A 55562-nucleotide genomic window follows, 5' to 3' on the forward strand; every position below is an offset into this window, starting at 1 on the left:
ATTGCCGAGGTGTTGATAAAAGGCTTTGATGATATGTCCTTCATTTAAGAAAATTTGATTATATCGTCCCATTATGCTTAATGAAGTATCCCAAATCTCACCGGAAATCTTGGATAGCGGCAGAGAGAATGGCATCCTTGTCTGCTTTTCAGCATGCTCGGGAGACATATCTGCTGCTACCTTTTCTATTTGTTTCATATGGGGTTCGGTCATCTCCAACATTTCTTTCAGTACACCATCGTTTACCAAGATGGCTCCAAGGAACAAGTCCATGCTTTCAATACAGTCATGCCGGTGCTGCTTCGAACACACCTCAGCATGGCGGATCAACTTGATTACCTTTTCAGTGTAATGAGGTTCATTCATACAGCAGCCTCCTTCTAAAACCAATATTCGACAGAAACAATAAAAAACCCTCTGATATTACAAATCAGAGGGGCGGGTTTAGCTCAAGTCACTTTGTTTAAAGATAATCGGGGTGATCACCAGAAGTATTGCGCAAAGGAAAACGGTCATCGTGACGGCCATCAAATGCTCTGGCATCCAGTCCCCTACAAGGATTAGTTCAGTAACATAACCCGAGAGCCTGCCGGGAGACCACTTCATAATCTGGGTGAAGGTACCGGAAATGAAGGTGATAAATAAAGAAAGTCCTATTGTATAGAACCCAGCCGCCCCGGGCGACTTTACCATTCCGCTGAAAAACACCGTCACAGTTACGACGAAGGAAAGCCAAACCCCATTCACGAGATACGCTTGCATGAGAGAGCTGATGTCGATCCTGCCAAATAATAGATGAATATAATACCAGCTTGCCAACATCCCAATTGTATAGGATAACCATACGAGGACGGAAGCGGCCATCCATTTACTATAGATGAACGCCCGGTAAGGAACAGGTTTGACAAGGACCATCACGGCACTTCCACTCTTCCGTTCTCCAGCGAGAATGCCCATGGATGCCAATATGATGACAAGCACGCCTATTGTATTGAATTGGCCGATCGCAGACAATAAGACCTCACCTGCCGAGGGGGTCGGTATATTGATGATGGCCCCCTCCGGAAGATCACCTACTGCATCCAGAATGTCCGGCAGATAGTAAGCTGTTACGGGCTCCATCAACCCGAACAGAAGAAACACAAGCGGCATCCAAATCAATTTATATTGACGGGAGAGCTCAAGCATTTCCTTTTTGAATAACACCCGAACTGTCTTCATTTTTTGATCACCTCCATGAACAATTCTTCGAGACTCCCCTCACAGCTTTCCACTTTCGTTACATTCCATTGATGTTTTGTAATCATGGAGAATACATTCAGTCTGTCACGGGCAGGATCACTTACTTCGATGGTCAATTGATTCCCATTTGACTTAACACTCCGGATCCATTCTTGATTTACAAAGAAATGCTCAACACTTTGTGCTCCCTCGGGGAAATAAAGATTGAGCTTCGGCGCCTGATGCCTTCTTTTCACCTCATTGATCGGTCCCTGCTCGATCAATGACCCTTCATGCAAAAACAGGACATCATCACAGGTTTGCTCTGCATCATTAAGGATATGGGTAGAAAACAAGATTGTCGTTTCCTGTTTCAACTTCTCCAGCAGTTCCAACACTTCTCTTCTTCCAAAGGGGTCCAGGGCAGACAGCGGTTCGTCCAGGATCAATAACTGTGGTCGGTGGATCAGCGCCTGAGCAATGCCAAGACGCTGCTTCATCCCACCTGAATACTGTCCGATCCTTCTATTTCGCCCTTCTTCCAGCCCAACGTCACGGATCAGTCCCTCAGCACGGTTTCGGACTTCACTTTTCGTCATCCCCGCAATCTCCCCTGAAAAGATCAAATATTCCATCCCGGTCATCCAGTCATAAAATGTTGGATATTGGGGCAGGTACCCAATGATTTCACGTATGTCGGAAATGGTTGCCTCCGTTGTGACTCTGCCCCCCGTAGGAGTCACGAGTCCCGCCAACATATTCAGTGTAGTGGTTTTCCCGGCACCGTTCGGACCGAGCAGTGCCGTGCAGCGATTACGTCTTAATTCAAATGAAACATTTTTAACCGCCACTTTGTTTTTATATCTCTTCTCTAAACCTTTTACTTCTATCATGCTATTGCCTCCGACCAAAGATGAAATATAAGACAGGGCCGATGATATTGACGAACACGATGATGAATACCCAAAGCCATTTTGGACCATTTGTTGCCCTGACCCTGATGACGTCTGTTAAGGCGATCACCATTAAAATGAGTTGGACGAGGATGATTGGCGCAATGAGTGCCCAATTGATTGATTCTAAAACATGTTGTATTTCATTCATTTTCCATTCCTCCCCTTTTGCTTGATAAAAATAGGCTCTTTTCGCATAGATTGTTGCTATTATTAGACGTTAATGTGAGCATCTTCGGTGATTTCAGACTGTGGAATAAAGAATGCCATAGCAATAAATCAAAGGCAATGCACTTGAATTAGGATTATCACTATTTTTAGATGATAAATAAGCATTTAACCCAGTAAATTTATGGTTTTTATCCTCGATGGTTGATTGGAGCGGAAGATGCTCGACTCCTGCGGGAACCGCTGGACAGGTGAGACCCCGCAGGACGAAGTCCGAGGAGGCTCACCGCCAGCCCCGCGGAAAGCGAGCATCTGGAGCGGAAATCAACCGCACCTCGCTTGTCTAATAGCCACAATGTTTACGAAAACAGCTTAAAAATAAGACGCAGTGCGTTGAATTTCGTTCATTTTTTTTGCCATCTTATTTTCACCTCCCGGGTATCACGGGGATGAAAGCAAAAAAATCCGAACTTGCCCGGCCTTTTTAAAAGAAGGCGAACACGTCCGGATTTTCATGAAGCAAGTTATTTAATTAACCGAAAGATTGTCGGGATGTTGTAATACTCCCCTTCGTACGCTTTGATGGCACCGAGTATTGTAAAGACCAGTGCAAGTGCACCGACCACCGGCGCCAATATGAACCCTACAAGCACAACCATCAAAATCGAACTTACGAATCCGTACACACCATATGAGATAAGAAAATTAAAATACTCTTTCCCATGGAAGTCTATGAAATCTGATTCATCCTTCTTGATGAGCCAGATGACCAATGGCCCGATGAATACAGTGAAGAAGCTCAATATATAAATTAGTGCTGCCATCATTCTTTCGTCTTTTGTAGGCATTAGATTCCCTCCCTTAATCTATCTAACAGGCATTCAATTGCGGCCTCCTTTATACTTACGCGCGAAGCGAAAATAAGTTTCATCCACATATAGTTTTTCTTCAAATCTTTTTCTCATTGTTTGGGACATCCTTCATGAAACCTGGGGGAATGGAATATAAGTTTAAAAAGGGCTGTCCTTTTATATGCAGAAAGGAAGTGTGAAAATGAGTAAATTCGAAGCTTTTATTCTCGGGATCATACAGGGATTGACCGAGTTTTTACCTATATCAAGCACTGGGCACCTGTATCTTGGAAGGGTGACATTTGGTCTTGAGGAAGCAGGTCTCTTCCTGGATACGATGCTTCATATCGGGACATTGATCGCGGTGCTTGTCTATTATCAAAAAGAACTTCTATATATGATAAGAAATCCCTTCAGTAAGTTGTCCATCATCCTCGTCATTGGAACGATCCCGGCGGTTGTGATCGGTTTATTGTTTGAAGACTTCTTTGACTACATATCCAAGACAGGTACAACGATCGGATGGGAGTTTCTTGCAACAGGCTGCATCATGTATATGGCAGACGGAGTGAAAAATGGCTACAAGAAGCTCGATGACCTTTCTTATACCGATGCATGGGTGATCGGCAGCTTCCAGGCTGCCGCAATATTCCCGGCTCTCTCAAGATCAGGACTGACCATCGCTGCCGGTTTGTTCAGAAAGCTCGACAGAGAAACAGCCGCATATTTCTCATTCCTGCTGTCTACACCTGCCATATTGGGCGGCATTGTCCTTCAAGGAAAAGAGATGTTTGGAGGAAGCGTTGAAGCAATTTCATTCCCAAGCCTTGCAATCGGGACAGTAAGTGCTGCCGTATTCGGCTATTTCGCCATCGTCACCATGGTAAATGTCTTGAAAAAACATTCATTGAAGATGTTTTCCTATTATGTATGGGCTCTAGGATTATTGATCCTGATTCTTCAATATGCAAGGATCATGTAGGAGGCGAATGTAAATATGAATCATGAATGGATCATGGATATACTTTCATTACTGTCAGATTTGGGATATGCCGGCATTGCCCTCGCCCTGATGATAGAAATCATCCCCAGTGAACTGGTGTTAAGTTTTGCCGGTTTTTTGGTAAGCTCCGGAAAGCTAACCTTCGTGGGCGCCTTCCTCTCGGGGGTCATCGGCGGCACTGCGGCACAATTATTCCTGTATTGGCTCGGTTATTATGGCGGGAGACCGTTCTTCGAGAAATACGGTAAGTACTTGTTGATTCACCCAAACCATCTGGCTGCTTCGGAAAGGTGGTTCGAGAAACATGGCACCATCGTGATCTTCACCGCCCGTTTCATTCCTGTTGTGCGCCATGCCATCAGCATTCCAGCAGGGATCAGCCGCATGCCCCTTACCGCTTTCAGTTTATACACTTTCGCAGCTATGCTTCCATGGACGCTGTTATTCATGATTGTCGGGATGGAGCTCGGCACTCATTGGGAACATATCGAGGTGATCGGCATTCGGTTTGTGAAACCGATTTGCTTCATCGCTGTGTTTTCCACATTGATTTACTTATATTATTCATCCAGGAGAAATAAAAGGAGGGAATAACTTCTTTTTCTTCTTGAAATTGTTTAGAATAAGAAGGAAACAAGCCTTACGAAAGGATATCATATGAATTCTATATTACTTAAGAACGTCACCATCTACCCCATTACATCAACACCCATTCAAAACGGTGCTGTATGGATAAAAGACGGAAAAATCAAACAAATCTTCCCTCACAGCGTCGATAACGTTCAACAAGCCACGGTTTATGACTGTCACGGTAAAGTGCTCCTCCCAGGTTTCATCGACGCGCATACGCACTTAGGATTGTATGACGAAGGCACAGGCTGGGCAGGCAATGATGCCAACGAAACCATCGAACCGATGACGCCCCACATCAGGGCCTTTGACGGTGTGTATCCTTTGGATCCGGGATTTAAAGATGCCCTTACATATGGGGTCACGACCGTAAACGTCATGCCCGGCAGCGCAAATGTCATCGGCGGTACTACGTCGGTGATTAAAACACACGGTGTGAATATTCAATCCATGGTCATAAAAGAAACGTCCGGTTTGAAGCTTGCCCTTGGCGAGAATCCAAAAAGAATCCACAGTAACGGTAATAACGATTCCATCACCCGGATGGGGATCATGGGGATGCTCAGGGAAGCCTTCGTCTCTGCCAAGTATTGTGACCAGCCGGAAGAATTAAGGGTCGCGCCTCTTGTTTCTGCACTGAAACGGGAAATCCCTGTCCGTATCCACGCCCACAGGGCAGATGATATTTTATCTGCCGTCCGGTTTGCTGAAGAATTCAACCTGGATCTCCGCATCGAGCATTGTACAGAAGGACATCTCATCTCAAACGAATTAAAAGACAGAAATTTAAAAGTATCGGTTGGCCCAACCTTTACACGGAGATCGAAGGTTGAGCTGAAAAACAAGAGCTGGATTACTTATCAAAAATTAACAGAAGCCGGTGTCGAAGTGTCCATCACAACCGATCACCCCTACACACCGATCCAGTACCTGAATATGTGTGCAGCAATCGCTGTGAGAGAAGGCCTGGATGAACAAAAGGCGTTGGAAGGCATCACGATCCTCCCTGCCAGAAACCTTGGCGTATCTGAGAGAATAGGAAGTATAGAGGTTGGAAAAGACGCCGATCTGGTCTTGTGGAGCCACCATCCTTTCCACTTTATGTCTAAACCGCTCGTTACATTTGTGAATGGACAAATCGCATATCAAAATGTGTAGAAATTTGTTAAATTTTTTCATAAAAATTTAGCATTTTACCTATTTCCTTTTTGATGAAATTCGTATATGATATCAATGGATAATATATTTCAAGTTACTTATTCAAAAACGATCTATCCACGGATAGAAAGATAGTAATCAAGGGAAGGCAAAAGGTGCGCCACCAGTTCGTTGACTGGTCTTAGTGGGTTCGATTCCCACCCCGAAATTTTTTAGTTACCATTTAAAAATTTCGAGGGTGGAATCGTACGCAAGTAGACTGCCCTCAAGGAGGGTCTACTATGATCAAAAAACGAGAATTACATGAGTGTCATGAACTTTATGACCTGATGGTGCACCCGGATGTCTTCCCTTTTGTGCGTCAAAAAGCAAACTCATACGAAGAGCTTCTCTTCTTAACGAAACAAACGATCGAGGCTGAAGAACGGGGAGAACTCATTTCCCGCACAATCCTCGATGAATGGGGAACCCCGATCGGCACGATCAATTTATTTGATATCCAGGAGAATGCAGGCTTCCTCGGAACCTGGCTCGGCAAGCCTTATCATGGCAAAGGCTATAACCAGCCGGCTAAAGATGCATTCTTCTCCGAGCTGTTCTTTGAGCTCGGCATGGAGACCATCTTCATGCGGATCCGCAAGGTGAATACCCGTTCTCAGAGAGCGGCAGAAAAGCTTCCTTACGTCGTTAAGGCGAATGAAACGAGAAGATCCCTTTATCAGCAATTGAATGCCCTTGAAGAGGTATATGACCTTTACGAAATTCCTAAAGACCTCTATACACTGTATCTTTATCAACAACAATCTTCACAAGAAGACGAACAGGCACTCAAAGCTTGAGATGCCAGGATAACGAGGTTATCACCCCGGGGAAATTCCCGTATGGTGATAACCTTTTTTGTTGTTCAAAAGGAGGCGTGAACCATGAATAGGAAGACAAACACAATCGCCAATCTCACATGCCATCCACCATCCATTCTCTTGAATCGCTTAAAGCCGAGAATCGTCAACATTCCCAATATACAAAATGATAAAATGCCTGAGATATTGGTAAAGTCCCAATGAAAATCTCTCTGGACAGCCAAAAACCCGTGTATCAATACCCCGGCAGACCCCATCAGTGCAATCGGGACATGCCATTTCCGCAACTGCCTGCCGACCCATTTCACCATTTCTTTTATCGATAGATCCCTCCACTTCCATTCATTCAAACCCTTCCATTTCATCAATCTGAATACAGGATACAAGCTGAATGCAGCGAAAAACAATATTCTTGAAACGGAGCCTGGTTGTTTGAGCAGCCCCTCATAAGCATGCTCGTCCATTGTTCTCAAGGTGTCTCCATAATTAGCGATGATGATGAGACCTACTACGGCAAGCACCATGGCCATCGCCGCATATAAGGTCACTCGTCTTCTTTCTTTCGGATTTGGTATGGCGGTTCCACGGATTTTACTGTTTATCATGATTATTCCCCCTCACTTTATGCCTATGGGGGTAGTATATATCTGTTTAATGAAAATCATATGAGAATCTATTAAAAAGATACCCCTTTGATTTTCGCTTAATAGCTTTTTCATGGAAATGAAGTGAAACGCTCCGCTCTTGATCTGCAAGCACCTCGAAAAATAAGCATCCCGTAACCAGCCCCTTCCCTTTTGTTCAAAGGAAACACTCTTTGGGAAAAGAGCCAAAAAAAAGACCTGACAGTAATACTGTCGGGCCCTTCGTTATTTCTTCTTGGCGATTTTTTCGAAGTAAAGATTTCTGATGATGAAAGTTTTATAACTCTCCAATTTCCTTTTTTCCAAAGGATGGTGGCTGATCCCCATCTTCTTTAATTCCTGCAGATACCAGCCTTTTGAAAATTGATAAGCCATATGCCTTCTCCCCTTCCAGCATTTGTATACTATATGCACAAAAGGGGGCGGGATGACTTGTTATCGGGACATGGAAGAAAGTTCTTCGTACATATCCTGAATCGTGAAGGCTTTTTCACCTTTTTCCATTTTTTTCTTGATTTCAGTCTGTGTTTCGGTCAATTCATTGACTTTCTCAAGGAAACTCTGTTCATTCAGTTCTTCTTCTTCTAATTTCAAGGCGTACCCGTGTTTGACGAAACTATTCGCATTCAGGATCTGGTCTCCCCTGCTCGCTTCCCTCGATAATGGGATCAATAACATTGGTTTTTTCAACGCAAGGAACTCAAATATCGAATTGGACCCGGCACGGGAAATCACGAAATCAGTCATGGCCAGATAATGGGGTAGTTCACTTTTAATAAATTCATATTGACGGTAGCCTTTTTGCGTACATGATTCATCGATATTCCCTTTTCCGCAAATATGGATGATTTGAAAGCGGGATAGAAGCTCTTCAAGGTTGCCCCTCACTGCTTCATTGATTTTTCTTGCCCCAAGGCTTCCTCCCATGATCATTAATATCGGCTTGTCATCATAATATCCGGTCAGCCGTTTTCCTTCACTCGCATCTCCGGTGAACAATTCTTCACGGATGATGGCACCTGCACAAAGTGCCTTTTCGCTTGGCAGGGTGTTTACCGTCTCAGGGAAAGTCGTGAATATTTTTGTGGCAAACGGAACCGCAAGTTTATTCGCAAGTCCAGGGGTGACATCAGATTCATGGATCGCAACAGGAACCTTTGCGATCTTTGCAGCCATCACAACCGGCACCGAGACAAATCCACCTTTTGAAAATATGATATCCGGTTTTGTTTTTCGGATCACCGACAATGCATCAAGGACACCTTTCATCACCCGGAATGGGTCGGAAAAGTTCTTCCATGAGAAATATCTTCTCAATTTCCCGCTCGAAATGCTTTTGTACGGGATATGTGGGAATTGATCTGTGATGATTTCCTTTTCAATTCCGTCTTCCGAACCGATATATGTGATGTCCCATCCCTCTTTTTCAAAATGGGGAATCAATGCTGTGTTGACCGTTACGTGACCGGCAGAACCGCCGCCCGTAAATAAAATGCGTTTACTCATATGTACAAACTCCTAACTCGATTATCTAATGTCTCTCATCATTATACACTTTACCAAAAAAATTGCGGGGATAGAACGACGAAAATATGACAAATGAAGAGAAAGCCCCCGTCCCTTCACTAAAGGGGGCTGATGTTTAAGACAACATGGCTTCGGTTATTCCGTCATGCGTGCGTCCCTTTTCAAGATATATCCAGCAACATTCTGACCGCTCAAAGTCACCATCGGAGATCCTCCCCCCGGGTGTGTCGTTCCCCCTACATAGAAAAGATGACCGATGTCCCTGCTGACATTCGATGGCCTGAGGAAGGCTTCTGACATCCTGTGTGAAGCGAGGCCGTATAAGGATCCCTTATACGCCGAGAACTTCCTTTTGATCGTAGAGGGGGTGTAGACCCTCTCCACTTCTAAAGATTGCCTTACAGCTAGACCCCTTCTTTCCAGGATGGAGTAGATCTTCTCTTTATAGTGCCGGACCTCTTCCTCAGAAAGCTCGATGGCAGGGGCATTGACGAGAATGAACAGGTTACTGCCTTTCGAAATCGACCTGTCTGATGCTGCCGAATGGCTGATGTAGATCGTAGGGTCCTCCGGGAGAGATTGACCGTTGAAGATGTCCGAGAATTCCTTTTGATAATCTCCGCTGAAATACACTTGATGATGGTGAACGTCTTCCTGGAAAGTCCGCAGACCTGCAAGGATGACAAATGCAGAAATGGAGGGCTCATATCCATCCAATTTTTGATCGGGATGGCTCGGACGATTTACCTCTCTGATCAACTGCTTTGTAGCAGTAATGAAGTCCCCGTTCACAATCACATCGTGCCCTTGAAATCTTTCCCCATCCTCTGTGACGACGCCGAGCGCCCGCTTATCCTTTATTACGATTTCCTTGACCCTTTTTCCGAAAAGGACCTGACCTCCCTGCTCTTTGAAGAAACGGAGAAATCCATTTGCAATCGCAGGATTTCCCCCTTTTGTATAATACACGCCTTCATTCATCTCAAGGTGGCCGATCAATGAAAAGGTAGCCGGACACTCATATGGAGAAGATCCGATATACGTTGCATACCTGTTGAACACCTTCAGAACATCTTCATCCCGGAAGAATCTCCTGTGAAAATGATCCATCTTCTCAAAGGGACGGACCTTCAAAAAACTGTTGAGAAGCCCCGGCGCGAGATAATCCCTCCAGGATGCGAAAACACGGTGAAAAAAGCCACGTTCTGCCAGCTCATACAGTTTTTCCACTTCGAGCAGATAATCTTCGTATCGGCCCGCCGCAAAGGGGTCCAGCTTCTCAAGGAAGGAAGCCATGATTTCCCGGTCTGCGGATTGATAGAGAACCTGTCCATTGCGAAAAATGTTCTTCGTATGTGTGACCAGTTTAACAAACTCGAAATATCGAGTGGCATCCCCGCCCGCATCATTGATGACTGATGTGAACACATGAGGCATGGTAATCGTATTGGGCCCGAAATCAAAGCGATACCCGTCCATTTCGACAGGCATCATCTTGCCACCTGGATGTTCATTTTCATCGATTATGGTCACATTATATCCTTTGCTTTGCAAGGAAATGCCTGCAGATAATCCGCCAAGTCCGCAGCCAATGATGATGATGTTCTTCATGAATAGGTCCTTCCTTTCCAACTATATCCTTGTTTCTTTACACTTTTCAGCATGGATGCCCACATGATGATGATAAAGGTGATTGACGCAAGAGGCATAAGCAGAAAATGCCACCGGTCCTGTTGAGATGCCCAATCAATGATCAGTGTCTGTAGCCAGATGAGCATGATTGGGACGCAATACACCCAGTCCGCCCACAACAGCCCATACAAAAATAATGGAAGAGGCAGGAAATAGAAGGAGAAATAAAACAATGAAAGCATCAACACTGAAATCGGGTTCCTCCCCAATCCTACATACACATTCTTCAAGAATCCTTCCCATACTTCCGCATTACTATCGTACATATGACAGGTCACATCAGCCGTGTTGTTCACAAGGATCGCAGTACGCCCTGATTCTTTCACTTCCCTTGCTAGATGAACATCTTCAAGCAGTGAAGATTTTACTGCAGCATGTCCGCCGCAACCTTCGTAGGCGTCTCTTGTAAAGAACATAAAAGCACCGTGAGCTGCCGTAAAAGCTTTTCTCGTCGTATGGTTCGAAACCGGGAGAGGCAAATGAAAATACACGAGAAAATGCTGAAACGGCACCAACATCTTACTGAGAACATTCGGGACCGGGAATCGGGGGAATCCCGTAATGAGCCCTGCATCATATTTGTTAATCTGGAAAAGTACTTTTTCAATGATATCTGGAGAGACCCTTACATCTGCATCAAGAAAGAACAAATAATCCCCGGAACTGTGCTGACTTAATTGGCTGCATGCATGGACCTTGCCGACCCATCCTTCCGGGAGCGGCTTGCCATCGATGATATTAAAACGTGTATCACCTTTGCTGTATTGGAGCAGCAACTCCTTTGTTCCATCAGTCGACCCATCATCAAGGAGAATGAATTCCACCGGTGAATGGGTGATCCTTTTTAGACTTTCCATCAGACCCGGCACATTTCTCTCTTCATTCCTTAACGGCACAAGGACGGATACCCGATCACTGGATTTCAATGTCTGTAAAAGCTTTGGCAGAAACAAGAGATTGATCCCGGTTGACAGTACGAACAACAACAAAAGCATGATATAGACATCCATCTTCTCTCCCCCTCTAGCCTTTTCTTGTCCAAAAACTCAGCCACTCACTGCTTGTCGGAAAGCCTTTCAGGTGCAATGAAAATGCCGACAAATTCCCTTCGATAATATCTCTCTTTAACGTATCGAGCCTCTTCTCCATTAATCTCCTGAAGGTATCGGTTCTGTCTTTCCTGGATTGACTCTCCGCTGCTTCAGCTTCCTCACAGATCCGGATAAATATTTCCGGCCTTTGGTCATGGCAGAATGTGTAATAAAAGCAGACCGTCGTCAATTTGATTTCCGGGTTCCGTTCATACAGAAAGCTCGGTCCACTCATAAATGAAATCGGCCTCTTCTCAAGATGCTCCTCCTTGCCCTGAGGGAAAATCCAAACCGTCTTTTTCTCTTTCAACCGTGCTTCAGCGAACTTTAATGAAGTGACAAGGTCTTTCGGGGAAGCCGGATTCACTGAAAAAGCCCCCAGTTTCCTGAAGAATGAGAATTCCTCCATCCCTTTCTGGCTCATCATCGCATAACTGTCTTCTTTCAACATTCTATGGTTTAAATAAAAAACCAGCAATCCGTCCCACCAGCTTGAATGATTGACCAGAATCAAATTCCCCCTGCCGTCTTTGCCGCCCTTCCTTTGATCATCGATCCAAATCCGGTAAAAATGTTTCCTCAACAGATAGACAAGGTAACTCCCCATTACATATTGGAAGCTCTTGCTTTTTTTGGGTTTAATCATAGAATCTTCTCCAATCTGCGCCTTGATAAGAGGGATATTACATATATGCCAACCGTGACGAAAACAGCCAGCCACAGTGACTCCACCATTGCAGTCACAATAAACATAAAGATCACCAGAAAGTACAGCTGCCTCATCCTGACAGACCAATGTGATGGGTTCCTAAATGTCTTCACTCCCCAGTACAGGGTGAACTGGATGACGAACGATACGCAAAACCAGCCAAGAAAGTTTTGTGAAGGGATATCGTAATACACTCCACCTTCATCCCATATCCAATATTCCCTCCCTTTATATGCGACCGGGTCAATGATTAAATCCATGGCGACTGCCATCAAAGACGTGACGGAACTATAAATAACTGCCCTTTTCATTGTTTTCTTACCTTTTAAAAAGTGTTCAAAATGTGCCATCGAGGTAAGAATCACCATTACCCATGCAAATCCTATGGTGACAGGCACCCCCAGGAACTGGACGCCAAAATCTCTCTCGTAATGATAATGTCCAAATATCAGCCCATACCGGACCCCCAGTGACTCCGCAGCAATCGTAGCGATCATAATGATGAGTGAGATGATCACACCTTGCACTCCTTGTCCCCATTTTGATGCATAGACGATAGACAAACCTCCTGCTAAATATAAAAACACTGCATTCGCCCAATGCAGGGCGGACGGAAGCCAGTCAAGGGAAACAAGAATAATTCCCACACCGTACCACATTATAAAAAACGTCCATACCCAGTCATCCCATTTCCTGCTCATTTTCACCCTCCAAGACTCCATTGTTAATACCATTATATAAAAGTGATAGCCATCTTACGCATCTTAACTCTCTGGCGTGTTGAAAATGTGGTACAGTATGAGAGTGTAAAATTGTACGTTCAGCACATCAAAGGAGTCTTTTTATGAGAGAAACACATACCTTAACAGATAAAATGAAACAACTTTCAGTCATACTTTTTCCAATCCTCATTACCCAGCTTGGCATGTTTGCCATGAATTTCTTCGATACCATCATGTCGGGAAAATACTCCCCGGTCGATCTCGCGGGTGTGGCGATCGGTTCATCTCTTTGGGTACCGGTATTCACCGGCTTAAGCGGAATACTGCTTGCAGTGACACCGATCGTTGCTCAACTGGTGGGGGGAGGAAAGAAGATAGAGGTACCGCAATCGGTCACACAAGCTGTGTATGCAGCCATCGCTCTATCCGTGCTCGTCATGATCGGTGGGAGTTTCATCCTCGATCCAATCCTTAATGGCATGAACATTGAAACGGGAGTCCGCTCAGTAGCGAGGGAGTATCTGATCGGCCTGTCATTCGGGATGATTCCATTATTCATCTATAATGTGCTCAGATCCTTCATTGACGCCCTCGGCATGACGAGGATAAGTATGTTCATCACACTGTTGTCCCTGCCTGTAAACGTCTTTTTCAATTACGTGCTCATTTTCGGCAAGTTCGGTTTTCCGGCATTTGGTGGCGCAGGCGCGGGCTATGCATCTGCCATTACATACTGGGTCATTGCGCTGATCGCCTTCTGGTTCATCCACTCGGTCCGTCCATTCAGCTCTTTTCTCATTTTCAGGGAGTTTCGGAAACCGGATATAACAAAGTGGAAAGAACTCTTCATCATTGGGGTTCCGATCGGGTTATCGATTTTCTTTGAAGTGAGTATCTTTTCTGCCGTCACGCTTTTGATGAGCAGCTATGACACAGTCGTCATTGCAGCCCATCAGGCAGCGATCAATTTCGCATCTTTTCTTTACATGATCCCGCTCAGCATTTCCATGGCTTTGACGATTGTGGTCGGGTTTGAGGTCGGGGGAAAACGGCTTCACGATGCAAAGGTATACAGCTGGATGGGAGTAAGCTTCGCACTGCTTCTAGCAGTGGTTTACGGCATTACATTATTGGTGTTCCGTACTGACATCGCCCGCCTATATACAGATGATCCCCGGGTACTGGAATTAACCGCCCACTTCCTGTTATATGCGGTGTTATTCCAGCTTTCCGACGCGGTTCAGGCTCCTGTACAAGGTGCACTGAGGGGTTATAAAGATGTGAACATTACCTTTGTCATGGCGCTCATATCCTATTGGGTCATCGGCTTGCCGCTCGGCTATCTGCTTGCACATCATACAGCCTTCGGTCCCTACGGGTATTGGCTTGGGCTGACTTCAGGCTTAACCGCGGGGGCCATCACCTTATCAGGCCGTCTTTTGATCATACAGCGAAGGTATCGACAACGCCTGGGTAGATAGCTTGATTAAAGAAAATCAGATCGAAAGCTCTAAAAATGAAAGAAAATCCGGACGAAGATTCGACATGCTCATTAAAATCGAATTCGTCCGGATTTTTTGTAATGATAAATGTATGGGTCCTGTATTGAAATAGGTACGCTGAAAAATGAAGTACAACTCATACATATTTCAGATATCCCCATCATTGTTCAGGGAATATTTTATTGATGAAATACCTTCCCAAGTACATCTTTCCCCCCTGTTACGGGGATGATGGCTCCTGTGATAAAATCTGACTCTTCCTTGCATAGAAACGAGATGACCCTGGAAAGATCACCGCCTGTCCCTGGCCGGCCTACCGGAGTAGAAGGATCATCTTGCCCGATCGCCTGGTCGATATCCGACTCCTTCCAGTCACCGACAATATCCCCTGGGCATACCATATTTGCGGTAATACCGCTCTGTGCTTCTTCCATGGCAATCGTCTTCGTAAAGGAAGCGAGCCCTGCTTTTGCCGCCGCGAAGGCGGAACGATATATCCATCCCGGTGCGGATTCGACCCGATCATAGCCGAACGTGATGATCCTTCCCCACTTCTTCTCCCTCATCTTGGGGATGATTAATTTAGATAAATAAAAGACACCATTCAAGTTTCCATTTACAATGTAATTCCATTCTTCAGGTGTATATTCTGTAAATGATTTGCGCTCTTTCACATAAGGTCCTGCGTTATGTATAAGGATGTCGACACAATCCACTTCACGCCACATTTCTGTAACCATTCGTTCGCACTCGTCAGGGATTGCGATATCTCCCTTGATGGGGATGATTTGGTTATCATATGTTTTCGTCAATTCAGTAATTAATTCCTGTACAAAGGCATCATTCTGCCGGTAGTTCAGGACCACGGTGTATCCTTGCGCTGAGAATTCCTCGACCGTCCGCCGCCCGATTCCCTTCGAACCCCCCGTGATTAAGACCACTTTCTCTTTCATCAAGCTCACTCCACGTACTCGTTATAATTCAATAGTAAGAATGATTGAACGTAATTGCAAATGTAAGCTCTTCAGTAACCATTTTTCCTGGCTTAATCAATCAGTGCCCGGTTCATGCAACAGGTTCCGGAGGGCTTATTTTCCTGTCCATACACCTCGACATTTAGCCGAAACATATCACACACATTCCAGACAGGAAAATACTTTACCCTGCACCGGACATGCTATGAAAGAAAGCTTGGTGCTAAACATTCTCCCTGATGGGAAGAATAAAATCATAATAAAAGGATTTTTTCGCATAGATTGTTGCTATTATTAGACGTTAATGTGAGCATCTTCGGTATTACGATACTGTGGAATGAAAAAATTTCCATAGCAATGAAGCCAGGGCATTATACTTGAATGTCGTTGATCACTAATATTTAGAAGATGAATAAGCAGTTAATTCCGTAGATTTTTGGTTTTTATCTTCGATGGTTGATTGGAGCGGAAGATGCTCGACTCCTGCGGGAACTGATGGACAGGTGAGACCCCGCAGGCGAAGCCGAGGAGGCTCACCGCCATCCCCGCGGAAAGCGAGCATCTGGAGCGGAAATCAACCTCACCTCGCTTGTCTAAAAGCCACAATGTTTACGAAAACAACTTTAAAAAAAGCAGCCTCTCAATAGAGAGACTGCTTCGAAGCGTGAAATTACTTACCGATGAATTGTTGAGTCCAGTAGTGACCATTTTCCACATAACCTACACCGATATGAGTATAGTTCGCGCTTAAGATGTTTTTACGGTGACCTTCACTATTCATCCAAGCCTGTACAACTTCTTCAGGAGTCTGTTGACCCATTGCGATATTTTCTCCGGCTGCATTGTATTGGATGCCGAACTGCTTCATCATATCGAATGGAGAACCATACGTCGGACTTGTATGAGAGAAGTAATTATTCGCCTGCATGTCACGTGACTTTTCACGAGCCACTTTGCTTAATTCTGCATCTACTTTAAGTGCCGGCAAACCTTGCTTGGCACGTTCTTGGTTTGTTAACTCTACAACTTGTTGTTCATATTGGCTCAATTGACCTGATTGATCACTAGCCGTTTGTTCTGCTTGTTGCTGCTGTTCGTTCGCTGCCGGAGCAGGTGCAGGTGCTTCTGCTTTCGGTGCTGGGGCTTGCGCCTCAGCTTTTGGTGCTTCTGCCTTCGGTGCTTCTTTTTCAGGTGCTGGGGCTGGTGTTTCTGCTTTCGGTGCTGGTGCAGCCTGAGCCTGTCCGTTTAATAACTGTTGAATATTAATATTTTTACCATCAAATTGATATTTTGATAGAGTGTCTTGAACAAATTTGTTTAAATCTTCTTGATTACCGTTATATTTAAAGACATTCAATTGTTGAACTGCCTTATCTTGAGCTGGACATGGTGCTGCAGCATCAGCTTTTCCTGCTGCGAATGGAGTTGCCAGTAATGTTAGGGCCGTTGCTGTTGAAACCATCATTTTCTTATTCATAAAGATGAATTCCTCCTTGAAAAATGTGTTTGTCTTGCTGCACATTCATCATACCACCCTGTTTTTGTTACAATTACGGGAGAACTTGGTAACTGGCAAACAATTGTTTGCTTTTGAAAGACAATTTACTATATTACTATATGATTCACTGATTCTGGCAGGAAAAGAAAAGAGTATTATATGATTGACTTACATTTCCATCGCAAGATTGATTTATGAAATCCGACCAGTTATTACCTGTAACTGATGATTGACAGATTTTTTAGCCCGGCTTCTGTGTAACGGATGTTACAGTTACGTAACAGCGGAAGAGTACAATTATCCTAATGAAAGGTATTCGTTACATTTTTTGTCAGATTCAATGATCATGTACCCTTCCACATCGAAACCGAGACGTTTTAATTGTCTTACTCCTACGTTGCATTCAACTGTATCGCTTCCCAATACAACAATGGGACGTTTCGGGATATCCCTTGAGTACCTTCTTATATATCCGCATGGAAGTGCCACTACGTCTTCGCACTCCCCTTTGGATGAATATTGATAGTCCCTTACATCGATCACGACCTGCCGAGGGGTAACTGCCTGGGCGTATAAACGTTTAGTAGTGACAGGGAAGTATCGGTAGTACATCATATATAGCAGTATGCTGAATAGTATTATGAGTAATACTGGCATGGAACATCATCCTTTGTCATCAATTCTATTGTTCATTTTATACCGGTACCCGTATAAAATGAAAGTTAAATGCTCATATGGGTTCATCCCTGTGCATCGGTGCCATTCTTTAGCTGTGAAGCGAGCTCAATATGGAGCTGAATCAATACCACTTTTTCTGAAGAAGATAAATCCGATTCGATAATACGGCTCGTTGCGAATAAATATTTCTCCGGTATCGATTTACGTACTCTTGGATGACTGTTCCTGTCTTCAAGTTCCCGCATGATCGCTTCTTTTAATATCTCTTCAGGTGACTTACCCTTGTCCAAAAGCGGACGATTTTTCCACACTTGCCTGTAAGCCTCTAATATTTCATCAAATGAACCCGCCATATTCAACATCCTTTACATAAATAGATTATTCATGAAACATACTATAAAAAACGAAGAAAGGTGATGGATATGTCAACACCCTATCGCTGTCCAAGCTGTAAAACGAATCGCACTCGGTTTAACATTATACAACAAGTATCCCAGAGTGTGAAACTCGATCCTGCATCAGGTGACGTAGTGCAAAGCTATGAACAGGGGCAAACCGAGCCCTTTCATCTTGCATACAATGGCCCAGAAGTAAAAGTTCAATGTGCTGCATGCGGACTGGTTGAGGATGAAATGACCTTCAAAAAATTCGGGGAATCGAATATGTCATGAAAAAAAGGGTAACCGGCCTGATTGGCCGGTTACCCTTTTGCCCATGCAATCATCATTAATGATTGGAAGCATCTTTCAATGTTGTTTCACTTTCTTCTTCATCTTTATTAGACATACGCAATGGAATTTCTTTCATAAAGAAGGTCAGAACGAAACCGACCAGGAGGATGATGGCACCAATGAAGAATACGTTGGTCAACGCAAAACTCAATGATTCCCTTACACCCTCTAACACTTTAGCATAAATGCCTTGAAATTCAGGCGGCAAAGTTGTTTGGAGTTCTTTTAATTTTTCACTGTTCATGATGTTTTGAGGATCCTGAAGCTTTTGCATCACTTCTGCCGTACTCGGATCTCTCAATAATGGGGAATCCTTCACCCCAGACATCTTCTCTTGTATCTTTGATGTCATCGATGAATTCATGACTGTTCCCATGATGGCGACACCAATCGTCCCGCCGATTTGTCTGAACAATTGTGTGGCAGCAGTTGCGACACCAAGGAATTTATGTTGAACAGCGTTTTGAACTGTCAGCGTGAAGACTGGAAAACTGAGCCCTAAACCTGTCCCGACGACGATGATATTCATCAGTGCAGTGGCATTGGTCGTGTCAGTATCCATGAAGGACAGAAGGACCATACCTGCACTCATGACAAACAAACCAATCAATGCCAGGATTTTATACTTTCCGGTCTTTGTAATGATCTGACCGCCCACTGTGCTGGCAATGACCATACTCAGCGTCATCGGCATCATCACAAGCCCTGATTTGGTGGCGGAAGTACCCATTACGCCCTGGATGAAGAAAGGCATATACATGATCGCCCCGAACATGCCTGCTCCGAGTATGAATCCGATGATGTTTGACAGCGTGAATATCTTATTCTTGAATAATTGAAGGGGAAGGACAGGGTTGCTCGCCCTCTTTTCCGTTATAATGAACAGAATAAGTGACACGACTGCAGCCACTAGCAAGCCGATGATCGGAAAGGACACCCAGTCATAGTCTTTTCCTCCCCATGTAAAGGCAAGCAATAATGGGATGATCGTCAGCGTCAACATGATGGAACCGAGATAGTCGACCTTTAATCCTCTTTTCGGTGCTTGTGAAGGGAACATCTTATAGATCATCCCAAAAGCAATGAAACCGACCGGAAGGAAGACCCAGAATACCCAATGCCAATCAGCATTATCGACGATCCATCCGCCCAATGTTGGTCCGAATACACTTGCAAGGCCAAACACACTGCTCATCAACCCTTGCCATTTCCCTCTTTCCCGTGGGGAGAATAGATCTCCTACGGCAGTGAATGCTGTTGACATGATCATTCCTGCACCAAAGCCCTGTATCCCCCTGAAGATGATCAGTTGAATGATCGAGCCCGACAGGCCGTTTAAGAATGATCCGATCATGAATACAGCAATTCCAAGTAAAATGAAAGGTTTCCTTCCATACATATCAGATAATTTCCCTACCAGAATCGCTGTCACTGAACTGGTAAGCATGAAAATAGTGAATACCCAGCTGTAATATTCGATTCCGCCGATTTCAGAAATGATTCTCGGCAGCGCAGTCCCGACGATGGTTTGGTTCAATGCTGCGAACAGCATGGCTGACATGATCGCGATCATGATCATGACTTTTTTTCGATGTTCTAAATGCTCCATAATCTCTGTCTCCTTACTATTTATGTGATGAATAATTAACTTTATTAAGTAAATGAGCATAATTGAAGGGATGACCTTTTGACGGTCAACCCTTTTTATTTTGTATAAAGTGCTGTGATTCTATCATTCTGCGAACGATTTCGTTAGATACATATCGTTCATTGGCGGGTAGATGAACTTAATAACTTTTCAAACAGTTTGATGAAGTCGTTTATTTCCTCTTTATCAAACGTCTGGAATAGTTGCTGAAAATATTGGGACTTCTTCTCCTCGCACTGCGCGAGTACTTCCCGTCCTTCCGATGTCAGAGCAAGCTCTACAACCCGGCGGTCTTCATTGGACCGCTGTCTCGTTATATAATCCTTTTCCGCTAAAGCATCTGTAATCGAGGTGATATGGCTGGCGGAAACCTCCATACGCTTAGAAATTTCCGAAGACTTTAAGGCACCATTCTCGCCAATGAGTTGAAGCACCCTGAATTCCCCATTTGATATGAACTCCCCGAATATGTTTCTGATATCCGCTTTCATCATTCTAAAAACAGATCTGAATAACCCTTCTAATTCAAACAATTCTTTTCCCACTCAAAATCGACCTTCCCTACACTCAATAAATACTTCACTTAGTTAACTACTTTATCATATCCATTCTGTTTCCATCTGTCAATCATTATGCCCCTGTCACCATCATAATGAGCCGGACGACTTCCCTGGCACTCCATACAATGAATGTCGCAAGACCTGTTCCGCACAGTACGCCCGTAAAAAGGCGCAGCCCATTGGTACTTGTCCGCCATCTCCACTTCTGGGTAAACCCATCCAGCAATAAGGGAACGGTAAGCATCATCACAATGATCATGCTTGTCCCCAGCCCTTCAGGAGTGACAAACCAAGCTGCGGGTATGGCGAGCAGTAGGCCTGTGAGGATCCCCATGCATCTGTAGCAAACCGGAAACTGCCATCCCCTTATGATAAGGGAACGTTCAGGCATGCGGTGGCAGGGCATGAATGGTTGTGTAAAGATCCTCAACCCGTTCACTCCCTATGGACTGCAGTCCGGGGTACAATCACAATCCGGAGAGTCACAATCAAATTTATGGGATCGGGGAGCCGGCAGGCAATCAGGGGAATAGATCGCACAATCCCAACAGTCGTTCGTCCGCTTCTCCCCTTTCCGCTGGTACTTCATGACCGTGGCAACAAACAGGACGATACTGAGCCCGATCAAACCGATGAAAACAGCAAGTTGAAGATTCGTTTCATAGACGCTTAAACCATATATACCTGCAATAAACAAAATGAGTTCAATACTAAACAGTAGAAATACCATAATCAGACGCCCAGCCCCTTAGCTTTCCTGAGTATCGATCTCCTGTAACCCTTGTATGATTTCAGATTTATGTAAATCTTCTCCGATTATGACAAAATTGGTCGGATATTTCATCTCCCCAGGCATGAACAACGGCATTCCGTATGAATATTGGAACAACGTTGGATTTTTCCTTCCCTGTAAAGGCACATACCCTTTCATGCGGTAAATCGTGTCCGGCTGTTTTTTCACCCAGTCTTCAAATGCTTCCCCTTTGACGGTCCCTTTGAATGTATAAACGATGGCCTGTAAAGCAAGGTGTTCTCCGATAGAAGATTTATCGTATTGACCGATGCTTTGTTCGGTCTGCAGAGACAAGATATCCTTCATCGACACTTTGGAATAGTTTGTCAGGTACACCTTGGCATTTTTGTTCAACTGTTGCAATTCGTATGCAAACGTACCCTGCTCCATTTCTGAAAGCAAATCCATTTTATTCGCTACGATAAATTGAGCATGGCGGATCTGCTCTCTCATCAAGTGTAAAACAGCAGGACTGAATTCTCCCCTGTTTTTCCACTGTAAGCCATCGACAATGGTGATGATCCCCCTGAATTCGAAACGATCGGCAAACAGTGGAGACAGGATGGAATCCACTACTTCCACCGGGTGGGCCGCCCCTGTCGTTTCAATGACCAAAACGTCAAAATCTTCGTTCAGAAGAAGTTCTTGCAGTTGGGACTCCAGTTTTTCTGAAATTGTGCAGCAAATGCAGCCATCCAGGAGCTCTCTTAAGGCGGTGTCCTTTTCAACCGTATCGCTGTCTATCGACACGCTTCCCAATTCATTCATCAGGACAGCAGGTTTTTTATCAGCATCCTTCAAGGATTGCAGTAATTGTTTTAATAACGTCGTCTTCCCGCTCCCGAGAAATCCGGACAATATGTATACATCCTTTTTCATATAACCTTCCTCTCTATTGATTCTATCCATATTCTATTAGAAACTGCCCGGGAACACAACGGACTGTTGAAGCCGGGGGAGATAAATATAGAGGAATGCCATCAGATTGAGCGATTTATACCCTTCCTTCGCATACAATGAAAATAAACCACATGACCGAATGACTTTCTCAGGGAAACACGTTCATGATGATTCACTATACGGACGCATTTAAATCATTGTATCTTGAAGATCTATTCAAAAGGTGGGAATGTTCATGTACTATGAGAAGATTGTTCCGCTCAAGTTAAGAGACTTTCTGAAGAATCCTTCTCATGAAACATTGAAGGATCTCTTGCTTCATAATACAGGGGAAACAGACTATGTGGATTTCAAGTCTGATTGGATCGAGTTCACCAAAATGGCTAAACACATCCTGGCGATCGCGAATACCGGCGGCGGCTGCATCATTGTCGGCGTCATGCAGTTCGATGACGGATCAGTGGATCTGAAGGGACTTGCAGAGGAAGAATTTTTAGATAAAGCAGATGTGGACAATAAACTCCAGCACCTACTCCCTAAGTATTTACGCTACCGGACTGAAGACTTCATTTTCCCGGAGGGCATACATCCTTTGGTGAACCATAAACGCTTTCAGGTTCTTATCATCGATTACGATCCGAGATATGTTCCCTATACCTCCATTGTCACCCGTGGGGAACTGCGCTACGGTGCCATCTATGCCAGGCAAGGAACAAAGACCATCGAAGCGACCCACGAGAAGTTGGTGGACGTCATCCTGCGGAAAGTTCAATCAGGAGGCTCTGACAGTGAGGAAAGAACTTTAAAAGAGCATTTGGAACATCTTAAGATCCTCCACCATGAATATGACTCAGCTGAAGATGCAAAGTACAAGAAATACCTCCATGATTTGATTCTGCGAAAAATGAAGAAGATTGAACAATTTCTTGATCTGGACTCTGCTGAACTTCATTCATGGTGATGGTCGGTGACCTGGCCCTTATTCTCAAAGCTATAAAATGGGTCGGATTTTTTACGGGCAAAGGATCTATCCATAAACATTCCAGCAGAGAGCGGGCAATGTCTGTTTATCATACAAGTAAAAAGGACCCCAGGCATTTCACCTGAGATCCTCTTTATCTTACTTTTTATTGAGTTCTTCGATCGCTTTGTTTAACTGAGGGTCATTTTCCTGAAGCATTTCTCTCAGCTTTGTCATCAGCTTCGTGATTGTCTCCCCATTCAGTGTACCTGTTTCTTTCAACCCGTTTTCCTGTTGGAATGTCTTTACGGCACTAGTTGTATCTTCATCGAAGTATCCGTCGACGTTTCCAGGATTCAAATCCAGGGCATTCAGCATTTGTTCCGCTGTCTTCACCTGGTCTGATAAGTCTGATTCCTTCAGTTCCTTTTCAGGGTTGATATATGGCAATTGTGCATAATCCGGCATCTTCACTTCGATATCAGGCTTTATGCCTTTTTCATGAATCCAGTTCCCTTCAGGCGTCAGCCATTTAGCCGTCGTGAATTTCATGTTGGACCCGTCTTCAAAAGTTTCGGCAGTTTGCACGGTACCTTTACCGAATGTTTTCGTACCGATGAGCAGAATATCGTTGGATTCGCTGACAGCGGCAGACAGGATTTCAGCTGCACTTGCGCTGCCCTCATCGACCAGTACCACTGCAGGGACATCGACCTTTTGTCCGGATTCAGACACATACTTTTCAACTTTTCCGTTGTTATCTTTCACCTGGAACAGCACTTCGCCTTCCGGAACAAACAGATTTGAAATTTTGACAGCTTGATCCAGCAGGCCGCCCGGATTTTGTCTAAGATCGAGGACGAGTTTTTTCATCCCTTTTTCATTCATCTCATTAAGGGCTTCTGTCAGCTCTTTATATGTGTTTTGTGAGAAGCTTGTAATCTGGATTTTAGCGACACCATTATCCTGCATTTCAGCATAAACCGTTTCAATCGGGATTTCATCACGTGTGATGGTCACATCCATCGGCTTTTCCTGACCGGCCCGTTGAATCGTCAGTGTCACTTTTGTCCCTTTTTCACCACGGATCAAGAGGACAGCGTCCGTCACACTCATACCTTGAATGCTCTTGCCGTCGACCTTCGTGATGGTGTCGTTTGGCTGAAGGCCGGCTTTTTCTGCAGGTGATCCCTTGATCGGCGACACGATGGAGATGTATCCTTCCTTCTCTTGGATTTCCGCACCGATTCCCTCGAAGGAAGATGAGATGCTTTCATCAAATCTCTTCGCTTCTTCCTGGTTCATGTAATCTGAATAAGGATCCCCTACGCTGTCAATCATCCCATTGATCGCGCCGTTTACGAGGTCCTCCTTATCCAATTCCTTGTAGTAGTCCTGATTCAACTTATCATAAGCTTCATACAGTTTTTGAAACTCTGAGCGTTCTGTCACGCCCACGTTGACGGCTTTCTCATCTCCAAATGCCAGTGCAAACGTCGTGATGCCCGCCGTCGCAAACACAAGGAAAAAGAGAAGCATAACAAATTTGAATTTTTTCATTTTAATAAAGCTTGATTGATTGTCTTGTTGTGACTGTTCTGTATTTTCGTGTTCCAAAGCTTCCACCACTTTCGTTGCTATGTATCTTGTGTGAATTTCGTTTAGAATATCATGAAACCGTGTACTGAGCAATCCTAAGCTCATAACTTCTTTATTCTATCAGCTTTTCTCCGACAGCGAAAGGAAAATCACCCTCCCTCCCTTTGATGTGTCAGGATGGTTGTGAAAAAACCGACTGAACTGACCGCCAATAATGAATATAAAAATGCTTCCGTCCCGATGATGGGCCAGCCGATCAGAAGGACGATCGTATCAAAAATAAAGATCAGCTTTCCCACGTTCAAGCGGAAGCTCTTTCCGATCAGTTGGGCCAGTAAATCTGAGCCTCCCGTAGCAGAATCGCCCCGCAGCATCAGGCCGATTCCAATCCCGACAACCCCGCCTCCAATCATCGCACTCATCAACGGAGGGAGCGTAAAGGATGCACTGTAGTGGTGAAAGAAGTCGATCATCATGGAAGAAAGCCACAAACCATGGACACTGTTATAAAAGAGGGTTCTATTCTTAAAGAAAGCGAATATATACAAGGGCACACTAAATAGGATGATGGTCAGTCCCGGCTTGAACCCAAACCAGTAATAGGCTATAAGCCCGACACCGATCACCCCCCCGTCAAGGAAATGATGAGGAACGAAGAACATATTGATCCCTATACCTAGAAACATACTGCCAGCAATGATGACAAGAAAGGTCCTGAACATCTTTTCACCCACTTCACACAAATCGGACAGCCTTACTTCTTGTATATGTGGGTATGTGTGAGTTCATTAATGAAATCGGCAATATATTTTTGGCTTCAATAGGATTACGGGGTCATAAAGTACCTTTAGATGAGAATTTATTCTTCAACCGGATGACTATGAAACAAGCCAAAGGGATGACCATTCCGAATAGTAGTGTATACGAAAAAACCACATCATTGACAATCATGGCAAAATAGGCACTGTCAGGAAATACTGAAATGGAAAAATAGAGTACACAAATGCCCAGCGGAAATATGAGGGCCCTATGGTTTGTGAGGTTCATCCATTCCCTCACCCCTTCAACCGAGGAATAAAAGCAGATGCTGACTTTAAAGAACAGGCTAATAATCCAAAGCGCAGCCGCGATGATTTCCAACCTTTGGAGAAAATCTGCAATATTGATTTTTTTCGCTAAAACATAGGTCGGATATTCTAACAATGATGAAAAGGAGTAACCTAATACGAGTATGATCAGGAATGTAATCAGAATCAAAATGGCCCCGCCCATTATTCCTCCGATGATGAATGATTTTCCCACCTTGTTTTTATCGGTTACATAGGTAGAAATCAGGATCAGTACAAACATTTCTAAATATGGTACGGTCAAGATCGGGAATGCGCCTGAAATGATTGATTTCATCCCCTCCCCAAAGACTGGTTCGAGATTTTCTAACTGACCTTCGGGGATAAGAAAAACGATGAGAAAGAACAGTAATAAGATAAATGTAGGGTAAATAGCCTGTGCTGTTCTTGCAAGAACTTCAATCCCTTGCCCGACCCCATACATGATGGGTATTAAAAATAATAGATGAATATAAATCTTCGGGGTTTCCACCATGATTTGCGTCGTCATAAAATCACCTAAGTTACTTAACACTTCACAGGTCAGCAGGATAATAAAGAGAATATAAAGAAAGGAAATCGCTTTCCCTATCCACTTCCCGAATGTTTTCTCAAGCATAAAGAAATACGATTTTCCGGGATGGGATTTGATCAGTCCAATGTATAGAAGGATAATCAGCACCCCCACCGAAACGCCGATCGCACCTGAAATCCAACCGTCTTCTTTACTGGCTGAAATCAAGGCCGGGGGGATCAACAGGATCGAACTTCCCACTGAGAACAGCATGACCAACAGCCTGAATTGCCCCGGCGAAATTTTTTGTACGGGAGCTCCCATGTTTAACACCCCTTAAATAAACCATTTGTTTATCCATTCAGTTATCGGCCGAAATATGAGGACCACTGCATCCAACGGATTCGGGACAGGAAGTTGAAAGGCTTTCGCTGCAAATAATCCGATACCGAAAAGCAATATGCCGCTATAAATTATAAACTCTTTTTTATTCTTTTTTATTTGAGGGTAATCCATTAACATCATCAATGTGGAAATCCCTGTAATCAACAATAATTCAATCATCATCCACCCTCCTTCAGTGACTCCCCAAGCGTGCCGGTATTGTGGATTTTGGCCGTCACCTTCACTGTTGACTTCACGGTTGGAAAGATATCATTCCATTTTTTATAATTCTCCCTCCAATACGCTGCTTCTTTTCTGTGAACCGTACTGCCGAACCCAAGCAGATCTGATTGGAATTCATCTTGAGAAGCCGTAATCGCCTCTTTCACCAATCTCTCTACTTTGCTTTCTAACTTCTTTTCGATGTCAGAATGGATTTTTACATCCACCGGATTCACTTCACATTCTGCGTCTATCAGATTGCCTTCTACCTGTATGTCAATAACCACTTCAGGAGAGCCTTTTCGAATAGATGCTTTACTTTTACTCCCCACACGGATCACTTCAACCGAATACTTTCCTTCTTTGTCATTCGGACAGGAGAAAACTTCAGCTGTACTCTTAATATTCCCTTGGGAGTAGTTATAACCTTTGCTTTGATTTTCATTGAACCACCCGACAAACCTGTCATCCTTGAACACCGCCATATTATCCAGATTCAATTGGGTTGTCGGATTGGATGATTCAGTGTTTGACATTTCTCTACCTGCCTTAATATCTCCATCCACCTTGATGCCAGAAAGAGCCAGTTCTTTACCATCAGTCTTTAAATCCTCCAACAACTCATCAAATTTATAAGAATTAATGGTGCCATAGTGATCACTCGATGAAGCAATCATCGAATGGAGAGAAAGGGCCGGGATCGGTTCAAGTATGGTCAAAATGGATATTACATCTTCAGCGCTGCTTCCCCTCGCTACGCCTACATAAAAATCATTTCTTAATTCATGGTCCCGGATTAAGGGATCAAGGAGACTTTTCAAGCCTCCTTTTACTACCTCTTCGTCCAGGATCAACAGCTGGACATGGGCAAAATATACTTTTCGCGGCGTTGACTGGGTAAGTCTTCTCCACGCCTCGAATAATGTTTCCCCTTCCGCCGATGCAACCCTCACTGTCGGTCCGACGGCACCTTTTTTAGTAGCTTGTGACGAAGAGGTGGGATTGATCAATTGTACTGAGAAGCGATAGCCGTTTTCTGTTTTATCTATGCCGATTGCCAAAGCAATGACCAGTTCATTCAACTCCCTTCGATTCCAGCACCCGGTGAGTAAAAACAATGTCAGCAAAATGATAAAACCTGACTTCATGCGTTTCATTCATCATCAACCTCTCATGCTGTTATTTCTTATCGAAGTTGCCGTCGGACTGCTGTTGATTCATGCCTGAAGAGCCGATCAGCCTTTGCCGTCTCGTTGACCATTTCAGCGGGAAATGAAAAATCGCATCCTTTTGATCTTCCTGATTATATGGGGCAATCGGAGACATGTATGGAACGCCGAATGAACGGAGGCTACACAGATGGATGATCATTAAAAACAGTCCCACCGTCACTCCGAATAACCCGAACGTAGCAGCCAATATCATGAAGGCAAACCTTAGTCCCCTGACGGCGATTGCCAGGTTATAAGCAGGGAATACAAACGTTGAGATCGCCGTTACAGACACGACGATGACCATTGCCGGTGTTACGAAGCCTGCCTCCACTGCCGCCTGTCCGATGACCAATGCACCGACAATGGAAATCGCCTGACCGACGGCTTTCGGCATCCTGATACCTGCTTCCCTGAGGATTTCAAATGTCAATTCCATAATGACAGCTTCCACAAATGCAGGAAAAGGGACACCAGCCCTCTGAGCGGATAAACTGATCATCAGTGGCGTAGGAATAAGCTCCTGATGAAAGGTCTTAATGGCAATAAACAACGAAGGACTTAAAAGGGCGAGGAAAAAAGCAACGTAGCGAAGCAATCTGATCAATCCCCAATCAGTACGCTGATAATAATCTTCTGCAGATTGTAGGAATTGGGGGAAAATTACTGGGACGGTCAATACAAACGGTGTCCCGTCCACAAAGATGGCCACCCTGCCTTCCAATATTCCGGCAGCGACTACATCAGGCCGTTCAGAATTGAAAATGGTCGGAAATGGCGAGAGGGTACTATCCTGTATCAACTCTTCAATGTAGGCACTTTCCAGAATTCCATCTATATCAATTTCATCAAGCCTGCGATGGACTTCCCCTACAACATCCTCACCTGCGACACCCTTCAAATACATCATACTTACATCGGTATGGGTATTTCTCCCGATCACTTTCGTATCATGGCGAAGGTTTACATTTTTTATCTTTCTCCGTATCAATGTCGTATTGGTTCGGATATCCTCAGTGAATCCTTCCTGGGGACCCCGAACGACACTTTGGGTTTTTGGATCGGTTACATCCCGCTTGGTGGGATCTTTGGTCATCGCGATGAGCGACTGGGGATATCCGTCGATCAAAATCGCGGCTTCGCCAGCCAATATATAGGAGAAGGTTTCTTTAAATGTTTCCGTATAGGACACTTCACCACTCGTCATGATAGAATTGCCGCATTCCATCATTAAATCAACTTCAGCTCCGAAATTTCCGTTATTATCAAACCAGGACAGCATTGACTTGATGACTGAATCTTGGATCTGTTGTGCGCCTGCCAATCCTTCAATATGGATTACTGCGATTTTGATCCTATCGTGAGGGTTCAATCTCCTTATAACCAAATCAGAACAATGACCGAACTGCTCTTTGATAAATGATACATTACTTTCGAGATCTTCTTTCATGGCACCTTCAATCGGTTCAAAATCTTCTTCCGTTATTTCCCCAGAGGCATTCCGTTGGTTTTCCTTATTCTTTTTAGAATGAATTTTGAATGGTGCCATGCATGTGTTCACCCCTTATTCAACCTTTTTTTACTAATGTTTACTTATTCATGCCAATTATTCACGTTATTCCCATAGTCAGACTCATCAGTTAGAAGCGTGCGGTTTTTCCGCCGTTATCCCCGTCTAATCATCACTGTATGAACGTAAAAAAGGACCTGCCAACCAGGCAGGTCCTTTTAGAGAGCATTATATTTTTTTCATATTCGTAAAGAATTCTTCAAGCGTCCAATCATTTTCGTGGATCACTTTCGCCGCTTCCATCCCCACATATCTGAAATGCCACGGCTCATATTGATATTGGGTGATGGATACCTTATCTTCCGGGTATCGGAGGATAAATCCATATTTATAAGCATTTTGAGCAAGCCATTTCCCTTCTTTCGTATCGGCAAATTCTATATTCACCTGAAAGTTGTTGCTCTTGCTTGAAATGTCCATTGCCAATCCAGATTGATGTTCACTTTGTCCCGGCGGTGCAACGGCCATCACAGCCTTTTCTTCACCGAATTGGGCGATTTCCCTTTCGAGAAGCATCTTTTGATATTCATATGAACGATAACCGGAAATGGCTGTTAAATAGATTTCCTGTTTTTTTGCATCTGCAAACATTTTTTCCAACTGATCTGCTGCCTCTTTACGCAGCTGGGCTTTCTCCAATTCCTGACTCCCAAATACAAATGGGACATTCGGGCGTACTAAATCAACCGGCTTGTAGGCGTCTAAAGCATACTCCTTATTCACCAGTGCCAAAAGATTAGACGGGTTTTGAATAACCTGCTTGCCGTCAACCACTTTGACTTCATTGAAGTACTGCGCCTCTAACTGCAATTCCTCAGGAATGACTTCTTCAGGAGATTTCTCTGCAGGCTCTTGCGCTTGCTGTTCGTCACCCTGTTCCGGCGTCTTGACAGTTGGTTCCTCTTTCGTTTCCTGCTGTTTTTGGCCAAATAATTGTTCTGACCAATCTTGTACTTGCGAACACCCTGATAGGATCACCAAGGAAGAAGCAGTTACAAAGATGATCTTTTTCATACTTTCACCTAGTTTCTCTCGATTGTTTCCATCCTCCATCTTACCATGTTCGAGAGTGAATGTATGCAGGAGAAACTTCACAAAAGTAAAAAACTGTCCATCCTCCCAAAATGGAAAATGGACAGTTTTTATTCTTCATTACTCTTGGATAGCAGCTTCTAAGGCAACTTCAATCATTTCATTGAATGTCGTTTGGCGTTCTTCAGCAGACGTTTCTTCACCAGTCAGGATGTGGTCACTCACAGTCAGTACTGACAGGGCATTTCTTCCATACTTAGATGCCAGTGTGTATAGAGCGGTTGTTTCCATCTCAATGGCTAAAATGCCGTATTGCGCCCACTTTTCAAATTCTGCGTTGTCATTATAGAACATATCAGCAGTGAAAACATTCCCAACCTTAAGGTTAAGACCCTTTTCAGTACCTGCATCATATGCACGCTTCAGAAGATCGAAGTTGGCTGTCGGAGCATAATCGATCCCGTTGAAAGTCAGTTTGTTCATTTGGGAATCCGTGGATGAAGTCATTGCAAGAATGACGTCGCGCACTTTAACATCCTTTTGGATCGCCCCGCAAGTACCGACACGGATCAGGTTCTTTACGTTGTAACTTTGCATGAGTTCATTGATGTAAATGGAGATGGATGGTACACCCATTCCAGTTCCTTGGACGGATATGCGTTTTCCTTTATACGTTCCCGTGTATCCAAACATGTTACGGACTTCATTGTAACATACTGGATTTTCAAGGAATGTTTCAGCAATGTATTTCGCTCTCAGCGGATCTCCAGGTAATAATACCGTTTCTGCAATTTCATTTTCTTTTGCATTAATATGTACACTCATTCTACTTCCTCCTAACAAGACTGTTGAAACACCATTGTAATCCTTTTTCAAGTCATATGCAACGCTAGTAAATGGAAGGATAGCTTATGAAACATGGGGAAAAGATAATGGCAGAAGGAGGGATATACATGACAAAAGAAAAGATGAGCAAGAAACTGGAACAAGCTGTACAACACGCAAATGAAACCAACCCTTCTACCCGCTCCCGTACACAACCAACTTCGTCAAGAACAGAAAAGCGGAAATCTTAAAGAGGAGGCTGATGGAAAATGGGAAAAAAACACCGGAACCGAATCAATTCACCCAAGAAAAACAATCATATCCCGAGCGATGCGATAGAAGCTGAGCATCAGGCACACGGGAAAGAAAATCAGGCTTCTAATCGCAAAAACGGACCTGGTCATAACGAATAAAGGTTGAAACAGATGCATCAAAAGATCTCCTCCTGCAGTTTCAACAAAACAGTGCGGATGGAGTCTTTGCCTTGTGACGCAATCAGTAATGAATGAAAGAAGCTTGAATACAAAAAAATCCGAACGAGTCATGTACCCAATCACTCGTTCGGATTTACTATGGCTGAAACCCATGTGAATCAGCTTCTTTCCCTTTATTTCAATCTTTCATAGAATAACAATCCGGTTCACTCTTTTCCATCCGTTCGGCTGAAGACGGTAATAGTAATGACCTCTTCTGCCTTCATCAATAAAGACAATATCCCGCGTTGCGATGTATCTGCCTTCATAATCCTTAGGAATCAAGTCTGGCACGTTGAACGTCCTGAAAGTTTCGTATAAGGCTTCTTCATGATTATTTGCTTCAACCGAGAAACGATATACCTTCTCATATCCCTTGTCTTCCCCGTAATGTGGTGTTTGGAAAATCGTCAAGTCATACGTAGATCTCAAGAGCCTGGGACGAATGATTCTTTCAAGTAAAGCCATGAGCACCCCTCCGTCATTATGTTGTACTCATACTATTACACACCGGCCTTGTCGAATCCTTCACAGAAATATAGGAACCTTTGTCGAATCTGCCTGTTAAGCAAATTGATCGATTGCATTTTGAAGGATTGACTCCAGACGTGGCAGATCCGACGTGGAAATCGTCATGCTAATCACGGATTCGTCCATATCCAACGCTTCAGCCAGGAATCCTCCCAAGCCTCTTGCTCGTCTATCCACTTCAAGAAGCAACTCCACTTGCTTTTCAGTTTGATTTAGAAACACAACTTCAAGTTCATCCAATTTACGTTGAAATGGTCCATTCACTGGGACAAATTCATATTCCTGAATGAACGGGTAGCGACCTCTGAAACGGCCTGATGCTTCTTCACACTCCACTTTGCGGATTCTGAAACCAAGGGCCTGAATGGATTCTAAAATGGCATTGGTCAAAGCATTCGGGACGATTTCAATGTAATCTTTATCTTTCGGGTCGACCGCATTTTTAATATCCACTCCCGTTGCTACCCACACCCTCGTGTTCCCATAGGTGATCGGAGTTTCAAATGGTAATGTGAAGGTGAATGACAGCTCCTTCTTTTCATTTTCTTTGATGGTGAATGGCTCTGATATTTGAACCTTCTGAATCGGTGCATAGTCTGTGACTTTCTTATCATCTGATTCCCGGATGTACGTTGTGAACAGTGTGAGGTATATGGCATCTATACTTTGATCTGTATTCCCCCCAGTGATTTCCACAACGCCTTTTACCGTTTCCCCTGCCTGGTAGCTCGATTTTTCGAGTTTGGTATCAACTGTTGCTGCTCCGATTCCGATTGAAGCAAATACTTTATTAAAAAATGACATGTTTTCTTCCCCCTCAATTATCTCTCATTTAAACTATGCAATAAGTTTGACATCTTCTGTATGATCTCTTTACAATCCTGGTAGCCCGGGTCGATCAGCAAAAGTCTGCGGATCACCCTTTTTGTTTCCGGACTGACAGCGAGCTCCTGTTCCCAACATTCTTCTCTTTTCTCTCCAGGATCATAGGATGAATACAATAAGAACAATCAAAAAATGTCCGATTGCATAAAAATCACTTTTATTCGATTTCCCCCGCATATAATCACTATGAGTGAATTTCTCTTCCCCATCACTCTGCCTTTCACATGCAAGCCCGAAATCAATGATGTTCAGGCTTCCCTGATGATAAAGGATGTTTGGAATCCTCAAGTCCCGATGAACATAGCCTTTTTGATGAATCCAATCAACGAGCTCTATCAATTGTAAACCTAACTGTAAGGATTCTGCCTCTGAATACTTTTCTCCTTCTTGAAAGGTCAATTCTTCAAACGTGCGACCTTCCATCTTCCCCATCAACATATAAGGTGTCCCGTGAACATTCCCACTTCCGAAAAAAGCCGGAAATTGGGGGTGAGTCAGAATTTGAAGCGCTTTGACTTCATTTTCGACATATTGGACGTGATTGGAAAATAACTTTTTGTATGGGCGCAATCTCTACAAAATCGCAGGATCACCGTCTGGGAGCCTGACCGAGTATGTGGATCCATAGCTTCCGCTGCCCACATAGGAGATGATCTGCAGGCCATCCATCGATTGACCCGGCTTCCACCTTTGTTCAAAAACATTGATCAGCATGCGCCAGAGAACTTGGATCATTGATCTGCACTCAATCGTCAGCTGCTGAAGAAGCTTGAGAAATAGCTTTTGCTCTTATGTTTTTTGTAGTGCTTATATCCATAATGTTGGTGTTTTGTTTTTTTATATTTTTTCCACCCGTCACTGGAGCTGTGATGATGATGCTGAGACGCAAGTAAACGTTTGATGATTTTTTTAAACATGGTAAAACCTCCTAAAGTTTAGTTTATCATCATGATCTATATACGTTTTGAATGACCGCTTGGTTTCAGTCAACCTATAATTGCTCAATCTGCCTGAAAGAGGTGTCATCAAATGATCATTCCAGACTGCTTTTTCAACCATTGCAAAGGCCGTAGGAATCACAGGATACCTGTACTCCAAGAAAGTGAAATCATCCAGTTGTATGAGAATATCAGACAACTTCCTTCTTTGGACATTTACTACTCTCATGACCTCAAGGTGTATGATGAAATTTCGGAAAAAGTAAAAGCTGGGAACAGGGATAATGTGACAAGGACCACTTTCTATCTTTCATTTTTCAATAAACATCCTGACATTCATTGGGCATTTCTTGCACACATGGTTTCAAGAAATGCAGGATATCACATGACTGACATCCGAAGCCGTTTGCTCTCCGCATTTTTGACGGAAAGGGAACAAGCCGATTTGTTCTCGTTTCTTGATTTATGTAATGCTGCAATCTTCCGGGATGCTTTCCCTCAATTGTTACTGTATGAAAAGTGGAAGGAAACGGGCCGAACATTCTTTCACCTTTTAAGGAAGTTTCATGTGTCCGCGTTCATGAGGACGGTTTGGGATCGGTTTCTCTCGAATGGGAACCAATCGATGTTAACTGTCGCGATGATCATGAACGAGCAGCATATGGTCGAAAACAGGATACTACTGCAACCTGAGGTCAATTTCGGAGTGGAAAAATGGAAATTCCTCCTGCAGGATCGATTGGAGTTTGCCTCCATTCTATTCCCCCATGGAGAGCGCCATCCGCTTTCCCTTGCAGGGCATGGGGTATCCCACTTTGAGCAGGTACATCGGAGGATTCTCTTGGGAAAGCGATTGTATCAGATCCTCTTTCATCAATCCGTTTATCCTTCTGCATTGTCTTTTGCCAATCATCATGTCCACACAGGGTCAAGATCTGATTATTGGCCGCACATCTATACAAGCCATGACACTCCTTCCCGGCTGTACAGTCCTTTCTTACGTGATGTTTGGGATGAAAGTGCATTGATTTCTGTTCCCACGTCCGATTGGTTCACCGATCAAACCATTGATGTGATGATGCCACTCTCCTCCTTGCCTACTCCACGGCATTTCTCCATGTCAAAGAAATGGAAAACAAAGACGTCAGTACTTCTCACGCTGAAAAGAGAGCAGCGAAAATAAAGCGCCTCCCATGATTCCTGTCTGAAATCATGAAAGACACTTTAGGGCTAAATTCCGGTATTTGAATGGACGATCTTTGTAGTCGGCCTCTTCTCACAGCCTAAAGAAATCTATTCATCTTCTTCCCATTCTTCATCGATGATGCACTTGGCAATCAGATACTCGAATGTGATATCCGCTATTTCTTCCAGTTCATCTTCTGACGGTACGTATCCTCTTGCAATCAGTTCCTTCATAAAGAACTCTGCAATTTCTTCCGTATCGATAAACACTTCAATCTCCCGCATATGATCGCCCCCTTTGCTTCTCAATTTATGACAATCCCCTTCCAGATATGACAGCAGAAAAAAGTTTTCATAACACCTTTCAGACAAGCATAGACTTTATCATCACAGGAAAAGGGGAGATTCGATGATCACATCATTCACTCAGAAAACGAAAACGCTGTTAAAGGATTTGGAGAACGGGGAGGGCATGATTGTTTCCGGCATGCAGTGGATCCTCCGTATTGTACTGGTGTCGTTCTTGGTGATCAGTGTCCCTGTCTTCCTGTATATCATGTGGCTTATTCCTTCTCTTTGATGGCCGAGGAGGAACTTGTGTGTGCCTTCAGCTGTTCAATCACATAATCCATTTTACTTTTATATTTACTATCCTGAAATAAGAGATAGAGAGTTTTATAGTCATTGTAATGGTCAAGCAGCTGGTCTATCCAACTCGGTTTCGGGGAAGCAGGTGAAAGATGCTTTGCTTTGCCTTCTTTCTTTTGTGGAAACACGAATCCATATTTCTTTATGAATGCTTCGGCCTGCTCCTCATCTGCCACAAGGGTGATTTCGTCTTCATCAGCCTCCAGCCACTCTCCATCGGTTATCCTCATCAACTCATAGATCACGTCTTCCCAAGCGTCATCTTTATATCTCCATATTTCTGTCCTGAATCCCACCACTTTAAAGAGATCCTCATCATAACCTTTCACAACCACAAGGTCACCGAACAGGAATTTATATTCTATATCGATTTGTTCTTGTTCGAAAATATATCCATCATAAGAATCCAGCAGTTCTAATGCCTTCTCCTTGAATAGTCCTTCACTATCGTTCACTTCGTATAAAAATTCTCCGTCAAGCTTCTTAATATCGGTTATTTTCCCGACTGTCCCATAGATGGTTACGACTACCGTTTCCCCTACCCTGAATCTTGGCTCTTTCCGCTTCTTCATTCTCCCCTCACCCTTAATCGCCTTTTTTATATGATATGCAGAAACGATCATATCGGTATACACGAAATCCCTGACTATCTGTTCTTTGGGTAAGAATGAACAATGTCAGGGAAAGCAGATGATTAGGCTTACTGGATTCTTTTGGGACAAGTGTTACATTGTGGCTATTAAGAAAAGAGAGATGCGGTTGATTTCAGCGAGGGATGCTCGCTTTCCGCGGGGATGGCGGTGAGCCTCCTCGGACTTCGTCCTGCGGGGTCTCACCTGTCCATCAGTTCCCGCAGGAGTCGAGCATCTGCAGCGAGAATCAACCATCGAAGATAAAAACCAAAAATCCACTGAATTAACTGATTAAAGTACACTGTCCTTGATTCATTGCTATGGCAATTTTTATTCCGCAGTCTAAAATTACCGTAGATCCCCACATTAACCCTTATTTATACCAATAATCAATGCGAAAAGAGCCTTAAAAAAAGACCTACAATTCTATCTACAATTGCAGGTCCATCCGTACAGTTTAGTTCTTTTCTTCTAATAAATAGGCATCCCATGCCCGGTCGAAAATGGACATACTTTCAAGGTATTGTCCGTTCATTTCCAAATAGGAACTGATCTCATGATATTCTTCCGATTGCTTCGGGAAGCTATGATCATCGTACGCAGCATTCGCGAAATGAGTGATGTCGTCCTTTGCAGCGGGCTGCCTGTATTTCATTAAGTAATGATAAAAGGATTTCCTCATGCGTTCCACCCTACCCTTCTTCAGCTTTTCTAAAAGGATAGCCGAAGAAGGTAAATTCGTAAAGGGATTGAATTCAATGATTCCGCCGAACCTTTAAAAACGGAAATAGTTTTTCTTCAATAACCTTGGAATGGCCATCAGATTGTTGTACTCTATTTCTTTATCGATCGCTCTCGTATCAATCAGCATTAACTGGTCCTCTATTTCATTGATGACCAATTCTTCCTGATATTCCATATCGCAGCGGCTGCATCTGAGGCCGGGAACGTGGGTGATCTGTATGGCACGGGAGCCGTCGGGAAGCTCCCAATATACGTCTGAGCTGAAGGGGGATGCCGTCTTTTCCTCACACCATTCACAGATTTTCAACTCGTTATGACCCATTGTTGTTCGCTTCCTTTTCATCATTCTTTCCCTGGTTCATCTTTTCAAGCATTGCTTTATGCTTCTTCTCCTTCAACTGATCTCTCTTCCCCCTGAAGTCTTTCAATGAATTATGTTCCGGGTTCTCTTCGTATTCCTTTCTTCGTTCGAGGCGTTTGAGCCCGGCCGGTGTCAGGGATGAATGGGTCTGGTTCATCAATCCTGCAATCCCGATGCTTGGCTCCTTGATGTCCTCATCGTGATACACTTCTTTAAAGTAATCATCAGCGCGGCCCGGAACATAATGATCAGGTTCGGGATACGTAGAGATGACACCTTCAAAATTCCGCACGACAACTTTATGTGCGCTTTGTGAGATGAGGTAATTTGGTTGAAGCGAAATTTTACCTCCTCCACCCGGGGCATCAAGCACAAATGTCGGGACGGCATATCCGGATGTGTGTCCCCTCAGGCCTTCGATGATCTCAAGCCCTTTTGATACAGGTGCCCTGAAATGACCGATCCCTTCAGAAAGATCACATTGGTAGATATAATAAGGACGAACGCGGATTTTAACGAGATCGTGCATCAGCTTCTTCATGATCGGAACGCTGTCATTGATCCCGGCAAGGATGACCGCCTGGTTTCCGACCGGAACACCGGCATCCACCAGCATTTCACATGCTTTCTTCGACTCCTCTGTAATCTCGATCGATGTATTGAAATGTGTATTCAGCCATACAGGATGATACTTCTTTAAAATATTACATAAATTCTCGGTGATTCTTTGTGGAAACACAACGGGCGCCCTTGTCCCGATGCGGATAATTTCTACATGGGGAATATCCCTTAAATTCTTCAAGATGTATTCAAGGATCTGGTCGTTGATCAACAGGCCGTCTCCCCCTGAGAGCAAGACATCCCTCACACTCGGGGTCTCCCGAATATAGCCAATGGCTGCATCGAGCTGCTTCTTTGGCACGCCCATCCCAATTTGCCCGGAGAATCTTCTTCTCGTGCAATACCGGCAATACATTGAACACTGGTTGGTTACCAGAAACAATACCCTGTCCGGATATCTGTGTGTCAGTCCTGGTACAGGTGAGTCCTCATCTTCATGCAAAGGATCCTCCAGATCATATTTCGTCTTATGGATTTCTTCTCCGATCGGCACAGATTGCATCCGGATCGGACAACGGGGGTCATCTTCATTCATTAGCCATGCATAGTACGGAGTGATGTTCAAAGGGATGGTTTTTGTCGAAATCCTTACCCCTTCCTCTTCCTCGGGCGTGAGATTCACGACTTTCTTCAAATCATCAAGGGTCCGGATTGTATTTGTCAGCTGCCATAACCAATTGTTCCACTGATCATCGGTAACATCCTTCCAAAGCTCAATATCCTTCCAATCCCTCTTGGGTTTATATAGATTCATTTTCATTTACCCCACCAACTTTCAAAAGGTTACTTACAATCTATCAGGTCCAATACATCAGCATATGATGGAAGAAGGTGTCCGGTTTCACCCGCTACACTTCACTCAAATCCTTTTCCCATATATTCATATCTTCCATCTTGTCAAAAATGATGCAATTATTCGCAAGTCTCCCCCTGTAGAGATAACCGAGCTGATGAAACGCTGCATTCATACCGAATGAAAGGGATCTCGCAATTGTATAAGCACAAAAGACCCCCCGCTCAAGCAATTCCTCTTCCAGTTTCGTCAGGAGCAGCTTCATATTTCCCCCTTTCCGATGGGAACTCCGGGTCGCACAATCCGTCAACTCGGCATTCCTGAAGGTGGATGAAATTTCTGCCGAAGCAGCAGAAACGATTTCACCCCCATCTTCGATATAGACGAAGATTGTCCCACTTTTCATTGATTCTTTGACATATTCAGGGTTGTGAAGAGGGACCGGATAAAGCTTAAACACTTCCTGGTAAAGGTCGGCTAATTGTTCAGCATGAGACACATCAGCTACCTTTATACCTCCCGGCCGTTTCATCCTCTGCCTGTCAAGCGCCTGGACCCTGTGAAGGATATCGTCCTCTTCACCCCAGTGTGCGCTGTTCCTTCTGTCATCCGTGAAAAACTTGCTCATAAAGATCGCCTGATCACCATTGAAGTAGCCGTTCACTCCCCCTTCCATTTGATATCCCCTTTCAACAAAAAAAGGATACTGACCTGCTCTGGCTTTAACGATGACTTTCTCATAACGACGGGTTTGGACCAATGCATTCACATACTGCAACAAAATCTCGCCATTCCCCCTGAAATCATCCACGCGCAACCTTCGATTGTATTCGTCTTTATATATGACAGCTTCTATTTTTGGTTGTTTGATATGTTCATATGTCTGCATTCTTCTATGCCCCTTTTTAACCAACATATGAAGGGACAGGGGAAGTTATGAAACAAACAAATACAAAAAAGAACAACCCTGGCAATCGTGAGTTGTTCTTCTAAAGATGCGATGCAATTGGATATGACGTCAAATCAGGGGGCAGAAGATAAGCTCCTACTATCCTTTACCCTCTCTGAATGATTTTATGACGGTTGATTGCACCAATTCAAAATAAATAATGACAGAATTTCCGCTGTTTGAAAAATCCTTTCCAGTTCAATATATTCATCAGCATCATGGGCCACTTCCGTCGTACCCGGTCCAAAGATGACGACCGGTATATTGCCGCCTTTCGAAAGGATCCCCCCGTCAGTCCCCCAAGGAGAGGCCTCGATGGCAGGCTTCTTCTTTAATACGATTTCGGCACAGCGGGAAAGCTCCTTCACAAGACAGTGATCACCTGGGAGATCACCGGGCTGCCACCTTCCGCCGAACCATTCAATTTCCACTGGATGATGCTTGAACCAGTCATCATCCACTCCAAGCCCATTGAGCGCCTGGACAAATTCCTCTTCCACCTCCTGCATGGTTTCCCATGGTCCAACCCCTATCCTTCCTTCAATCACAGCCGTATCCGGGACGGAGGATGGCCATTTCCCGCTTTCGATACGTCCTATGTTGATTGGGAGTGGAATGGGGATATGTTGATACAACGGATCGTCCACCTTGTCGTTACGCCGCTTTTCCAAATGATGAAGTTCTTGAAGGACCTTATATGCTTGATCGATCGCGTTAACTCCTTCATACCTGGTCCCGCCGTGGGCAGCTTTTCCTTTCACATTCAGGCGGAACCACATGGAGCCCTGTTGCTTAGGGAATATCTTCAAATTTGTAGGCTCTGGGATGATGGCGGCGTCTGCCTTATACCCCCTCAGTAACGCAGCGAGTGTTCCGGTGCCCCCACTTTCCTCTTCTATCACACTTTGAAATATGATATCTCCTTTTAATGGCACTTTTAAATCCTTGATCACTTCTATGGCGAGAAGCAGGGCGACTGATCCGCCTTTCATATCAGTCGCCCCGCGGCCGTACAGCTTTCCATCCAGAACGGCCCCACTATAAGGATCCCTGGACCAGTCCAACCTGTCCCCTTCCGGCACAACATCGATATGACCATTGAGTAAAAGGCTTTTTCCCCCGCCGCTACCTTTCAATACCCCGACCACATTCGGATTTCCTTTAAAACTCTCCCGGTCACACCTGTAAAATGGATGGTGCTGAAGCTCCCTCTCATCAATCTCCCAGATATCCAAAGTCAATCCCAGCTTTCTGCATTTTTCAATGATGATTGCCTGGGCACTTGATTCATTTCCCCTCACACTATCTTCCTGTACGAGCCTTTGCAGGAGCTTTACCGCATGTTTCTTCTTCTCTTCTATCAAACCCTTTATGAGGTGTTGAATGTCCACATCGTTTCCTCCTTTCACCCAATATATTTCAACAATGGGCTCACATTGAACCTGGCTTCAGTCGTCTCCTCTATGTCTTTTAACGTATACGGGTTAAAAATTTCCTTCAATATGAGTTCCCCATGCTCCACTGTGAACACCGCCCGATCCGTGATGATCATGGATACACAGGCTTTTGCAGTGAGGGGCAGCGTACATTCCCGGACCATTTTACTTCCACCGTTTTTATCTAAATGGGTCATGAGGACGATGACTCTCTTCGCTTTTGATGCAAGCTCGGTAGCTCCTCCCATACCGGGAACTTTTTTACCGGGAATGATCCAATTGGCAAGATCCCCCCTCTCACTCACCTGAAGGGAACCGAGGATCGTGACATCGATCTTCCCCCTGCGGATCATGGCAAAGGCTGTACAACTGTCGGTATAACATCCCCCTTCCATCAATGAAACAGGGAATCCACCAGCATTGCACAGATTTTCATCCTCTTCACCCAAAGGGGGTTCAGGACCGATTCCAATGATTCCATTTTCAGACTGAAACACAACGGGAAACTGTGGCGGCAGGTGATTGGGGACGAGTGAAGGGATGCCGATCCCTAAATTCACGATCATATTTTCCTTTACTTCCTTTGCTGCACGCTTCGCTAACCTCATCTTCAATTCGGTTCCCAAACCCATTTCCAGTCGACTCCTTTGGATAACACAATATGATCTACAAATACACCTGACGTGATGATTTCTTCCGGATTCATTTCACCATACTCGACGATTTCTTCCGCTTCTACGATGGTGATATCTGAGGCCATTGCAACGAGGGGATTTGTATTTCTTGCGCTTTTATCATAAATGAGGTTTCCGAACGTATCTGCTCTTTTGGCATACACAATTCCGACTTCGGCCACCAAAGCCGGTTCAAATAGATAGCGTTCCCCGTCCCGTTCGACTACAGACTTCCCATTATTCAAGCAGGGATCATCCACCCCGATGTCGGTTACGATCCCTTTCAATCCGACACCGCCGGCCCGGATTCGTTCTGCCAATATGCCCTGAGGTGAGAACTCCACTTCGAGCTTTCCTTCGCTCATTAATTGTCCTGCAACCGGATTGGAACCGATATGGGATGCAATCACCTTGTTGACCCGGTGGTTCGCCACCAATTGCCCGATTCCTATATGGGGGAACCCTGTATCGTTACCGATCAGTGTGAGGTCTTTGGTGCCCCATTTTAAAAGATGGCTGATGATGGTTGGCGGGGAACCGACGCCACCAAAACCACCGAACATCAGGACCATTCCATCCTGGAAAAAATCCGCGATTTTTTCGTAGCTGCTCACCTTATTGTGATGATTGGTCATATATGATCCCTCCAACTTCCAATGGCGGTTTGCAGCGTGGTCCTGAGCCTTTTAACTATCTCTTCCAGTTCCCTTTTTGAACTGTTCAACGGTGGTGCAATGATGATTGCAGAACCGGACCTTCCGTCCAATCCGGCTGACGCCGGATATAAGAGAATCCCGCATTCCACTCCTGCCTGAACGATATGGGAAGTAAATGCCGATCCGCGGGCTTCAAATTCAATCCCAAGCATCAGCCCTTTCCCCCTTATATCGTGTATAAAAGGAAATTCGTTTTTTAGTTTGATAATTAAATTTCTCAAGTAGGTCCCTTTCGAATCAACGTCTTCAATGATACGTTCCGAATCTATCAGCTTCAGGACGGATAACGCTGCACTGGCTGACAGAGGGTTTCCACTGAAAGTATGGCCGCTCATGATCACTTTGCTTCCGTTCATGATCGGTGTCATGACTTCATCGGAAATAAGGGTGGCTGCAATTGGCGCATATCCTGCACTGAGTCCTTTACCGATTGCCACGATATCAGCTTTGACCCCCCACTGCTCCAATGCCATAAATGTCCCCGTCCGTCCACAACCTGTCATCACCTCATCCGCAATGAACAGCACCTCATACTTATCGCATATCGACCTGATCCGTTCATAATAACCCTTTGGCGGCGCAATCGCCCCTCCGGCAGCCCCGATGACCGGTTCTGCAATAAACGCTGCAATATTATCAGGGCCTATCCGGTTGATCATCGTTTCAAGTTGTGTCGCACATGCTATTTGACAGGAAGGATGGGTCTTGCCAAACGGACATTGTGCACAATACGGTGGCTCTATGGTCGGCCAATCACCAAGAAAGGAATCAAATCGTTCCCTCCTCGCAGGATGACCTGAAGCCGATAACGCGCCAAAGGTGATGCCGTGGTAACTGAGCCATCTTGACAACACCTTTCTCTTCATCGATCGGCCTTTTTCCTGCCAGTATTGAATTGCGATTTTAATGGCCGTCTCGACAGCTTCAGAGCCGCTGTTGACGAAAAATGACCATGGATATCCAGTCTTCTCATGTAAAAAAGTGGCCAATTCCTCTGCAGGCTGGTTGCTGAACTGTGACCTATATACGAAAGCCACCTTGTTTCCCTGATTGACGATTGATTGAAGGATCTCTTCCATGCCATGTCCCAAGTTGGCTGTCACTGCCCCGGAACAGGCATCAATGTAAACACGCCCTTCCGTGTCATATAAATAAACGCCTTTACCATAATCAATCGTTGGATAGCTTTCCCCTATCAATGGTTTTATTAAATGCGAATGGAGCATGGTACCCCTCCTGAAAGAATCAGATTCATACTCTCTTTCGATTCGCTCATCTAGTTGCCCTTAAAGAGTTTCCTTACACTATTCATATGTGTAAAAAGCCGAATCTTTCATTCTTTTAGAAAAAATGACAAGCGAATGGCTGAAGTATTAAAATATACGGACATTTTCAAAAATTCGACAAAAAGTTAATAATTTGACTAGATTAATCAAGATGATATGTATAAAATAATGGTAAGTTCATCCTACGATGCTACTTTTTGCTTATCTTCAGGAGGGGGAAACGGTGAAAAAGACTAGAGAAAAACTACTAAAAAAAATCCCGAAAAAGAAAGAAAGACCAAAAAGGACCATGAAAGTCCCGGGTATATTCTCCTATTTCAGGACAATAAGAGGGAAGGTCGTCCTGTCATTCGGCTTATTGACGATCGTCCTGCTTGTACTCGCCTCTACTTCGTACTTCAATATGATGAAGTTGGAAAGGGAGATCAATACACTCATTACATACGATATGCAGGTCGATACGAAAGTGAAGGACCTCTCTAAAGTACTGAATGATATTGAAATAGGTGAGCAAGGCTTTGTCATCACAGGGGCCACGGGCTTTCTCGCACCGTATCAAAACGGTAAAGGGATTGTCGAAGGTCACATTGAGGACCTGAATGTCCTTTTAAAGGACGATCCGGAACAAATTGATAAACTGGATAAGATTGAAGCTCAATATGGCTTCTGGATCCAATTTGTCGACCGTGTGATCGAAACCAGGAAAGATAAGGGGCTTGAAAAGGCTGCTACCCTTGTTGAATCCGGCACCGGTAAGAAGTACCTGGACGGCATTCGTTCTTATGTAGACATGATTGTAGTGGACCAGCAGAAGGATCTGAATGACCGGATCGATTCCCTCAATCAACAAGTGTTTTTGTCTAAGATCGCCACAATCGGTTTATCCGCATTTGCAGTACTGCTGGCCATCTTCTTCGGAATCATACTGTCCCATACGATCAAGACCAACACTAGGAAAATTAGTCGCTCTATTCTGGAAATAGCGAATGCAGGCGGAGATTTAACGAAGCGCATTCACGTTAAATCGAAGGATGAGTTAGCCGATCTTGCCGCTGATACAAATCAGCTCATCGGCGGGATTGCCACACTTGTCAAACAGGTTTCTGAAATGGCGGAAAACGTATCTGCCAGCAGTCAGCAACTGTTGGCTTCTGCAGAGGAAACTTCCCGGACGATCACATCGATCGCCGAAACGTCCAGTGAAATCGCAACCGGCAGTGAGCAGACGACACACCGCATGTCTTCTTCCCTGGAGAAAATGGGTAGCCTGGAAGAAGCGGCACGCTTTTTATTCCATCAGGCTGAATTGGTCAGGGAAACGGCACGTGATATGAGGACAGTTGCAGAAAAAGGTGGTCATACCGTACAGGCATCTTCTCAAAAAATGATGAGTATAGAAGAAACCATGTCCAACACAAGTGAAACTGTAGAAGCATTGGGACAACGCTCCTCCCAAATCACAACGATTATCGGGACAATCACCGATATTGCAGAACAAACGAATCTTCTTGCACTAAATGCAGCCATCGAAGCAGCCCGTGCCGGTGAGCATGGCCGTGGTTTTGCCGTCGTCGCGGATGAAGTGAGAAAGCTTGCTGAACAATCGAGACAAGCTGCAAAAGGGGTAACGGAAATTGTCCACAGCATCCAGGAAGAAGTCAATATCATCATCAAACAAAATTCCGACGGTGTGAAAGAAGTCATTGCAGGGGTCGAAATCACGAATGAAACCAATGCTTCCCTCGAAGATATTCTTAACCAAACATCAAAGACATCAGTCGTTGTGGATGAAATGGTTGACCATATCCAAGAGACGCTCAATCTTAGCCAGGAAGTCGCCACTTCCTTCGCTCATGTGAATGAAATCGCAGCCGCGACCGCTTCTAATACAGAAACGACTGCAGCGGCTTCTGAAGAAGGATCTGCTGCCATGGAACAAGTGACGGCAAGTGCTTCTGAATTATCACAACAGGCCGAGAAGCTGAAAGAATTAATTTCAAGCTTTAAAATATAACATCAAAAAGAGCTGTCAATGTGACAGCTCTTTTTTTGACTTTACACTCACTTATCTCCCGCAGTAACAAACGGCTCCAATGATAATCAGCAAGATGAATAATACAACAATCAACGCAAAGTTATTGATTCCGGCAACTGGATAAGCATATCCGCCTGGATAACATGGGTCACAGCCATAACCGTAGTTCATACCTACCACTCCTCAAAAATATTTATTTACCCTACAGGTTATGTCATTCACCTAGAAATGGTTTGTGCATTTGCCCATTTAATTTTCCATCCCTCTTTTCTGCCCGACCCCCATTCTATATAATGAGGATAGATTTGCGTAAAGAACAGGAGAATGGACGATATGAAATTTATTGTAAAATGGTTCATCAACGGGGTCCTGACTATCGTTCCCATCGGACTCGTGGTCTACGTTGTATATAAAATGTTTATATTCCTTGATGGATTACTCGGGAATGTGTTGAAACCCCATCTTGATGAAAATTATATTCCCGGCATCGGGCTGCTTGCGACAATCGTGATCTTGACCCTGCTCGGATTTTTGTCCACCAAAATGTTCGCAGGAACCCTCATCAAAGTGGTCGATATCATTCTACATAAAATCCCTTTGGTCAAAACAATTTATTCTGTGATCAAAGATACCATTCACTCTTTTCTCGGGGAAAAGAAATCATTTTCCAAAGTCGCCCTTGTCACCATGCCTGGTACGACGATGAAATGCCTTGGCTTTATCACTACAGAACATCTTTCAGATTTACACGACGGTTTGAAAGACCATGTTGCCGTCTATATCCCCCAAACGTTCCAGGTGGCGGGTATCACCTTTTTAATACCGAAGGCAGACATTGAGATCCTGGATATCAAATCGGAAGAAGCCATGAAGTTCATCCTGTCGGGAGGGATGACGACGAAAAGCGATAAGGCATGACATTGCCTATTTCCTGAGCAACCGGAATAATAAAAAGTCCAGGCGATCATTCACCCAACACATGGGGATCGCCTGGACTTTCTTTGTCGGTAATACTTTTTTATTATTTGGAAGAAATCTCTAATATCTCATCCTGACCTGCCGTGACAGACGTCAGTTCCCGCTTCACAAGACCATTCATATCATCACCATTTGTGATGATGATCGGCGTCATGGTACTCTTGGCTTTTTCTTTTACAAGCTCAAGATCATAGGAGATCAATGGATCCCCTGCCTTCACTTTGGATCCCTCGGATACATGGGCTTCAAAGCCTTCACCTTCCATTGAGACTGTCTCAAGCCCAATATGAATCAGAATCTCGGCGCCATTTTTGGCTTTGATCCCGACTGCGTGCTTTGTCGGGAAGAGCTGCATAATTTCACCATCCACAGGGGAAACGACTTTCCCAACTGTCGGGTCGATTGCCATCCCATCCCCCATCATTCTTTGTGAAAATACCGGATCCGGCACATCTTCAAGAGCTTTGACTGTACCAGTTAACGGGGCAAGAGCTACAATCGTTTTAGGCGTTTCTTCCTTTTTTCCAAAAAGCTTTTTGAACATTGTGATCACCTTCCTGTTCGTTTTTCCACATATATGTAATTCTTGTCAGCATAAGAGTTCATTCTAGCATATATGTGAACCATTTCACAGCGAATTCATTATTTTAAAATAATTTCTTATACGCACCGTATCCTTCTTCTTCTAAACGATCAACAGGTATGAAGCGCAGTGCGGCAGAATTGATGCAGTATCGGAGCTTGGTCGGACCTGGTCCATCGTTGAACACATGTCCTAGGTGTGAATCAGCTTCCCTGCTCCTCACTTCCGTCCGGACCATGAAATGGCTCCGGTCTTCTTTTTCAGAAACCTCTGCCTCATCGATCGGCTTGGTGAAGCTTGGCCATCCACAGCCGGCATCATACTTATCCCGAGAACTGAACAACGGTTTACCTGAAACAATGTCGACATAGATCCCGTCATCGAACGTATTCCAATACTCGTTTCGAAATGGAGGTTCAGTCCCGTTATTCTGTGTCACGTCATATTGTTCCGGTGTAAGCATTAGTTTTAATTCTTCCTTCTTCATTCCTTTTCCCCCCAATGATTTTCGATAAACGCCACCCTGCCGGATCCCCTGCTGTATCTTTCATAATGAGATGGATTCTTTTTGTAGTAATCCTGATGATACTCCTCTGCAGGATAAAACACGTTTGCAGGCAATATTTCAGTCGCAATCGGCTTTTTGAAAACGCCCGATTCTCCAAGCTTTTTCTTTGATTCTTCAGCAATCTTTTTTTGTTCTTCATCATGATAAAAAATGGCTGTCTTATAAGAATGTCCCCGATCAAAAAATTGTCCACCCGGATCGGTCGGATCAATTTGCTGCCAATACAATTCCACCAGCTTTTCATACGGAAACAGGGACGGATCATATTCAATCTGAACGGCCTCGTAGTGCCCTGTCGTCTCACTGCACACATCTTTATACGATGGATTTTCCACATGGCCGCCTGTATATCCGGAAACCACGCTTTCAATGCCAGGCTGTTCATCAAACGGCTTCACCATGCACCAAAAGCAGCCCCCAGCAAATGTCGCTTTCTTATATTCTGCCATTTCCAAGATCATCACCCTTTCCAATTTCACTATTCCCTTTGTAGAAGATTTTAACGCATTCGTCGTGAGAAGGAAAATGGTACGCATTTTGGGGAGAGAGGTGGATGGGGAATGCGTATGATGGGGTGAATTTTTATTTGAAGGTTGTGAGATGACGGAAATAGCACGTTCACCGATGAAATATTTCATTCTAAAAAAGAGGGGTGCTCCTCTACGCAAACTGCCATACGTGACTTCGCCCTTAAGAAACCCCTTTGCGTTGAGAGGCGGAAATTCCTCGTTCGCCGATAAAATCCCGATTTCGCCGTTATATTTCGGATTTCGCCGTTAAAATGAAAATTCCGCCGTTATATTCAGGATTTCGCCGATAGATTTAATATTTCGCCGTTATACCTTTCCCAGGCTCAAATAGACAGCTGCCCCTTTATAAAAACTGCCCATAAATAACTTCATCCTGAGGATTGCTCCTCAGGATGAGTATTAAAAAGTCGATTTCTCAGAAAAAATCAGAGATTCGTCCTTCTATATTTTAGTTTTCTGCTACGCTACACGCACGCAACTTTAATACTTCAACTTCCTCTGTTTCCCCATATCCTTCCACTTCTTCCGTTCCAGGGATTCGAGGCGTTTATCTCCCCGCCTCTCCATATAGGCGATTTCTTTTTGAAGTTTGAGGTAGTGAGTGAATCTCTCCTGGGAAAGGGTTCCTTCATCAATCGCCTTACGGATTTGACATCCCGGTTCTCCCTGGTGCCGGCAGTCTGTGAAGCGACATGTGAGGGACAGGTCCTCGATGTCTTGATATTGGGTCGATAAGCCTTCCTGCCCCTGCCATAATTGAATTTCTCTCATACCAGGTGTGTCGATGATGGCTGCTCCGTTATCCAGCAGAAATAATTCCCTGTGGGTCGTCGTATGGCGCCCTATATCGTCGGATTCCCTGATTTCTTTCGTTTTTTGCACAACTTCTCCTATGAGAAGGTTTGTCAGAGTTGATTTTCCGACACCGGATGATCCGACGAGGGCGACTGTCTTTCCTTTTTCCAGATAGGGCCGCAGTTCGCTGATCCCTTCTTCGGTGACGGCACTGATTGCAATGACTTTGACGCCATGTAGTGTATTCTCAACTTCTGTTTTCTTTTTTTCAATTTCCTCACACACATCAGACTTGGTAAGGACGATGACAGGATTCGCACCGCTTTCCCAGCAGAGGAGCAGGTATCTCTCCATGCGGTGGCTGTTCAGGTCGTCATTTAATGAAGAAAGAATGAAGACCGTATCGATATTCGTGGCGATGATTTGTTCTTCTGTTTCATTTCCTGCTTGTTTCCTGGAAAACTTACTCGTCCGGGGCATGACCTTTTCGATGAGCGCCCCTTCTTCGCTTAACTGGACCCAGTCCCCCACTGCGGGAAGGTCCTCCCGCTTTACCGACTGATACCTGAGCTTCCCTGAGATCCTGCACAACGCCTCTCCTGATTGGGTCATGACCGAAAAGGCTCCTTTATGTTCTGTCACGACCCGGCCCAGGATGGTTCCTTCTTCTCTCAGTTCATTTTTCATCTCAAACAATATGTCTTTATGATTCAAATTCATTTCCTCCTAAAAATAAAAAGTCCGTTGACGGATCTACACGTCAACGGACTTTCAGAATTTTAGAGAAGTGAATAAATCACATTATCCCGTTTAAAGTGAGTTGACGTGCAGAACCATATTGATCGCTGTATATGTTTGTTGTAAGACCAATTAACATTGTGTTCATAACACATCACCCACTTTCTCAATTTATAGTTTTATTATCCATTATTTTCATAGAATTTACAAGGTGTTTTTTCAGATTATTACAAACTTCTTCTTTCATACCATACTAGCGTGCTTTGACTTAGGTGTTTTCACCATTTTTATATTCCGGCATAGGCTATTGTGTTAATACTGTTAAGGGAGAGATTCGGATGAGCCAACATGATTACTTAACGAAAGCGGCGATGTATGACTTACTATCCGGTTATTATAAATATTCTGATCCATCCTTGCACACCCATTACTATCAAAAGCACCTGAAATATATGAGACTTGCACTTCAGGCTCAGCGTGCAGATATGACGACATCAACGCAGCCGTCCTATGTCCGTGTCCTGCATGCAGTGCCGGATGCACCGAATGTGGATGTGTATGTCAATGGAAATCGTGTCCTGCGGGATGTGGCATTTAAAGATGTGAGCGATTATTTGACCTTGCCTGCAGGTAAATATCATATTGATGTGTATCCCGCCGGCACCAGTGTGACGACGGTGATCAGCAAGAAGGTGAAAGTTGACCCGGGCAAGATTTATACTTTTGCCGCTGTAGGCACGATGGATAAACTCCAGCTGCTTCCGTATATTGATGATACAACGGTTCCGAGCGGGGAAACAAAGCTGAAATTCATCCATCTTTCCCCTGATGCGCCTGCTGTGGATATTGCCGTGAAAGCAGGAGATGTCATCTTCCCTAAAGTCTCCTTTAAACAAGCAACCGATTATCTAGGGTTGACGCCTATGACGGTCAATCTTGAAGCCAGGGTAGCAGGCAGTAAAAATATCGTGTTAAATATGCCAGATGTTAAACTGAGTCCAAACCAATCCTACACCCTTATCGCTGTTGGATTAACCAATGGAACACCTGAACTTGAAGCCATTCTTCTTAAGGGGTAAAGGGAACGGGCAAGACAAAAAGGGCAGCTTCAGAGATGAAGCCGCCCTTTCTTTTATTGAGCACGGTCGACAGGAACCAGTAATCTGAATTTGATCCGATCTTCTTCCAGATCAAATTCTTTTGCCCGCACTTTAATATCACTCTTTAATTTCATTTCCTGCAATGAGACATAAATCAACTCATCATTAGGCTGGATTTTCACCCAATCAGGAAAATGATAAGAATCTCTCAGCACCTTCAATACATAGGTAACCGGAAGATTCAATGAACCAACAGAGATCGATTTCTGTTTCAAAAGAATGTCCCCATTTTCCAACGCCTTCGGTTCAAAATCCAGTTTAAAGTCCAGGTTGGTGGTAAAGACAGGGACGGACCCCATCAATTCTACATCATCTTTCAGCTGGACATCATAATCCACAGGACCTTCGAGCCCTTCTTCCTCGATATAATGCTGGATGATAAGGTTCAAATCCCTTTTGTTTGTGTCTACATTAAATCCTACTTCCTGGTTGGAATCTTTGCTGTTTTTAGGCAGTGCATCGTCTTCGATAGGCATGAAGACCATTGCTGTTATGATGATGATCCCTGCCAGAATCAAACCTAAAAGCAGAAAGAATCCTACCTTCCATTTGTTCTTCATGACGGCTGCTCCTCTTCCTCGACAGGTATTGGTGTATCTGTCAATGTTGCTAATGTTTCCCCGTTTGCCAGGTCTGTAAACATTCTATCTGCGATCAATTTGTATCCCTCATCATTAGGGTGGAAATAATCATCATACAACAGGGTATCCCCTGTATCAATAAATAAATCCTCTATCTTGACGAACAACGTTTTATCATAACCGGACAGGACTTCTTCACTTGCTTCATTCCAGTTGTGAATCACCTGATTGACTTCTTCGATATCAGAAAACCATGTGTTAAATGGATTATATAAACCGAGCAGGACGATTCCTGCATCAGGGTTATACCCCCTGACTGTTTCGATTATTTCCTGCAATCGAAGCTGGTATTGGCGCTTTTCCTGCTGGAACACATCAAGCTTCAAGTGGGACAGATTTTCCCGGAAGATTTTCATTACATCGTTTCCACCTATGGTGATCAGCACTAAATCCGAATCCTGGATGGAGGCTTTCACTTCATCCTTCTTCAATTTCTTTAATAATTGATCGGTCCGGTTTCCCTTCACCCCATAGTTGTGGAATTGTGCATCCTTTACTCCGTCCAGCGTCTCAAGCTGTTTTTCAAGGTACGGTACATATCCGCCTTTTTTTGTACTGTCTCCTACTCCCTGTGTCAATGAATCCCCTAAGGACACAACCTTAAGATTCTTCGGTATAAACGTTTCGTTCGGGTTCTCTTTATCCCAATTGGATACTTCCCTTTTGATATGATCAGCAGCATCTTCCAATGAACATCCTGACAGAGAAAAAACAAAAGCGAGCATGAGAATCGATAGTTTCTTCATATACGTCACCTCGCTTACTCTTTCCTAGTATTATATCACGATTTCTTTGCCGTATAACATCAATAAATCTTCAACTCAAATATCATTACCGGTAACGGCTGGGCCCGGATTGAAGGGTAGCGAACACTTCAGAAATGAATTGTGAGTAATTGAACTGTTTCGCGATCTTATGGACCGGCCATGGTGCTTTCTTAGCTGACTCTCTGAAGTCGCCTACACTTTGCCCAAAGGTACAGCCCTTATCTACGGCCACGCGGACCGGCACCTCTTCGTATATCATTTTTTCACCATTGGCAAGTGCCCAAAGGGCAAGCAGATCGTGAAGCGGGCTGCCGGTAATATCCGGATAAGTCGATTTATAAAATTGATAATAATAATCCACCATCGGTTTAATGATTTGTCCTACCTTGTCATTCGTTTTCACATAAAATTCATGTAAATGATCCAGCATGACAGGTGTGATGAGCGCATACATTGTAACATCCAGGGGGATGAGATGAATCATTTTAGGGGCAAGCTGTATGAGGATGTTTGCGGCGTAGGGATCACCGTAGAAATTCGCTTCGGCAGTAGGCGTGACATTTCCCGGCACGAGGAAGGCCCCTCCCATTACATAAAACTCCTTCACTTTTTTCATCGTTTCCGGATACAGGACAAAGGCTGTAGCCAATGACGTCAAGCGCCCCGCTGAGTAGATATACAATTCACCGGCGTATTGTTCAATGAGGGCTTTGATTTCATAGAAATTCTCGCTGATTTTAGAAGGATCGAATCCGATACTATCAGGGATGATCGGTCCAAGTCCTGCCAGGCCATGGACTTCAGGGTAGAATTGGGGCTGACTCCCTGTCAACGCCGATACAGCCCCTCCTATTACAGGAACGTCAGTGATCCCGGTTAATTTTTGAAGGTATAAAACATTTTTCAATGCATTTTCCCTTGATACATTCCCATAGTCGGCAACGATCCCTACAATTTCAATCTCTGCACTATAATACGCATATAAAATAGCGACAATATCATCTATACCGAAATCTGATATAACCAATACTTTCTTTTTCTCAGACAAGTCAGGACACTTCCTTCCTTCTGACTGAAATTCATTGAGGAAAGAGCCAGCATTCCATTCATCTCTTCTATATGTATGTTATGTTTGAATCACATATGAGGTTGCAGGAATATTCATAAAATCCACAAAAAGTCGTGCGAATGATTGTCATTTCAGATGGTACACTGGATGTATCAGAAAAGGAAAGGTGAATCTTGATGAAAAATATTACTCTTTACTTTATTCTTCTCATAGGATTGTTGGGGATCATATCAGGCTGTTCCTCCAAGGAAGAGCAGCATGCCGGGCATGATCATACTGCCGCAAACGGCGATATCCGGGAAGAAACAGCGTCTGTTGACACATTACCGTCATTTCTCGATGATAAGGACGACAATATGAAGCTTATTTATTCTTCAGCCGCCAAGCATCCAGAACTGTTGAAATATATCCCATGTTATTGCGGATGCGGCGACTCAGCCGGACACGAAAGCAACCTTAACTGCTTCGTCTTTGAACAAAAAGGAGAGAAAGTGGTGTGGGATGATCACGGCACAAGATGTCAGCTTTGTTTAAAGATTGCGGCTGAATCGATTGTGAAATATAATAATGGCGAATCCATTAAAAGCATTAGAAAAGATATTGATGAGCAATATAAAGAGGGGTACGCAAAGCCGACTCCGACTCCGATGCCATCTTAAATCAAGGCTGTTTTCGTAAACATTGTGGCTTTTATACAAGTCAGATGCGGTTGATTTCCGCTCCAGATGCTCGCTTTCCGCGGGGATGGCGGTGAGCCTCCTCGGACTTCGTCCTGCGGGGTCTCACCTGTCCATCAGTTCCCGCAGGAGTCGAGCATCTTCCGCTCCAATCAACCATCGAAGATAAAAACCGAAAATTAACTACTTATTCATCTTCTGAATAGTAGTCA

At 44.2% G+C, this 55562-nt stretch carries 67 protein-coding genes (1 of these 67 cut by a window edge); 15 read left to right on the plus strand and 52 right to left on the minus strand.

Going from position 1 to position 55562, the window contains the following annotated elements; genetic code table 11:
- From KH172YL63_RS12640 to KH172YL63_RS12660, 5 genes are all read right to left on the minus strand, one after another.
- Positions 1-366: the 5' portion of a hypothetical protein gene (locus KH172YL63_RS12640; protein WP_173106437.1), read on the minus strand. The gene continues 219 nt to the left of window position 1, outside the view; 366 of the gene's 585 nt are visible here — the first part of the coding sequence; its start codon is at positions 364-366; the stop codon falls past the left edge of the window.
- Between the two features lie 78 nt (positions 367-444).
- A complete protein-coding gene (locus KH172YL63_RS12645) occupies positions 445-1221 on the minus strand; it encodes an ABC transporter permease (RefSeq protein WP_173106438.1) in 777 nt (258 codons plus the stop codon).
- The gene (locus KH172YL63_RS12650; protein WP_232066014.1) at positions 1218-2114 is read right to left on the minus strand and encodes an ABC transporter ATP-binding protein; all 897 of its coding nucleotides are present in this window, start codon (positions 2112-2114) and stop codon (positions 1218-1220) included. Before KH172YL63_RS12650 ends, KH172YL63_RS12645 begins: the two co-directional genes overlap by 4 nt.
- A gap of 1 nt (position 2115) precedes the next feature.
- Positions 2116-2325, minus strand: coding sequence for a PLD nuclease N-terminal domain-containing protein (locus KH172YL63_RS12655; protein ID WP_173106440.1), 210 nt, complete (start codon positions 2323-2325; stop codon positions 2116-2118).
- Positions 2326-2866: 541 nt separating this feature from the next.
- Positions 2867-3190 carry a DUF4870 domain-containing protein gene (locus KH172YL63_RS12660; protein WP_173106441.1) on the minus strand — a complete coding sequence of 108 codons (324 nt, stop codon included), beginning with the start codon at positions 3188-3190 and terminating at the stop codon, positions 2867-2869.
- 205 nt (positions 3191-3395) lie between these two features.
- Here KH172YL63_RS12660 and KH172YL63_RS12665 point away from each other — a divergent pair, with 205 nt between their 5' ends.
- From KH172YL63_RS12665 to KH172YL63_RS12680, 4 genes are all read left to right on the plus strand, one after another.
- Positions 3396-4175, plus strand: coding sequence for an undecaprenyl-diphosphate phosphatase (locus tag KH172YL63_RS12665; protein ID WP_173106442.1), 780 nt, complete (start codon positions 3396-3398; stop codon positions 4173-4175).
- A gap of 15 nt (positions 4176-4190) precedes the next feature.
- Complete coding sequence (locus KH172YL63_RS12670) at positions 4191-4790, plus strand: undecaprenyl phosphate transporter UptA (protein WP_173106443.1); 600 nt, start codon at positions 4191-4193, stop codon at positions 4788-4790.
- A 63-nt stretch (positions 4791-4853) separates the two neighbouring features.
- Complete coding sequence (locus tag KH172YL63_RS12675; protein ID WP_173106444.1) at positions 4854-5984, plus strand: amidohydrolase; 1131 nt, start codon at positions 4854-4856, stop codon at positions 5982-5984.
- Between the two features lie 281 nt (positions 5985-6265).
- Positions 6266-6823 carry a GNAT family N-acetyltransferase gene (locus KH172YL63_RS12680; RefSeq protein WP_173106445.1) on the plus strand — a complete coding sequence of 186 codons (558 nt, stop codon included), beginning with the start codon at positions 6266-6268 and terminating at the stop codon, positions 6821-6823.
- Between the two features lie 65 nt (positions 6824-6888).
- Here KH172YL63_RS12680 and KH172YL63_RS12685 read toward each other — a convergent pair whose 3' ends face one another.
- The 7 genes from KH172YL63_RS12685 to KH172YL63_RS12715 form a co-directional block, all read right to left on the minus strand.
- Positions 6889-7449 (minus strand): hypothetical protein, encoded by a 561-nt coding sequence (locus tag KH172YL63_RS12685; protein WP_173106446.1) that lies wholly within the window; start codon positions 7447-7449, stop codon positions 6889-6891.
- Between the two features lie 264 nt (positions 7450-7713).
- Positions 7714-7863, minus strand: a complete 150-nt coding sequence (locus tag KH172YL63_RS12690; RefSeq protein ID WP_173106447.1) for a DUF2639 domain-containing protein — start codon at positions 7861-7863, stop codon at positions 7714-7716.
- 60 nt (positions 7864-7923) lie between these two features.
- Complete coding sequence (locus KH172YL63_RS12695; protein ID WP_173106448.1) at positions 7924-8994, minus strand: undecaprenyldiphospho-muramoylpentapeptide beta-N-acetylglucosaminyltransferase; 1071 nt, start codon at positions 8992-8994, stop codon at positions 7924-7926.
- A 156-nt stretch (positions 8995-9150) separates the two neighbouring features.
- Positions 9151-10626 (minus strand): phytoene desaturase family protein, encoded by a 1476-nt coding sequence (locus tag KH172YL63_RS12700; protein WP_173106449.1) that lies wholly within the window; start codon positions 10624-10626, stop codon positions 9151-9153.
- Entirely contained in the window at positions 10623-11717 is a 1095-nt protein-coding gene (locus KH172YL63_RS12705) for a glycosyltransferase family 2 protein (RefSeq protein ID WP_173106450.1), read from the minus strand. The genes KH172YL63_RS12700 and KH172YL63_RS12705 overlap by 4 nt, the downstream gene beginning before the upstream one ends.
- A gap of 13 nt (positions 11718-11730) precedes the next feature.
- Entirely contained in the window at positions 11731-12444 is a 714-nt protein-coding gene (locus tag KH172YL63_RS12710; RefSeq protein WP_173106451.1) for a lysophospholipid acyltransferase family protein, read from the minus strand.
- Positions 12441-13208, minus strand: coding sequence for a carotenoid biosynthesis protein (locus KH172YL63_RS12715; RefSeq protein ID WP_173106452.1), 768 nt, complete (start codon positions 13206-13208; stop codon positions 12441-12443). Before KH172YL63_RS12715 ends, KH172YL63_RS12710 begins: the two co-directional genes overlap by 4 nt.
- Positions 13209-13351: 143 nt before the next feature.
- Here KH172YL63_RS12715 and KH172YL63_RS12720 point away from each other — a divergent pair, with 143 nt between their 5' ends.
- Positions 13352-14710, plus strand: coding sequence for an MATE family efflux transporter (locus tag KH172YL63_RS12720; RefSeq protein ID WP_173106453.1), 1359 nt, complete (start codon positions 13352-13354; stop codon positions 14708-14710).
- Between the two features lie 200 nt (positions 14711-14910).
- Here the strand turns inward: KH172YL63_RS12720 and KH172YL63_RS12725 are convergent, their stop codons facing one another.
- The 4 genes from KH172YL63_RS12725 to KH172YL63_RS12740 all read right to left on the minus strand — a co-directional run bounded on the left by KH172YL63_RS12725 (position 14911) and on the right by KH172YL63_RS12740 (position 18234).
- Positions 14911-15684, minus strand: a complete 774-nt coding sequence (locus KH172YL63_RS12725; protein ID WP_173106454.1) for an SDR family oxidoreductase — start codon at positions 15682-15684, stop codon at positions 14911-14913.
- Between the two features lie 691 nt (positions 15685-16375).
- The gene (locus tag KH172YL63_RS12730) at positions 16376-17182 is read right to left on the minus strand and encodes a CAP domain-containing protein (protein ID WP_173106455.1); all 807 of its coding nucleotides are present in this window, start codon (positions 17180-17182) and stop codon (positions 16376-16378) included.
- Between the two features lie 318 nt (positions 17183-17500).
- On the minus strand, positions 17501-17860 hold the full coding sequence (locus tag KH172YL63_RS12735) for a hypothetical protein (RefSeq protein WP_173106456.1): 360 nt from the start codon (positions 17858-17860) through the stop codon (positions 17501-17503).
- Between the two features lie 83 nt (positions 17861-17943).
- The gene (locus tag KH172YL63_RS12740; protein ID WP_173106457.1) at positions 17944-18234 is read right to left on the minus strand and encodes a hypothetical protein; all 291 of its coding nucleotides are present in this window, start codon (positions 18232-18234) and stop codon (positions 17944-17946) included.
- 69 nt (positions 18235-18303) lie between these two features.
- On the opposite strand from KH172YL63_RS12740, the gene KH172YL63_RS21630 reads away from it, so the two are divergent.
- Positions 18304-18552 (plus strand): DNA alkylation repair protein, encoded by a 249-nt coding sequence (locus KH172YL63_RS21630; protein WP_232066015.1) that lies wholly within the window; start codon positions 18304-18306, stop codon positions 18550-18552.
- A 55-nt stretch (positions 18553-18607) separates the two neighbouring features.
- On the opposite strand, the gene KH172YL63_RS12745 is transcribed toward KH172YL63_RS21630, so the two are convergent.
- The 5 genes from KH172YL63_RS12745 to KH172YL63_RS12765 all read right to left on the minus strand — a co-directional run bounded on the left by KH172YL63_RS12745 (position 18608) and on the right by KH172YL63_RS12765 (position 22492).
- On the minus strand, positions 18608-20221 hold the full coding sequence (locus KH172YL63_RS12745; RefSeq protein WP_173106458.1) for an MDR family MFS transporter: 1614 nt from the start codon (positions 20219-20221) through the stop codon (positions 18608-18610).
- Positions 20222-20379: 158 nt separating this feature from the next.
- Positions 20380-20805, minus strand: a complete 426-nt coding sequence (locus KH172YL63_RS12750; RefSeq protein ID WP_232066016.1) for a MarR family winged helix-turn-helix transcriptional regulator — start codon at positions 20803-20805, stop codon at positions 20380-20382.
- An 85-nt stretch (positions 20806-20890) separates the two neighbouring features.
- On the minus strand, positions 20891-21250 hold the full coding sequence (locus KH172YL63_RS12755; protein WP_173106459.1) for a DUF2085 domain-containing protein: 360 nt from the start codon (positions 21248-21250) through the stop codon (positions 20891-20893).
- A gap of 12 nt (positions 21251-21262) precedes the next feature.
- A complete protein-coding gene (locus KH172YL63_RS12760) occupies positions 21263-21550 on the minus strand; it encodes a hypothetical protein (protein ID WP_173106460.1) in 288 nt (95 codons plus the stop codon).
- Positions 21551-21568: 18 nt separating this feature from the next.
- Complete coding sequence (locus KH172YL63_RS12765; protein ID WP_173106461.1) at positions 21569-22492, minus strand: CobW family GTP-binding protein; 924 nt, start codon at positions 22490-22492, stop codon at positions 21569-21571.
- Positions 22493-22748: 256 nt separating this feature from the next.
- On the opposite strand from KH172YL63_RS12765, the gene KH172YL63_RS12770 reads away from it, so the two are divergent.
- Entirely contained in the window at positions 22749-23474 is a 726-nt protein-coding gene (locus tag KH172YL63_RS12770; protein WP_173106462.1) for an AlbA family DNA-binding domain-containing protein, read from the plus strand.
- 159 nt (positions 23475-23633) lie between these two features.
- On the opposite strand, the gene KH172YL63_RS12775 is transcribed toward KH172YL63_RS12770, so the two are convergent.
- The 8 genes from KH172YL63_RS12775 to deoD all read right to left on the minus strand — a co-directional run bounded on the left by KH172YL63_RS12775 (position 23634) and on the right by deoD (position 31937).
- On the minus strand, positions 23634-25091 hold the full coding sequence (locus KH172YL63_RS12775) for a lmo1851 family serine protease (RefSeq protein WP_232066017.1): 1458 nt from the start codon (positions 25089-25091) through the stop codon (positions 23634-23636).
- A 131-nt stretch (positions 25092-25222) separates the two neighbouring features.
- The gene (locus KH172YL63_RS12780; RefSeq protein WP_173106464.1) at positions 25223-25795 is read right to left on the minus strand and encodes a YitT family protein; all 573 of its coding nucleotides are present in this window, start codon (positions 25793-25795) and stop codon (positions 25223-25225) included.
- 112 nt (positions 25796-25907) lie between these two features.
- Positions 25908-27017 (minus strand): GerAB/ArcD/ProY family transporter, encoded by a 1110-nt coding sequence (locus KH172YL63_RS12785; protein WP_173106465.1) that lies wholly within the window; start codon positions 27015-27017, stop codon positions 25908-25910.
- A 12-nt stretch (positions 27018-27029) separates the two neighbouring features.
- Positions 27030-27257 (minus strand): hypothetical protein, encoded by a 228-nt coding sequence (locus KH172YL63_RS12790; RefSeq protein WP_173106466.1) that lies wholly within the window; start codon positions 27255-27257, stop codon positions 27030-27032.
- Entirely contained in the window at positions 27257-28456 is a 1200-nt protein-coding gene (locus tag KH172YL63_RS12795; protein ID WP_173106467.1) for a Ger(x)C family spore germination protein, read from the minus strand. The genes KH172YL63_RS12790 and KH172YL63_RS12795 overlap by 1 nt, the downstream gene beginning before the upstream one ends.
- A 22-nt stretch (positions 28457-28478) precedes the next feature.
- The gene (locus tag KH172YL63_RS12800) at positions 28479-30059 is read right to left on the minus strand and encodes a spore germination protein (RefSeq protein ID WP_173106468.1); all 1581 of its coding nucleotides are present in this window, start codon (positions 30057-30059) and stop codon (positions 28479-28481) included.
- 189 nt (positions 30060-30248) lie between these two features.
- Entirely contained in the window at positions 30249-31094 is an 846-nt protein-coding gene (locus KH172YL63_RS12805; protein ID WP_173106469.1) for a M15 family metallopeptidase, read from the minus strand.
- Positions 31095-31232: 138 nt separating this feature from the next.
- A complete protein-coding gene (gene deoD / locus KH172YL63_RS12810; RefSeq protein WP_173106470.1) occupies positions 31233-31937 on the minus strand; it encodes a purine-nucleoside phosphorylase in 705 nt (234 codons plus the stop codon).
- 128 nt (positions 31938-32065) lie between these two features.
- Here deoD and KH172YL63_RS21750 point away from each other — a divergent pair, with 128 nt between their 5' ends.
- Together KH172YL63_RS21750 and KH172YL63_RS12815 are read left to right on the plus strand one after the other, a co-directional pair.
- The gene (locus KH172YL63_RS21750; protein WP_269475152.1) at positions 32066-32188 is read left to right on the plus strand and encodes a hypothetical protein; all 123 of its coding nucleotides are present in this window, start codon (positions 32066-32068) and stop codon (positions 32186-32188) included.
- Positions 32189-32206: 18 nt separating this feature from the next.
- Entirely contained in the window at positions 32207-32350 is a 144-nt protein-coding gene (locus KH172YL63_RS12815) for a hypothetical protein (RefSeq protein ID WP_173106471.1), read from the plus strand.
- Positions 32351-32557: 207 nt separating this feature from the next.
- Here the strand turns inward: KH172YL63_RS12815 and KH172YL63_RS12820 are convergent, their stop codons facing one another.
- The 5 genes from KH172YL63_RS12820 to KH172YL63_RS12840 all read right to left on the minus strand — a co-directional run bounded on the left by KH172YL63_RS12820 (position 32558) and on the right by KH172YL63_RS12840 (position 34743).
- Entirely contained in the window at positions 32558-32878 is a 321-nt protein-coding gene (locus KH172YL63_RS12820; RefSeq protein WP_173106472.1) for a YodL domain-containing protein, read from the minus strand.
- A 96-nt stretch (positions 32879-32974) separates the two neighbouring features.
- Positions 32975-33745 carry a sporulation protein gene (locus KH172YL63_RS12825; protein ID WP_173106473.1) on the minus strand — a complete coding sequence of 257 codons (771 nt, stop codon included), beginning with the start codon at positions 33743-33745 and terminating at the stop codon, positions 32975-32977.
- Between the two features lie 180 nt (positions 33746-33925).
- Positions 33926-34396 (minus strand): protein kinase domain-containing protein, encoded by a 471-nt coding sequence (locus tag KH172YL63_RS12830; protein WP_173106474.1) that lies wholly within the window; start codon positions 34394-34396, stop codon positions 33926-33928.
- A gap of 3 nt (positions 34397-34399) precedes the next feature.
- On the minus strand, positions 34400-34561 hold the full coding sequence (locus KH172YL63_RS12835; RefSeq protein ID WP_173106475.1) for a hypothetical protein: 162 nt from the start codon (positions 34559-34561) through the stop codon (positions 34400-34402).
- Between the two features lie 17 nt (positions 34562-34578).
- A complete protein-coding gene (locus KH172YL63_RS12840; protein WP_173106476.1) occupies positions 34579-34743 on the minus strand; it encodes a hypothetical protein in 165 nt (54 codons plus the stop codon).
- 112 nt (positions 34744-34855) lie between these two features.
- Between KH172YL63_RS12840 and KH172YL63_RS12845 the strand changes: the two genes are divergently transcribed.
- Positions 34856-35947 carry a DUF2515 family protein gene (locus KH172YL63_RS12845; protein WP_173106477.1) on the plus strand — a complete coding sequence of 364 codons (1092 nt, stop codon included), beginning with the start codon at positions 34856-34858 and terminating at the stop codon, positions 35945-35947.
- A 110-nt stretch (positions 35948-36057) separates the two neighbouring features.
- Here the strand turns inward: KH172YL63_RS12845 and KH172YL63_RS12850 are convergent, their stop codons facing one another.
- Complete coding sequence (locus KH172YL63_RS12850) at positions 36058-36234, minus strand: YozD family protein (RefSeq protein WP_173106478.1); 177 nt, start codon at positions 36232-36234, stop codon at positions 36058-36060.
- Between the two features lie 124 nt (positions 36235-36358).
- Here KH172YL63_RS12850 and KH172YL63_RS12855 point away from each other — a divergent pair, with 124 nt between their 5' ends.
- Positions 36359-36529 carry a hypothetical protein gene (locus tag KH172YL63_RS12855; protein WP_173106479.1) on the plus strand — a complete coding sequence of 57 codons (171 nt, stop codon included), beginning with the start codon at positions 36359-36361 and terminating at the stop codon, positions 36527-36529.
- Here the strand turns inward: KH172YL63_RS12855 and KH172YL63_RS12860 are convergent.
- The 9 genes from KH172YL63_RS12860 to KH172YL63_RS12900 all read right to left on the minus strand — a co-directional run bounded on the left by KH172YL63_RS12860 (position 36513) and on the right by KH172YL63_RS12900 (position 44749).
- A complete protein-coding gene (locus KH172YL63_RS12860; RefSeq protein ID WP_173106480.1) occupies positions 36513-37169 on the minus strand; it encodes a hypothetical protein in 657 nt (218 codons plus the stop codon). The two genes, KH172YL63_RS12855 and KH172YL63_RS12860, sit on opposite strands and share 17 nt — an antisense overlap.
- 517 nt (positions 37170-37686) lie before the next feature.
- Positions 37687-37911 carry a YozE family protein gene (locus tag KH172YL63_RS12865; protein WP_173106481.1) on the minus strand — a complete coding sequence of 75 codons (225 nt, stop codon included), beginning with the start codon at positions 37909-37911 and terminating at the stop codon, positions 37687-37689.
- 93 nt (positions 37912-38004) lie between these two features.
- The gene (locus KH172YL63_RS12870; RefSeq protein ID WP_197747096.1) at positions 38005-38280 is read right to left on the minus strand and encodes a YokU family protein; all 276 of its coding nucleotides are present in this window, start codon (positions 38278-38280) and stop codon (positions 38005-38007) included.
- Positions 38281-38284: 4 nt separating this feature from the next.
- A complete protein-coding gene (ablA, locus tag KH172YL63_RS12875; RefSeq protein ID WP_173106483.1) occupies positions 38285-39715 on the minus strand; it encodes a lysine 2,3-aminomutase in 1431 nt (476 codons plus the stop codon).
- 88 nt (positions 39716-39803) lie between these two features.
- Positions 39804-40637 (minus strand): putative beta-lysine N-acetyltransferase, encoded by an 834-nt coding sequence (gene ablB, locus KH172YL63_RS12880; RefSeq protein ID WP_173106484.1) that lies wholly within the window; start codon positions 40635-40637, stop codon positions 39804-39806.
- A gap of 185 nt (positions 40638-40822) precedes the next feature.
- Positions 40823-42088, minus strand: coding sequence for a peptidase (locus KH172YL63_RS12885; RefSeq protein ID WP_232066018.1), 1266 nt, complete (start codon positions 42086-42088; stop codon positions 40823-40825).
- Positions 42089-42102: 14 nt separating this feature from the next.
- The gene (locus tag KH172YL63_RS12890) at positions 42103-42765 is read right to left on the minus strand and encodes a 3-oxoacid CoA-transferase subunit B (RefSeq protein WP_173106486.1); all 663 of its coding nucleotides are present in this window, start codon (positions 42763-42765) and stop codon (positions 42103-42105) included.
- Positions 42744-43442, minus strand: a complete 699-nt coding sequence (locus tag KH172YL63_RS12895) for a CoA transferase subunit A (RefSeq protein WP_173106487.1) — start codon at positions 43440-43442, stop codon at positions 42744-42746. Before KH172YL63_RS12895 ends, KH172YL63_RS12890 begins: the two co-directional genes overlap by 22 nt.
- On the minus strand, positions 43439-44749 hold the full coding sequence (locus tag KH172YL63_RS12900) for an aspartate aminotransferase family protein (RefSeq protein WP_173106488.1): 1311 nt from the start codon (positions 44747-44749) through the stop codon (positions 43439-43441). The genes KH172YL63_RS12895 and KH172YL63_RS12900 overlap by 4 nt, the downstream gene beginning before the upstream one ends.
- A 283-nt stretch (positions 44750-45032) precedes the next feature.
- On the opposite strand from KH172YL63_RS12900, the gene KH172YL63_RS12905 reads away from it, so the two are divergent.
- On the plus strand, positions 45033-46823 hold the full coding sequence (locus tag KH172YL63_RS12905) for a methyl-accepting chemotaxis protein (protein ID WP_232066019.1): 1791 nt from the start codon (positions 45033-45035) through the stop codon (positions 46821-46823).
- A 51-nt stretch (positions 46824-46874) separates the two neighbouring features.
- On the opposite strand, the gene KH172YL63_RS12910 is transcribed toward KH172YL63_RS12905, so the two are convergent.
- Positions 46875-47015 carry a YjcZ family sporulation protein gene (locus tag KH172YL63_RS12910; RefSeq protein ID WP_173106490.1) on the minus strand — a complete coding sequence of 47 codons (141 nt, stop codon included), beginning with the start codon at positions 47013-47015 and terminating at the stop codon, positions 46875-46877.
- A gap of 162 nt (positions 47016-47177) precedes the next feature.
- Here KH172YL63_RS12910 and KH172YL63_RS12915 point away from each other — a divergent pair, with 162 nt between their 5' ends.
- Positions 47178-47762, plus strand: a complete 585-nt coding sequence (locus tag KH172YL63_RS12915) for a DUF502 domain-containing protein (protein WP_173106491.1) — start codon at positions 47178-47180, stop codon at positions 47760-47762.
- Positions 47763-47865: 103 nt separating this feature from the next.
- Here KH172YL63_RS12915 and KH172YL63_RS12920 read toward each other — a convergent pair whose 3' ends face one another.
- The 4 genes from KH172YL63_RS12920 to rsgA all read right to left on the minus strand — a co-directional run bounded on the left by KH172YL63_RS12920 (position 47866) and on the right by rsgA (position 51018).
- On the minus strand, positions 47866-48366 hold the full coding sequence (locus tag KH172YL63_RS12920; protein ID WP_173106492.1) for a PTS sugar transporter subunit IIA: 501 nt from the start codon (positions 48364-48366) through the stop codon (positions 47866-47868).
- Between the two features lie 103 nt (positions 48367-48469).
- Positions 48470-48892, minus strand: coding sequence for a peptide-methionine (R)-S-oxide reductase MsrB (gene msrB, locus KH172YL63_RS12925; RefSeq protein WP_173106493.1), 423 nt, complete (start codon positions 48890-48892; stop codon positions 48470-48472).
- Positions 48889-49422 carry a peptide-methionine (S)-S-oxide reductase MsrA gene (msrA, locus tag KH172YL63_RS12930; protein WP_173108168.1) on the minus strand — a complete coding sequence of 178 codons (534 nt, stop codon included), beginning with the start codon at positions 49420-49422 and terminating at the stop codon, positions 48889-48891. Before msrA ends, msrB begins: the two co-directional genes overlap by 4 nt.
- Positions 49423-49983: 561 nt before the next feature.
- Entirely contained in the window at positions 49984-51018 is a 1035-nt protein-coding gene (rsgA, locus tag KH172YL63_RS12935) for a ribosome small subunit-dependent GTPase A (RefSeq protein WP_173106494.1), read from the minus strand.
- Between the two features lie 356 nt (positions 51019-51374).
- Between rsgA and KH172YL63_RS12940 the strand changes: the two genes are divergently transcribed.
- Positions 51375-52115, plus strand: coding sequence for a DUF4397 domain-containing protein (locus KH172YL63_RS12940; protein WP_173106495.1), 741 nt, complete (start codon positions 51375-51377; stop codon positions 52113-52115).
- A gap of 53 nt (positions 52116-52168) precedes the next feature.
- Here the strand turns inward: KH172YL63_RS12940 and KH172YL63_RS12945 are convergent, their stop codons facing one another.
- The 3 genes from KH172YL63_RS12945 to KH172YL63_RS12955 form a co-directional block, all read right to left on the minus strand.
- Complete coding sequence (locus KH172YL63_RS12945) at positions 52169-52756, minus strand: YpmS family protein (RefSeq protein ID WP_173106496.1); 588 nt, start codon at positions 52754-52756, stop codon at positions 52169-52171.
- The gene (locus tag KH172YL63_RS12950; RefSeq protein WP_173106497.1) at positions 52753-53583 is read right to left on the minus strand and encodes an SGNH/GDSL hydrolase family protein; all 831 of its coding nucleotides are present in this window, start codon (positions 53581-53583) and stop codon (positions 52753-52755) included. Before KH172YL63_RS12950 ends, KH172YL63_RS12945 begins: the two co-directional genes overlap by 4 nt.
- A gap of 85 nt (positions 53584-53668) precedes the next feature.
- The gene (locus KH172YL63_RS12955) at positions 53669-54652 is read right to left on the minus strand and encodes a nucleoside hydrolase (RefSeq protein ID WP_173106498.1); all 984 of its coding nucleotides are present in this window, start codon (positions 54650-54652) and stop codon (positions 53669-53671) included.
- 197 nt (positions 54653-54849) lie between these two features.
- On the opposite strand from KH172YL63_RS12955, the gene KH172YL63_RS12960 reads away from it, so the two are divergent.
- On the plus strand, positions 54850-55332 hold the full coding sequence (locus KH172YL63_RS12960; protein ID WP_173106499.1) for a PCYCGC motif-containing (lipo)protein: 483 nt from the start codon (positions 54850-54852) through the stop codon (positions 55330-55332).
- Positions 55333-55562: the final 230 nt, after the last annotated feature.

It is taken from the genome of Bacillus sp. KH172YL63 (genome assembly GCF_011398925.1).
In the GTDB taxonomy this organism is placed as follows: domain Bacteria; phylum Bacillota; class Bacilli; order Bacillales; family Bacillaceae_B; genus Rossellomorea.

What these genes read in the sequence shown, in the direction of transcription:
- KH172YL63_RS12845 (WP_173106477.1), top strand. Translation starts at nt 34,856, where the DNA reads ATGATCATTCCAGACTGCTTTTTCAACCATTGCAAAGGCCGTAGGAAT.
- KH172YL63_RS12865 (WP_173106481.1), bottom strand. Translation starts at nt 37,911, where the DNA reads ATGAGGAAATCCTTTTATCATTACTTAATGAAATACAGGCAGCCCGCT.
- KH172YL63_RS12645 (WP_173106438.1), bottom strand. Translation starts at nt 1,221, where the DNA reads ATGAAGACAGTTCGGGTGTTATTCAAAAAGGAAATGCTTGAGCTCTCC.
- msrB (WP_173106493.1), bottom strand. Translation starts at nt 48,892, where the DNA reads ATGAAGAAGGAAGAATTAAAACTAATGCTTACACCGGAACAATATGAC.
- KH172YL63_RS12765 (WP_173106461.1), bottom strand. Translation starts at nt 22,492, where the DNA reads ATGAAAAAGGATGTATACATATTGTCCGGATTTCTCGGGAGCGGGAAG.
- KH172YL63_RS12960 (WP_173106499.1), top strand. Translation starts at nt 54,850, where the DNA reads ATGAAAAATATTACTCTTTACTTTATTCTTCTCATAGGATTGTTGGGG.
- KH172YL63_RS12855 (WP_173106479.1), top strand. Translation starts at nt 36,359, where the DNA reads ATGATCACATCATTCACTCAGAAAACGAAAACGCTGTTAAAGGATTTG.
- KH172YL63_RS12790 (WP_173106466.1), bottom strand. Translation starts at nt 27,257, where the DNA reads ATGATTGAATTATTGTTGATTACAGGGATTTCCACATTGATGATGTTA.
- KH172YL63_RS12910 (WP_173106490.1), bottom strand. Translation starts at nt 47,015, where the DNA reads ATGAACTACGGTTATGGCTGTGACCCATGTTATCCAGGCGGATATGCT.
- KH172YL63_RS12670 (WP_173106443.1), top strand. Translation starts at nt 4,191, where the DNA reads ATGAATCATGAATGGATCATGGATATACTTTCATTACTGTCAGATTTG.
- KH172YL63_RS12815 (WP_173106471.1), top strand. Translation starts at nt 32,207, where the DNA reads ATGGGAAAAAAACACCGGAACCGAATCAATTCACCCAAGAAAAACAAT.
- KH172YL63_RS21750 (WP_269475152.1), top strand. Translation starts at nt 32,066, where the DNA reads ATGACAAAAGAAAAGATGAGCAAGAAACTGGAACAAGCTGTACAACAC.
- KH172YL63_RS12685 (WP_173106446.1), bottom strand. Translation starts at nt 7,449, where the DNA reads ATGATAAACAGTAAAATCCGTGGAACCGCCATACCAAATCCGAAAGAA.
- KH172YL63_RS12780 (WP_173106464.1), bottom strand. Translation starts at nt 25,795, where the DNA reads ATGTTCAGGACCTTTCTTGTCATCATTGCTGGCAGTATGTTTCTAGGT.
- KH172YL63_RS12735 (WP_173106456.1), bottom strand. Translation starts at nt 17,860, where the DNA reads ATGCCAGTATTACTCATAATACTATTCAGCATACTGCTATATATGATG.
- KH172YL63_RS12705 (WP_173106450.1), bottom strand. Translation starts at nt 11,717, where the DNA reads ATGGATGTCTATATCATGCTTTTGTTGTTGTTCGTACTGTCAACCGGG.
- KH172YL63_RS12915 (WP_173106491.1), top strand. Translation starts at nt 47,178, where the DNA reads ATGAAATTTATTGTAAAATGGTTCATCAACGGGGTCCTGACTATCGTT.
- deoD (WP_173106470.1), bottom strand. Translation starts at nt 31,937, where the DNA reads ATGAGTGTACATATTAATGCAAAAGAAAATGAAATTGCAGAAACGGTA.
- KH172YL63_RS12785 (WP_173106465.1), bottom strand. Translation starts at nt 27,017, where the DNA reads ATGGGAGCTCCCGTACAAAAAATTTCGCCGGGGCAATTCAGGCTGTTG.
- KH172YL63_RS12650 (WP_232066014.1), bottom strand. Translation starts at nt 2,114, where the DNA reads ATGATAGAAGTAAAAGGTTTAGAGAAGAGATATAAAAACAAAGTGGCG.
- KH172YL63_RS12900 (WP_173106488.1), bottom strand. Translation starts at nt 44,749, where the DNA reads ATGCTCCATTCGCATTTAATAAAACCATTGATAGGGGAAAGCTATCCA.
- KH172YL63_RS12760 (WP_173106460.1), bottom strand. Translation starts at nt 21,550, where the DNA reads ATGGTATTTCTACTGTTTAGTATTGAACTCATTTTGTTTATTGCAGGT.
- KH172YL63_RS12655 (WP_173106440.1), bottom strand. Translation starts at nt 2,325, where the DNA reads ATGAATGAAATACAACATGTTTTAGAATCAATCAATTGGGCACTCATT.
- KH172YL63_RS12825 (WP_173106473.1), bottom strand. Translation starts at nt 33,745, where the DNA reads ATGTCATTTTTTAATAAAGTATTTGCTTCAATCGGAATCGGAGCAGCA.
- KH172YL63_RS12820 (WP_173106472.1), bottom strand. Translation starts at nt 32,878, where the DNA reads ATGGCTTTACTTGAAAGAATCATTCGTCCCAGGCTCTTGAGATCTACG.
- msrA (WP_173108168.1), bottom strand. Translation starts at nt 49,422, where the DNA reads ATGGCAGAATATAAGAAAGCGACATTTGCTGGGGGCTGCTTTTGGTGC.
- KH172YL63_RS12920 (WP_173106492.1), bottom strand. Translation starts at nt 48,366, where the DNA reads ATGTTCAAAAAGCTTTTTGGAAAAAAGGAAGAAACGCCTAAAACGATT.
- KH172YL63_RS12715 (WP_173106452.1), bottom strand. Translation starts at nt 13,208, where the DNA reads ATGAGCAGGAAATGGGATGACTGGGTATGGACGTTTTTTATAATGTGG.
- KH172YL63_RS12730 (WP_173106455.1), bottom strand. Translation starts at nt 17,182, where the DNA reads ATGAATAAGAAAATGATGGTTTCAACAGCAACGGCCCTAACATTACTG.
- KH172YL63_RS21630 (WP_232066015.1), top strand. Translation starts at nt 18,304, where the DNA reads ATGTCAACACCCTATCGCTGTCCAAGCTGTAAAACGAATCGCACTCGG.
- KH172YL63_RS12680 (WP_173106445.1), top strand. Translation starts at nt 6,266, where the DNA reads ATGATCAAAAAACGAGAATTACATGAGTGTCATGAACTTTATGACCTG.
- KH172YL63_RS12695 (WP_173106448.1), bottom strand. Translation starts at nt 8,994, where the DNA reads ATGAGTAAACGCATTTTATTTACGGGCGGCGGTTCTGCCGGTCACGTA.
- KH172YL63_RS12720 (WP_173106453.1), top strand. Translation starts at nt 13,352, where the DNA reads ATGAGAGAAACACATACCTTAACAGATAAAATGAAACAACTTTCAGTC.
- KH172YL63_RS12895 (WP_173106487.1), bottom strand. Translation starts at nt 43,442, where the DNA reads ATGACCAATCATCACAATAAGGTGAGCAGCTACGAAAAAATCGCGGAT.
- KH172YL63_RS12770 (WP_173106462.1), top strand. Translation starts at nt 22,749, where the DNA reads ATGTACTATGAGAAGATTGTTCCGCTCAAGTTAAGAGACTTTCTGAAG.
- KH172YL63_RS12700 (WP_173106449.1), bottom strand. Translation starts at nt 10,626, where the DNA reads ATGAAGAACATCATCATCATTGGCTGCGGACTTGGCGGATTATCTGCA.
- KH172YL63_RS12725 (WP_173106454.1), bottom strand. Translation starts at nt 15,684, where the DNA reads ATGAAAGAGAAAGTGGTCTTAATCACGGGGGGTTCGAAGGGAATCGGG.
- KH172YL63_RS12795 (WP_173106467.1), bottom strand. Translation starts at nt 28,456, where the DNA reads ATGAAACGCATGAAGTCAGGTTTTATCATTTTGCTGACATTGTTTTTA.
- KH172YL63_RS12665 (WP_173106442.1), top strand. Translation starts at nt 3,396, where the DNA reads ATGAGTAAATTCGAAGCTTTTATTCTCGGGATCATACAGGGATTGACC.
- KH172YL63_RS12710 (WP_173106451.1), bottom strand. Translation starts at nt 12,444, where the DNA reads ATGATTAAACCCAAAAAAAGCAAGAGCTTCCAATATGTAATGGGGAGT.
- KH172YL63_RS12800 (WP_173106468.1), bottom strand. Translation starts at nt 30,059, where the DNA reads ATGGCACCATTCAAAATTCATTCTAAAAAGAATAAGGAAAACCAACGG.
- rsgA (WP_173106494.1), bottom strand. Translation starts at nt 51,018, where the DNA reads ATGAATTTGAATCATAAAGACATATTGTTTGAGATGAAAAATGAACTG.
- ablA (WP_173106483.1), bottom strand. Translation starts at nt 39,715, where the DNA reads ATGAAAATGAATCTATATAAACCCAAGAGGGATTGGAAGGATATTGAG.
- KH172YL63_RS12690 (WP_173106447.1), bottom strand. Translation starts at nt 7,863, where the DNA reads ATGGCTTATCAATTTTCAAAAGGCTGGTATCTGCAGGAATTAAAGAAG.
- KH172YL63_RS12950 (WP_173106497.1), bottom strand. Translation starts at nt 53,583, where the DNA reads ATGAAGAAACTATCGATTCTCATGCTCGCTTTTGTTTTTTCTCTGTCA.
- KH172YL63_RS12860 (WP_173106480.1), bottom strand. Translation starts at nt 37,169, where the DNA reads ATGAAGAAGCGGAAAGAGCCAAGATTCAGGGTAGGGGAAACGGTAGTC.
- KH172YL63_RS12805 (WP_173106469.1), bottom strand. Translation starts at nt 31,094, where the DNA reads ATGAAAAAGATCATCTTTGTAACTGCTTCTTCCTTGGTGATCCTATCA.
- ablB (WP_173106484.1), bottom strand. Translation starts at nt 40,637, where the DNA reads ATGCAGACATATGAACATATCAAACAACCAAAAATAGAAGCTGTCATA.
- KH172YL63_RS12740 (WP_173106457.1), bottom strand. Translation starts at nt 18,234, where the DNA reads ATGGCGGGTTCATTTGATGAAATATTAGAGGCTTACAGGCAAGTGTGG.
- KH172YL63_RS12745 (WP_173106458.1), bottom strand. Translation starts at nt 20,221, where the DNA reads ATGGAGCATTTAGAACATCGAAAAAAAGTCATGATCATGATCGCGATC.
- KH172YL63_RS12940 (WP_173106495.1), top strand. Translation starts at nt 51,375, where the DNA reads ATGAGCCAACATGATTACTTAACGAAAGCGGCGATGTATGACTTACTA.
- KH172YL63_RS12675 (WP_173106444.1), top strand. Translation starts at nt 4,854, where the DNA reads ATGAATTCTATATTACTTAAGAACGTCACCATCTACCCCATTACATCA.
- KH172YL63_RS12945 (WP_173106496.1), bottom strand. Translation starts at nt 52,756, where the DNA reads ATGAAGAACAAATGGAAGGTAGGATTCTTTCTGCTTTTAGGTTTGATT.
- KH172YL63_RS12840 (WP_173106476.1), bottom strand. Translation starts at nt 34,743, where the DNA reads ATGTTTAAAAAAATCATCAAACGTTTACTTGCGTCTCAGCATCATCAT.
- KH172YL63_RS12835 (WP_173106475.1), bottom strand. Translation starts at nt 34,561, where the DNA reads ATGATCCAAGTTCTCTGGCGCATGCTGATCAATGTTTTTGAACAAAGG.
- KH172YL63_RS12660 (WP_173106441.1), bottom strand. Translation starts at nt 3,190, where the DNA reads ATGCCTACAAAAGACGAAAGAATGATGGCAGCACTAATTTATATATTG.
- KH172YL63_RS12890 (WP_173106486.1), bottom strand. Translation starts at nt 42,765, where the DNA reads ATGGGTTTGGGAACCGAATTGAAGATGAGGTTAGCGAAGCGTGCAGCA.
- KH172YL63_RS12850 (WP_173106478.1), bottom strand. Translation starts at nt 36,234, where the DNA reads ATGCGGGAGATTGAAGTGTTTATCGATACGGAAGAAATTGCAGAGTTC.